Here is a 57,259-nt window from a genome sequence, read left to right as displayed (position 1 = left end):
TGCCCGGCCTCGGCGTGCTCCTCCAGGTGGGAGTACTCGCTCGCCTCGGCGACGTGCTCGACGCCCGCCTGCTCCACGGCCTCGTCCACGGCGGGCTGGAGGCCCTTGAGGTACACCACCAGGTCGGCCTCGCCGAGCTCGGCGGTCTGGCGGGGGCTGAGCTCCATGTCGTGCGGCTCGACCCCGGGCTTGGTCAGGTTCGTCACCCGCACATGGCTGCCGCCTATGCGCTCGGTGACGTACTCCAGGGGGTAGAAGGAGGCCACCGCGTCCACCTTGCCGTCGCTTCCGCCCCCGCCCCCGTCGCTCCCGCAGGCGGTGAGCGACGTCAGGCACAGCAGGGCGGCTCCCGCCAGGGCGGCGGATATGGCAGGGCGGCTACGTACGTTCATGACAATCATTCTCAACAAAAGTGGAAACGGTTGTCAATTGAGTGGTCTGTCGGGAACGCCACAGGGAACGCCGCGGAGAACACCGCCGCGAACGCCGTCCGGAAGGGCTCGGACCGATTTGAAACCGGGGGTGCCGCCGCCGGTACGCTGAGGTATTCGCCCGGCACCAGCGGCCCGCCCGCCGGCCGGCGGATCACCCCCACTGACCGCTTCGTCGTACTGAAGAGAGCACTGTGGCCGCCGACAAGATCGACACAATCGTCAGCCTGAGCAAGCGCCGTGGCTTCGTGTACCCGTGCAGTGAGATCTACGGCGGTCAGCGCGCCGCCTGGGACTACGGGCCGCTCGGTGTGGAGCTGAAGGAGAACATCAAGCGCCAGTGGTGGCGCGCGATGGTGACCTCGCGTGACGACGTCGTCGGTATCGACTCCTCGGTGATCCTGGCCCGCGAGGTCTGGGAGGCCTCCGGCCACGTGGCCACCTTCACCGATCCGCTCACCGAGTGCACCTCCTGCCACAAGCGCTTCCGCGCCGACCACCTGGAGGAGGCGTACGAGGCCAAGCACGGCCGCGCGCCCGAGAACGGCCTGGCCGACCTCAACTGCCCCAACTGCGGCAACAAGGGCACCTTCACCGAGCCCAAGCAGTTCTCCGGCCTGCTCTCCACCCACCTGGGCCCCACGCAGGACACCGCCTCCGTGGCCTACCTGCGCCCGGAGACCGCCCAGGGCATCTTCGTGAACTTCGCCGCGGTGCAGCAGACCTCCCGCAAGAAGCCGCCGTTCGGCATCGCCCAGACCGGCAAGTCCTTCCGCAACGAGATCACGCCGGGCAACTTCATCTTCCGCACCCGCGAGTTCGAGCAGATGGAGATGGAGTTCTTCGTCAAGCCGGGCGAGGACGAGAAGTGGCACGAGTACTGGCTCCAGGAGCGCTGGAACTGGTACGTGGGCCTCGGTGTCCGCGAGGAGAACATCCGCTTCTACGAGCACCCGAAGGAGAAGCTGTCCCACTACTCCAAGCGGACGGTGGACATCGAGTACCGCTTCAACTTCGGCGGCAGCGAGTTCGGCGAGCTGGAGGGCATCGCCAACCGCACCGACTTCGACCTGGCCTCGCACGCCAAGGCGTCCGGCCAGGACCTGTCGTACTTCGACCAGGAGGCCGGCGAGCGCTGGTTCCCCTATGTGATCGAGCCCGCGGCGGGCGTCAACCGGGCCATGCTCGCCTTCATGCTCGACGCCTACGTGGAGGACGAGGCGCCCAACGCCAAGGGCGTGATGGAGAAGCGCACCGTGCTGCGCCTCGACCCCAGGCTGGCGCCGGTCAAGGTCGCCGTGCTGCCCCTGTCGCGCAACCCCGCGCTGTCCCCGAAGGCCCGGGGCCTGGCCGCCGACCTGCGCAAGCACTGGAACGTGGAGTTCGACGACGCGGGCGCCATCGGCCGCCGCTACCGCCGCCAGGACGAGATCGGCACCCCGTTCTGCGTCACCGTGGACTTCGACAGCCTCGAGGACAACGCGGTGACCGTGCGTGAGCGCGACTCCATGGAGCAGCAGCGGATCTCGCTGGACCAGGTGGAGTCCTACCTGGCGGGCAAGCTCCTCGGCTGCTAGTCGCCACGCCGGCGTCGTCCGGCCGGACCGGGCCCGTGGCCTTCCCCGTGCGGGGGCGGCCACGGGCCCGGTGCCGTCGCGGCCCGGCGGCGCCGGGGCGGGGTGTCACTTCACCGTCCGCGGCAGCCTCGTCGTCAGGTACAGGGTCAGCAGGGCCCCGCCGACCTGCACGGCCAGCGCCGTCAGCAGGGCGTCGCGCATGCCCAGGGCCGAGGCGGGCGCCAGCTCGGCGAACAGCGAGCCCAGGGTGCCCACGCCCAGGGCCAGGCTCGCCTGCTGCATGGTGATCAGCGCCCCGCTGCCCACCCCGGCCTGCTCCGCGGGCACCCCGGCGAGCACGAACCGGAACAGCGGCGTCATCAGCAGGCCCTGGCCGAAGCCGAACACCACCGTGCTCGGCGCCAGGTGCCACAGCCCCAGGTCGGGCCACCCGGCGAGCACCGTGCCGCCCAGCCCGGCCAACCCCAGGACCAGCAGCAGCGCCCCGCAGGACAGCACCCCCCTGCCGTACCTCGCCATCAGCCGCGGAGCGCTCAGCGACGCCGCGGAGTACGCCGTGGCCATCGGCACCAGCGCCAGGCCGGCCCGCAGCGGCGACAGGTGCAGGCCCTGCTGGAGCGCCACGGCCATGACGAACATGAAGCCGCCGAACCCGGCGAACATCGGCACCCCGGCCCCGAGCCCGGAGCGCACGCTGGGCACGGCCAGCAGGCTCGGCGGCAGCAGCGGCACCCGCCTGGCCCGCTCGGCGCGCCGCTCCACCGCCACGAACGCGGCCGCCGCCACCGGGGACCCGGCCAGCAGCACCCACGACCACACCGGCCAGCCCATGGCCCTGCCCTGCGTGAGCGGCACCAGCAGGGCCAGCAGCGCCACCGCGAGCAGCACCGTGCCGGGCACGTCCACCCCGCTCGGCCGCTCCGCCCGGGTCTCCGGGACGCGGCGCAGCGCGAACAGCAGGGCCAGCAGCGCCACCGGCACGTTCACCAGGAAGATCGACCGCCACCCGGTGCCCGCGACGTCCGCCTCCACCAGAACCCCGCCGAGCACCTGCCCGGCGATGGTGGAAAGCCCGGCCATGGCGCCGTACAGGCTCAGCGCCCGGCCCCTGCGCTCGCCCGACGTGGCGGCGTGCAGGGTGGCGAGCACCTGCGGCACCATCAGCGCCGCCGACGCGCCCTGCGCGGCCCGCGCCGCCACCAGCGCGCCCGCGTTCGGCGCCAGGCCGCAGGCCAGCGAGGTCACCGCGAACGCGGCGACGCCGGTGAGGAACAGCCTGCGGCGTCCGAAGGCGTCCCCGAGCCGCCCGCCGAGCACCAGCAGCACCGCGTACGGGGTGCCGTACCCGGCGACGATCAGCTCCAGCGTCGCCGCGTCGGCGTTCAGGTCGTGCTCGATCGTGGACAGGGCGACGTTGACGATGAAGAAGTCCAGGATGGACAGGGCCGCGCCCATCAGGACGGTGAGCATCCCGAGCCGGCCGAGCTCGGGCGGCGCGGCGGGGGAGCGCGGGGCCGTCCGGGCGCTCGCCGTCGGGGGCATGTCTGTCTGAGTCACCCGGACACGGTCGCGGCTGCCGCTCGGGTGGTACCAGAGTTCGTTTATCCGGGTACCAGCGGTACCTGGCAACGGGATACGTGATCGTCCATGCTGGTGGCCATGACCACCGCCGCCACGGAAGGCCCCGCACCGCGGGCGACGGCCCCCGGCGCCGACCGCCCGGCCACCGACAGCATCCGGCGCCGCGAGCTCGCCGCGTTCCTGCGCAGCCGCCGCGAGCGGCTCACCCCCGAGCAGGTCGGCCTGCCCCGCGGGCCGCGCCGCCGCACCCCGGGGCTGCGCCGGGAGGAGGTGGCCCAGCTCGCCGCCGTGGGGGTCACCTGGTACACGTGGCTGGAGCAGGCCAGGGACATCAGGGTGTCCGCGCAGGTGCTGGACTCCGTCGCCCGGGCCCTGCGGCTGAACCCCAACGAGCGCGCCCACCTGTTCGTGCTCGCCGGGACCCCCGACCCCGTCCCCGGGCTGCGGTGCCCCAGTGTGACCCCGGCCCTGATGGAGATCCTGGAGCAACTGGAGCCGGTCCCGGCGTGCCTCCAGAACAGCCGCTACGACATCGTGGCGTACAACCGCACCTACGGCCTGATGCTGGGCGACCTGGACCGGGTGCCGCCGGAGGACCGCAACCTGCTGTGGCTGGCGTTCACCCGGCCTGAGTGGCGCGAGGCCATGGTGGACTGGGAGGAGTCCGTCGCGGTGATGACGGCGAAGTTCCGCGCCTCCATGGCCGAGCACCTGGCCGAGCCCGGCTGGAAGTGCCTGGTCAGCAGGCTGCGCGAGGCGTCGCCGACCTTCTGCGAGCTGTGGGAGCGGCACGAGGTGGTGCAGCCGGACAACCGCGGCAAGTGCTATCTGAACCCGTTCGTGGGCGTGCTGAACCTGGAGCTGACCAGCCTGTGGCTGGGCCCCCGCCCCGGCCCCCGCCTGACCGTGCACGTCCCCAAGGACGAGGAGACCGCCCGGCGCCTGGCCGCCCTGCACACCCGCGCCCTGGCCCCGGCGGCCTGAGCCCCGTCGGCTGAGCGCCGGCCGCCTGAGCCCCGGCCGCCCTCTCCCGCGGCCGTGGGACAATCGGGGGATGTGCCCGGGGGAGCCCCGTCCCCCGCGCGGCACAGGCGAGCGTCCGTCCCACCCCGAGGTAGCCATCTGATGAGTCAGCTCCAGATCGGACCGCACACCGTGCAGCCCCCGGTGGTGCTGGCCCCCATGGCGGGCATCACCAACGCCCCGTTCCGGACGCTGTGCCGGGAGTTCAGCGGCGGCAAGGGCCTGTTCGTCAGCGAGATGATCACCACCCGGGCGCTGGTGGAGCGGGACGCCAAGACGCTGCGGCTGATCCGCTTCGAGGCGGCGGAGAAGCCGCGCTCGATCCAGCTCTACGGGGTGGACCCGGTCACCGTCGGCAAGGCCGTGCGGATGATCGTGGACGAGGACCTGGCCGACCACGTCGACCTGAACTTCGGCTGCCCGGTGCCCAAGGTGACCCGCAGGGGCGGTGGCTCCGCGCTGCCCTACAAGCGGCCGCTGCTGCGCGCCATCCTGCGCCAGGCGGTGGCGAACGCGGGCTCCCTGCCGGTGACGATGAAGATGCGCAAGGGCATCGACGACGACCACCTGACGTACCTCGACGCCGGGCGCATCGCCGTGGATGAGGGCGTGACCGCGATCGCCCTGCACGGCAGGACCGCGCAGCAGCACTACGGCGGCACCGCCGACTGGAGCGCGGTCGCGCGGCTGAAGGAGGCCGTGCCGGAGATCCCCGTGCTCGGCAACGGTGACATCTGGAGCGCCGCGGACGCGGTGCGGATGATGCGCGAGACGGGCTGCGACGGCGTGGTGGTCGGCCGCGGCTGTCTGGGGCGGCCGTGGCTCTTCGGCGACCTGGTCGCCGCCTTCGAGGGCACCGGCGCCCCGGCCCGCCCCTCGCTGCGCGAGGTGGCCGAGGTGATGCGGCGGCACGCCCGGCTGCTCGGGGAGTGGCTCGGCGACGAGGCACGGGGTGTCATCGACTTCCGCAAGCACGTCGCCTGGTACACCAAGGGCTTCTCTGTGGGCTCGCAGATGCGGCAGAAGCTGGCCATGGCCTCCTCGCTCGCCGAGCTGGACGAGCAGCTCGCCCTGCTGGACCTGGACCAGCCGTGGCCCGAGGCGGCCGAGGGCCCGCGCGGCAGGACCGCAGGCACCAAGCGGGTGGTGCTGCCGGACAACTGGCTCGCCGACCCGTACGACTGCGCGGCGCCGTCGGAGGACGCGGAATCGGACATCTCCGGCGGGTGACGGGCGCGCCGCGCCGCCCCTGCCCCCGCTCCGCCCCTGCCCCCGCCGTGGCCCGGCCGCGCCGTCCGGCGGACGGAAAATCCGTCCACGACATGAGACGGGGCCGCCCGGGCGGCGCGTGATTCTCACCACCCCGCGCCGCCGGGGAACGCCCCGCCGCGCCCCGCGCAGCGCCTTCCCGCGCCCTCCGCGCCGAGGACAACTGTCCAAGACATGGCACACGGTGCCACCCCGCGTGCTTGCACAGCTCCAAGATCTCAATTACTCTGAGTCATCATCAATCCACCCTCGGTGTCCAGGCTCTCGGCTCCCTCGGATGGCCCCTTACTCCGTCTTCAACAAATGAACACAGGATGGCCGACTGGTAGCCGCTCGACGATCGCAGGCGCGAGGAGGGGTGCGGCATTCGATCTCCTGGCGGACCGGCGGCTGATCGTCAATTAGATGCGCTGAAGGCGCTCATCGGCCTTCGATCTGGGTACAGTCCCCGCCGTCAGGGCATCCGTGCGCGAGGAGCAGACCCGTGTCGGAACAGGCGCAGAAATTCGTCTACGACTTCACCGAGGGCAACAAGGACCTCAAGGACCTGCTCGGCGGGAAGGGAGCCAACCTCGCCGAGATGACCAACCTCGGGCTGCCCGTCCCTCCGGGCTTCACCATCACCACCGAGGCGTGCCAGGTCTACCTCGCCGACGGCGCCGAGCCCCCGGCGCTGCGCGACGAGGTCAGCGCCCACCTGGCGGCCCTGGAGGAGCGCATGGGCAAGCGGCTGGGCCAACCGGACGACCCGCTGCTGGTGTCCGTGCGCTCCGGCGCCAAGTTCTCCATGCCCGGCATGATGGACACCGTCCTCAACATCGGCCTGGGCGACGCCTCCGTGCACGGCCTGGCCGCCCAGTCCGGGGACGAGCGCTTCGCCTGGGACTCCTACCGCCGCCTCGTGCAGATGTTCGGCAAGACGGTGCTGGGCATCGACGGCGACCTGTTCGAGGAGGCGCTGGACGACGCCAAGCGCGCCAAGGGCGCCGACACCGACCTCGGCCTGGGCGCCGAGGACCTCAAGGCGCTGGTGGAGCACTTCAAGGCCATCGTGCTCGCCGAGGCGGGCCGGGAGTTCCCGCAGGACCCCCGCGAGCAGATGGACCTGGCGATCCGCGCGGTCTTCGACTCCTGGAACGGTGAGCGGGCCCGCCTCTACCGCCGCCAGGAGCGCATCCCCAACGACCTCGGCACCGCCGTCAACGTCTGCTCCATGGTCTTCGGCAACCTCGGCGAGGACTCCGGCACCGGCGTGGCGTTCACCCGCGACCCGGCCAGCGGCCACCAGGGCGTCTACGGCGACTACCTCCAGAACGCGCAGGGCGAGGACGTGGTCGCGGGCATCCGCAACACCGTCCCCCTGGCCGAGCTGGAGCGGATCGACAAGAAGTCCTACGACGAGCTGCTGCGCATCATGGAGACCCTCGAGACGCACTACCGCGACCTGTGCGACATCGAGTTCACCATCGAGCGCGGCAAGCTGTGGATGCTCCAGACCCGGGTCGGCAAGCGCACCGCCGCCGCCGCGTTCCGCATCGCCACCCAACTCGTCGACCAGGGCCTCATCGACGAGGCCGAGGCCCTCCAGCGGGTCAACGGCGCCCAACTGGCGCAGCTCATGTTCCCCCGCTTCGACACCGCCGCCACCGAGGGCAAGGGCGCCAGGACGCAGCGCATCGGCTGGGGCATCGCCGCGTCGCCGGGCGCCGCCGTCGGCAAGGCGGTGTTCGACTCGTACACGGCCGTGAAGTGGTCCCGGTCCGGCGAGAAGGTCATCCTGATCCGCCGCGAGACCAACCCCGACGACCTCAACGGCATGATCGCCGCCGAGGGCATCCTCACCAGCCGCGGCGGCAAGACCTCCCACGCGGCGGTGGTGGCCCGCGGCATGGGCAAGACCTGCGTCTGCGGCGCCGAGGAGCTGGAGGTGGACACCAAGCGGCGCAGGCTCACCGCTCCCGGCGGGCTTGTGGTCGAGGAGGGCGACGTCGTCTCGATCGACGGCTCCACCGGCAAGGTGTACCTCGGCGAGGTGCCCGTCGTGCCGTCGCCGGTCGTGGAGTACTTCGAGGGCCGGATGCACGCCGGTGCCGAGGACGCCGACGAGCTGGTGAAGGCCGTGCACCGGATCATGGCCTACGCGGACCGGATCCGCCGTCTGCGGGTGCGGGCCAACGCGGACAACGCCGAGGACGCCGCCCGCGCCCGCCGCTTCGGCGCGCAGGGCATCGGACTGTGCCGCACCGAGCACATGTTCCTCGGCGAGCGGCGCGAACTGGTGGAGAAGCTGATCCTCGCCGACACCGACGAGGAGCGCGAGCGGGCCCTGGCGGCGCTGCTGCCGCTCCAGGAGCGGGACTTCGAGGAGCTGTTCGAGGCGATGGACGGGCTGCCGGTGACCATCCGGCTGCTCGACCCGCCGCTGCACGAGTTCCTGCCCGACATCACCGAGCTGTCGGTGCGGGTGGCGCTCGCCGAGGCCCGCAAGGACCCCCACGAGAACGACCTGCGGCTGCTCCAGGCCGTGCACAAGCTGCACGAGCAGAACCCCATGCTGGGCCTGCGCGGCGTACGGCTCGGCCTGGTCATCCCCGGCCTGTTCACCATGCAGGTGCGGGCCATCGCGGAGGCGGCGGCGCGGCGCAGGCGGTCCGGCGGCGACCCGCGGGCCGAGATCATGATCCCGCTGGTGGGCACCGTGCAGGAGCTGGAGATCGTCCGGGAGGAGGCCGAGCGGGTCATCGCCGAGGTGCGGCAGGCCACCGGCGTGGACCTCGACCTGGCGCTCGGCACGATGATCGAGCTGCCCAGGGCCGCCATCACGGCCGGGCAGATCGCGGAGGCCGCCGAGTTCTTCTCGTTCGGCACCAACGACCTGACCCAGACCGTGTGGGGCTTCAGCCGGGACGACGTGGAGGCGTCGTTCTTCACCGCCTACCTGGAGAAGGGCATCTTCGGCGTCTCCCCGTTCGAGACGATCGACACCGACGGCGTCGGCGCCCTGGTCCGGCACGCCGTCACCGAGGGCCGCAGGACCCGCCCCGACCTCAAGCTCGGCGTCTGCGGCGAGCACGGCGGCGATCCGGAGTCGGTGCACTTCTTCCACGAGGTGGGCCTGGACTACGTCTCCTGCTCCCCGTTCCGCATCCCGGTGGCCCGCCTGGAGGCGGCCCGCGCCGCCGCGCGCCCCTCGGGGGACGGCGACAGCCGGTGAGGCGGGGCCACACGAAGGCCAGCCACATGAAGGCCAGCCACACGAAGGCCATCTGAATCGGGGCGGCGCCTTGTGCGGGGGCGCCGCCCCACCTTCGTCACCCGGCGGGTCACCTCAGCCCGTAGGCGCGGATCACCTCCTGGGTGACGGTGGCGCCCTGCCCGTCCCGCGCGGTGGTGCGCAGGCCGACCCAGCCGGTGCCGGTGCCGCCCGGCGCGGGCACCACGACGCGGTGGGTGCCGTCACCGCTCCTGGTCACCACCGTCTTCTGCCAGGTGCGCCCGTCGTCGAACGACGCCTCCACGGTCAGCCCGGCCAGCGGCACCGGCGCGAAGGTCCCGGTGCGCTCACCGCTGACGGTGAGCACCTGCGGCAGGTGCGCGGGCGCGGTGTTGTCCAGCCGGAACGCGCCGCCCACCCGGACGTTCAGCAGCGGCAGCCCGGCGTCGCACTCCGCGCCGTCGTCGGTGGCCGAGGTGAACGACCACGACGCCTCGGTCCGCGTCGCGAACGGGAACGACGGCGAGGCGTTGCGGTGCGACATCCGCACGGTGTACGTGGCGGCGCCGTCCGGCAGCCCCTCCGCGGCCACGCCCTGGTCGATCCGCTCGCTGGAGGCGATCTCCTCCCCGTCGCGCAGCAGGGTGAGGGTGCCGGTGGTGTCCTCCAGCGCCGTACCGCCGGTGTGCTCGCGGGCGGACGGGCTCGCGGTGGACGGGACGGCGTGCAGGAAGTCCCCGCACCTGCCGCCGTGCAGCAGCGGGCCGAACGCCGCGGTGTTCCACGACCGGGTGGTGGTCCGGCCCGCCCGGTAGGTCGCGCCGGGGGCCGAGGAGTGGACGCCGGGCAGGGAGAAGCTCTGGTGGTTCCAGGAGAAGTCGGGTCCCGGGGTGAAGAACTCCACCGCCTCGCCGGGCGCCCGCACGTCGTGGCCGCCGCCGTGCGCGTCGCCGCTGCCGCGGAAGGCCACCAGGTTGCTGCGGTCGCCGGTCACGGCCGTGCCCGAGCCGTGGTACTTGGTCTCCACCCGGGCCAGGTCGCGGTCGCGGGCGGTGAGGGCGAGGTTCGCCGGGATGGAGTCGTCCCGGGCGAACGCCAGGTTGTACAGGCGCCGCTTGGCGCTCTGCTCCAGCGGGTCGGACAGGATCGCGACGTGCAGCAGGCTGAACGGCCGGGAGGTGACGGGACGTGCGGTGGGCACCGCGTAGACGCGGGTGTCCGGGCCGTACACGAACGCCGTCAGGTCCACCGGGGTGCCGTCCTCCAGCTCCTGGGCGAGCCCGATGTGCCGGAACCAGGGCCGGGCGGCGGCGCTGTCCACCGTGGTGGTGACGGGCACGCCCGGGCGGGCGTCCGCGGTGAGCGCCAGCGGCTCGTGGCCGACCACCACCTCCTGCGACATCAGCGTGACCCGCTCCTCGGTGTCCCCGCCGCCCCCGAAGGCGAACACGGTCAGGGTGTACCGGCCGGGCGGCGCGTGCCCGGTGAACCGGCCGTCCTCGTCCCGGAACTCGATGCTCTCCGGCTGGTCCAGGCCGATCAGGGAGTAGCCGAACTCGGCCGGGCGGGATCCGTCGCGGTCGATGACGTCCAGCGTCACCGGGTGGGTCTCGCGCTCGGCGCGGACGCTGAGGGCGGTGCGCACGACCACCCCGTCGGGGCCGGTCGCGGTCAGGGTGCCGCTGTAGGTGCCGGGGGACACCGCGTCGGGGCGGGTGGTCACCGGGACGGCGGCGGTGCCGTGCGCGGGCACGGTCACCGAGTCGGCGGCCAGGGCGAGCGGCTCGGCGGGCTCGCCCGCGCCGTCGGTGACCTCCAGGCTCAGCCGGAGCGTCAGCGGCTCGTCGCCGTCGTTGTGGTAGGTGACCTGCTTGGTCACCGGCTCGGTCCGCCCCCACGGCAGCACCGTGGACAGCGCGCCCGGCACGGCGTGGACGCCCTGCCCCGTGGCCCTGGCGAGGTCCACCCGGCCCGTGCCCTGCTCGAACACGCCGAGCCCGGCGCCGGGCTCCGCCGTGCTGACCAGGGCGGCCTTGAGCCGCCGCGCGTCCCACTCGGGGTGCTCCTGGGCGAGGACGGCCGCCGCCCCGGCCACGTGCGGGGTCGCCATCGAGGTGCCGCTCAGCGCGGTGTGGTGCTCGTCCACCGCCTGGTCGTCCCTGGTGCCCGCGGCCCTGGCGGCGACGATGCCCACGCCGGGCGCGGTGATCTCCGGCTTGACCGCGTGGTCGCCCACGCGCGGGCCGCGGTTGGAGAAGTCGGCGAGCAGGTCGTCCCGGTCCACGGCGCCCACGGCCAGCGCGGCGTCGGCGGAGGCGGGGGTGGAGACCATCTCGGTGCCGTGGTCGTTGCCCGTGGCCGCGACGAACAGCGCGCCGGAGCTCGCGGAGAGGGTGTCCACGGCCTGCGCCATCGGGTCGGAGCCGTCGGTGGGTTCGCCGCCCAGGCTCATGTTGACCACGTCGGCGCCGCTGTCGGCCGCCCACTGCATGCCCGCGATGATCTGGGACTCCTGCCCGTACCCGTCGTCGTCGAGCACCTTGCCGACCAGCAGCCGGGCGTCGGGGGCCACGCCCCGGTACGCGCCGCCCGAGGCGCTGCCGCCGCCGGTGATGATCGACGCGACATGGGTGCCGTGGCCGTCGCCGTCCTTCGCCCCGGCCGGGTTGCCGGTGAAGTCCCTGGCCTCGGCGACGGCGTCGGCCAGGTCCGGGTGGGTGGCGTCGACGCCGGTGTCGAGCACCGCCACCCGCACCCCCTTGCCGGTCAGGCCGCGCTCCCACGCCCTGGGCGCCCCGACCTGGGCGGCGCTGCGGTCCAGGGCCGCCCTGACCGCGCCGTCCAGCCAGACGCGGGAGACCCCGGGGGCCAGGGTGGCGCGGGCCGCGGAGGAGCGGCCGGTGACGGAGGACCAGAACTCCTCCGCGTCCTCCTTGCCCTGCTCCACGGCCTGCCCGCCGACGCTGGGCAGCTCGGCGCCGGTGTCCTCGGCGGCGTCCGCCACCGCGGTCCTGGCCCTGCCGCCCGCCGCGCCCCCGGCGTAGCGGACGATCAGCGGCAGGGTCGCGCGCGAGGCGTCGTCGTAGCCCATGGCGATGAGCCCCTTGACGTCGAACAGCCGCTCGTCGACGCGCCCCTGCCGCACCAGTTCGAGGGCGTCGGACGGTATGACGGTCAGCCCGTCGCCGACGGAGCCGCGCACGAACCCGATCCCGTCCCGGCCCTCGCCCGGCTCGACCAGCACCCCCTCCTTGCTGCCGGCCGAGGTGACCGTCACCCGGTCCCCGGTCACCAGCGTCACCGTGCGGTCGGCCCGCCCGCCCGGCCTCTCCGCCTCCGCGGCGGCCCCCCGCTCCCCGGCCCGGGCCGCCGGGGCCATCCCCGCGGCCAGGGCGACCGCCCCGGCCAGGGCGCCCCAGCGCCGCCACGCATGTCGTTGCCTCATGGGCTCCGTCCCGTCGCTCCGTCGTGCCTGACTGGTCGCCCGCTTCTACTCCCGGACGGGGCGGCGGGGTTGCACGGCGGGTCCGCGCGGGGTCCACCCGGCGCCCCGGCCGCGACCGGCGGGCGCCCGACCGGGCCGTGCATCGCCTTGAACCGGCAGGTTCACCCTCGGGCGTACACTTCGGCCCGTGACCACCACGCGAGGACGCATCGACAAACGGCAGGCCATCCTGGACGGCGCGTTCGCCGTCTTCGCGCGCCGGGGCTACGCCGACGCCTGCGTGCAGGAGATCGCGGACGCGGCCGGCGTGGCCAAGCCCACGGTCTACAACCACCTCAGCGACAAGGCCACCCTGTTCCGGCACGCGATCCAGGCCGCGGCGCGGACCTCGCTGGAGGAGCGGCTGGCCGCGCTGCGCCCCCTCGCCGAGCCGGGCGCCGACCCGCGCGCCACCCTGGAGGAGGTGGGGCACCACCTGCTGCGCCTGCACTGCGACGAGCGCTCCTGCGCCCTGCGGCGGCTGCTGCACACCGGGATCCTCCACTTCCCCGACATCCTCGACCTCGTCGGGGAGAGCGGCCCGCACCGCCTCACCGAGGCCCTCGCCGACCGGCTGGCCCGGCTCACCCTCGCCGGCCGTCTGGCCGCCACCGACCCGGCGGTCGCGGCCGAGCAACTGCTCGCCCTGCTGACCGGCCCGCTGGAGGCGCGCACCCGGATGGGCACCCGCCCGATCGGCGACGACGAGCTGCGCGAGGTGTCCCGGGCCGCCGTCCGCACCTTCCTGCTGGCCTTCGGCGCACCCGGGGCGGCGGCAGCGGGCGCGGGCGGGCCGGGCGCGGGATGACGCCGCGGCCCCGGGCCGGGGCGGCGGGGCGCCGCCGGCCCGGGGCCCGGCCGGGGCTACCGCCGGAACGGCCCCTTGACCTCGTAGGTCACCCCCGCCGAGGAGCTGTTGCTGGTGCCGCGCTGGCTGGAGAAGTACAGCCTGGTGCCGTCGGGGGAGAAGGCCGGGCCGGTGATCTCCGAGCCCGAGTGGCCGTTCACCCGCAGGAACGGGGCGACGACGCCGTCGGGCGTGATGACGCAGATCTCCATGTTGCCGCCGTCCTCGGCCACGTACAGGTCGCCCGCGGTGCTGCCGGTGATGTTGTCCACGCCGGTCAGCGGGGCGGTGCCGGAGACCAGGGAGTCGTCGTAGGCCAGCTCGATCGTGGACTCGGCCGCGTTGTACTGCCAGACCCTGCCGTCGCCCTTGGTGGTGAACCAGCACCGCCCGTCGGCGTAGTGGCAGCCCTCACCGCCGTTGAACCGCTTGGCGCCGGAGACCTGGTTGCGGGTGGAGGTGGAGGAGGCGGCCGGGTCGGGCACCCTCGCCCACGTCACGGGGCCGGAGGTGCCCGAGCCCATGACGAGGACCTCCAGGGTGCCGCTGGACAGGTCGCCCCACGTCGTCGGGCGGAAGCGGTAGAAGCAGCCGTCGCTCTCGTCCTCGGTGAGGTACACCACCCGGCGGACCGGGTCGGCGGCCGCCGCCTCGTGCTTGAACCGGCCCATCGCGGGCCGCCGCACGGCCGCGGTGGCGCCCCAGGGGTCGGTCTCGTAGACGTAGCCCCGGGATATCTCCTCGCAGGACAGCCAGGTCTGCCACGGGGTGCTGCCGCCGGCGCAGTTCAGGCTGGTGCCGGACAGGGGCCGGTACGCGCCGGTGACGGTGCCGTCGGCGGCGAAGCGCACCGCGCTCACCCCGCCGGTGAGCAGCACCTCGGAGTTGGAGACGTAGATCCAGCCGGAGCCGTCGGCGTAGCAGGCGCCGCCGTCCGGGGCGCTGTGCCAGGTGTACGAGGTGCCGGGCACCTGCTGCCCCGAGCGGGCGATCACCCGGCTGGTGAACCCGTTCGGCAACTGGATGCCGTTGGCGTCCGCGGCGCCCAGCGGCCCGTAGGGGCCGGTGCCGGGCTGCGCCGGGTCGGCGAACGCGGCACCGCGCCACAGCGAGCCCCCGAAGGCCGCCGCCGAGGTGCCGATGACTGCTCCGCGCAGGAAGGTACGACGTTCCACGGTCACTCCACCGATGTCGTGACTGCCCGACGGCCGGTCAGGCCGCGGGTCGCGCGTCCCCGGAGCCTAGGGTCGCGGGGTTGCCCGGAAATGAACACCCGATGTGCATGACAATCCGGGGTGGGTGCAACCGGATGCGCGGCCGCGGTGTTCACCCCGTCATGAGGGCCGTCGCGAGGAGCAGCGTGGAGCAGCGGGAGGCAGGGGCGGACGGCGGGGACGATCCGGTCGCCGCCGCGCTCGCCGACGACCCGGACTCCGGGTTTGCCGCGCTGTACGACGCGCACCGGGGCACGGTGTTCTCCGCGGCGCTGCGCCTGTCCGGGCGGTGGGCGGACGCCGAGGACCTGACGGCCGAGGTGTTCCTGCGCGCCTACCGGGCGCTCACCGGCTGGGACCGGGACCGCCTGGCCGCGCTGCGCACCCGCCCCTGGCTGATGACGATCATGATGAACCTGTGGCGGAACAGCCTGCGCACCGACTCCCGCAGGCCGCCGCCCGTCCTGCTGGACGAGCCGGTGGACGGCGCCGACCCGCGGGAGACCGCGGAGGAGGCGGCCGTGCGCCGGGAGACGGGCGGGCACCTGGCCGGACTGCTCGGCCTGCTGCCCGCGGAGCAGCGGGCCGCGGTGGTGCTGCGGCACGTGGTGGACCTGCCCGTCGCGGAGATCGCGGCGGTGCTCGGCATTCCGCAGGGCACCGTCAAGTCGCACGTGTCGCGGGGGCTGCGGCGGCTGCGGGCGCTCGCCGAGGAGTCCGCGAGGGAAGTGGAGGCGCACCATGGCGGACACTGAGCCGGACCCGCTGCTCGCCGGTCTCGCGGCACTCGCCGTGGACGCGCCGGACGGGCTGCTCGACCGCGTCGCCGCCCGCTGGGTGCGGGTGCCCGGCCCCGCCGGGGAGCTCGCGGTGGCGTTCACCGACCACGGGATCGCCTACGCGCGCCCCGTGGACGACGGCTTCCCCGCGAGCTTCACCGCCGCCTTCCGGGAGCGGTTCGCCCGGCCGCTGCTGCCCGCCGCCAGGCCGCCCGCGGGGCTGCTGCCCGCGCTGCGCACCGGGCGCTCGTCCGGGCTGCGGTTCGACCTGCGCGGCCTGGACGCCTTCCAGCGCCAGGTCCTGGCTGCCGTCAGGTCCGTCCCCCGCGGCGAGGTGCGGCCGGCCGGGTGGATCGCGCGGCGGGCCGGGCGGCCGGGGGAGGTGCGCGCGGTCGGGGCGGCGCTGGCCCGCAACCCGGTGCCGGTGCTGATCCCCTGCCACCGGGTCACCCGCTCCGACGGGTCGCCGGGGGAGCGCGTCCTGGGCCCCGGGGAGCAGGAGGCGCTGCTGCGGGCCGAGGGCGTGGACCTGGACCGGCTGCGGGCGCTGGCGGGGGAGCGGGTGTTCTACCTGGCCAGCGACACCACGGGGGTCGTCTGCTTCCCCACCTGCCACAACGCCCGCCGGATCACGCCCGCGCACCGGCACGGCTTCCGCGACCTCGCGCAGGCGCGGGCCGCCGGGTACCGGCCGTGCCGGACCTGCCGTCCGGGGCCGGCGGAGGCGGAGGCGGGGTGAGGGGGGCGGGGTGAGCGGAGGCGGGGCGCGGGTGGGCCCGCGTCAGGGCCTGGGCGCGGCGGCGGCCGGGGAGTCGGCCTTCTCCCAGGCGGTCACGCCCAGCTTCCAGGTGTTGCCCAGGTCGATGGGCCCGTCCGGCCGCACGGTCTGCGCGGCGGCGGGACCGCCCGGGGTGACCTCCAGGTAGACGCCGTTGGCGGCGGGCGTGGTGCCCGAGGTCACCGTGTTGCGCCACAGCACGCCGGCGGTCGCCTGCTCGCCGGGCCGCAGCGTCACCGGGGCGGGGCCGGGGTCGCCGGCGCCGGAGGTGATGGCCTTGGCGCCGCGGTCCACCTCCACCTGGATGGCGTCCCGGTTGCCGTTGAGCACCCGGACCTCCGGGTAGCCGTTGACCGTGTACGGCTGCTTCCCGCAGTTGACCAGCGTGATGGTCATGGCCCGCAGCCCCAGCGCCGCGTCGGTGAGCCCCGGCTGGACCCGGACGCCGGAGGCGGGGCAGGCCGTCGGGGCCTGGGTGGGCGGCGCGGTGGGAGTGGCGCCGTACCGGGGCGCGGACGGGTCGGGGGAGGACGCCGACACCGGCGGGGAGGCGGGGGGCGCCGGGGAGCCGGAGGGGGACGACTCCCCGCACCCGGCGCCGAGCGCGGCGAGGGCCGCGAGGGTCAGCCCGAGCACGGGCAGCGGCGGGCGGGGTCCGGCGGCGCGGGTGGGTCGAGGCATGGCGGGGTCCCCGTTCGTCTCGCGGCGCGGCCCGGTGCGACACGCGCACCGGGTGTCGAACAGGTGACCGCTTCCGTGGTGGTTGGTCCACGGCAGCGTACTGGGCGGTGCCACGGCGCGGCGGCGGCGCGCCCCCCGGAGGGGCACGCCGCCGCCGCGGGGGCAGCCGTGCCTCAGACCGCCTTGAGGAAGCCGGAGTCCACCGTGAACTCCGCCCCCGTGGTGCTCGCCGAGCGCGGCGAGGCCAGCAGGACCACCGCGTCGGCGATCTCCTGCGGGTCGGCCAGGCGGCCCGTGGTCAGGCGCATCATCTCCGGGGCCACCTTGGCCAGCACGGCCTCCCGGTCGCTGCCCGCCATGCCCGCGATGACGTCGGCGGCACCGCCGTCCTTGGTCCACCAGTGGGTGAGCACCGGGCCGGGGGAGACCGTGTTGACCCGCACCCCCTGCGGGCCGAACTCCTCCGACAGGGCCTTGGTCAGGTTGTTCATGGCCGCCTTGGCCGCCCCGTAGTCCACGTTCACCGGGGACGGCTGCCGGGCGTTGCCCGAGGAGACGTTGACGATCGCGCCGCCGCCGCGCTCCAGCATCCGCGGGATCGCCGCCCGGGCCGCGCGGACCGCGGAGAAGAGGTTGAACTCGAACATCGCCCGCCAGTCCTCGTCGCCCGCGTCCAGGAACGAGCCGCGCGGCAGGGTGATGCCGGGCGGCGGGCCGCCCGCGTTGTTCACCAGGATGTCCAGGCCGCCGAACGCCTCCACCGCGCGGGCCACCGCCCGCTCCGGCGCGGCCGGGTCCATCAGGTCCGCCGCGGCGTGGACCAGGCCGGGCCCGGCGAGGGCGTCCAGTTCGGGGGAGGAGGACCGGGAGACGGCCACCACCCGGGCGCCCTCCTCGAGCAGGGTGCGGGTGACGGCCAGGCCGATGCCCCGGGAGGCGCCGGTGACGACGGCGACGCGGCCGGTGAGTGCCAGGTCCATGGGAGAGGTCTCGCTTTCCGCGCGGGCTCGCCGCGCGAGGGTTTACGTGCCCCGCGAGGCGCGGGGGTGAGCGGCCCAGCGCCGTTCACACCTCTCCGAACACCGGTTCGGCACCGGCGGTTGCGGTCGGGCCGGGAGAGGCGGCCCCCGGCGGCGGACCGGGCGTCACAGGCCCTCGTAGCGCACCCCGGTGAGCTGCTCCGACGCGCTCCACAGCAGCTCCGCCGCCTTGCCGTCCCGGGTCCAGCGGGCCCGCGGCGACTCGGTGGGCGCGCCCCGCATCAGCAGCCCGGGGCCGATGAACGCGTCCTGCGGCACACCGGGGGCGGTGGCGGCGTACAGCGTCGGCAGCGCGCCGTCCGCCGCGCTCTGGGCGAACACGCGGTTGCCCACCCCGTACACGCGCTCCTTCAGCCGCTGCCCCGTCATGCGCGCCCCGGCGATGCCGAGGTTCGTCGACGCGTAGCCGGGGTGCGCCGCCACCGCGGTCAGCTCGGCGCCCGCCGCCTCGGCGCGGCGGGCCAGCGCGTGGGTGAACAGCAGGTTGGCGCTCTTGCTGCGCCCGTAGGCCACCCAGCGGCGGTAGCGGCGCTCGCTGTTGAGGTCGCCCAGGTCCACGTTGGCCAGCAGGTGCAGCACGCTGGAGACGTTGACCACCCGGGCGCCGGGGCGGGCCAGCAGCCTGGGCAGCAGCAGCCCGGTGAGCGCGAAGTGCCCCAGGTGGTTGACCCCGAACTGCGTCTCGAAGCCGTCGGCGGTGGCGCCCCGCGGCAGCGCCATCACCCCGGCGTTGTTGACCAGCAGGTCCAGCCCGTCGTGCGGGAGGCCATCGGCGAACGCCCGCACCGAGGCCAGGTCCGCCAGGTCCAGTCGCGCCAGGGCGGCGTCCGCCCCGGGCACCTCCTCCTTCAGCCGGGTCAGCGCGTCCTCGCCGCGCGACCGGTCACGGCAGGCGAGCACCACCGCGGCGCCGCGCCGGGCCAGCTCGCGCGCCGTGCAGTACCCGATGCCGCTGTTGGCCCCGGTGACGACGGCCACCCGGCCGCCGAGGGCGGGGATGTCCGCCGCGCTCCAGCCCGCCACTGCGCCTCCCGGTGTCCGGGGCCCGCCACGGCCCGGCAGCCTCAGCGTAGACCCGGCGGGCCCGGGCGCCACCCGTCCGTGCCCACGCGTCTCAGCGCTCCCACCGCCGGTAGACGAACTCCGCCGTCCCGCCCGCGGCCGCGCCCTCCACCCGTTCGCGCACCAGGTGGTGGTCGGGCGAGAGGCGGCACGCCGGGTCGGTGCGCGCCGCGTCCCCGGTGAGCGCGAACGCCTGGCAGCGGCAGCCGCCGAAGTCCCGCTCCCGCAGCTCGCACGAGCGGCACGGCTCGCGCATCCAGCCGGTGCCCCGGTAGGCGTTGAACGCGGGGGAGTCGTGCCAGATCCAGGCCAGGCCGTGGTCGCGGACGTTCGGCGGGCGCAGCCCCGTCAGCGCGTGCGCCGCGGGGCACGGCAGCGCGGTGCCGTCCGGGGCCACCGTCAGCGACACCGCGCCCCACCCGCCCATGCACGGCTTGGCGGTGCCCTCGAACCAGTCGGGCACCACCCACACCAGCTCCACCCGCCCCGCCAGGCGCCGCCGCTCCCGCTCCACGGCCTCGCCCGCCCGCGCCAACTGCTCCCGGGTGGGCAGCAGCGCGTCGCGGTTGGCCAGCGCCCAGCCGTAGAACTGGGTGTTGGCCAGCTCGATCCGCTCGGCGCCCCACGCCTCGCCGAGCGCGATCAGCTCCTCCACCCGGTCCAGGTTGTGGCGGTGCAGCACCACGTTCAGCCCGAGCGGCAGCCCGGCGGCGCGCACCGCGGCGGCGGCCCGCTCCTTGGCGGCGAAGGAGCGGCGGCCCGCGATGCGGTCGGACGCCTCCGGGTCGGCGTCCTGCACGGACAACTGCACACAGGCCAAACCCGCGTTGACGAGCTCCGCCAGCCTCGGCGGGTCGAGACCGACGCCGCTGGTGACGAGCTGGGTGTACAGCCCGGCGCGGGTGGCGGCGGCGGTGATCGCGGCCAGGTCGCGGCGCAGCAGCGGCTCCCCGCCGGACAGGTGCGCCTGCACCACGCCCAGTTGCCCGGCCTCGGCGAGCACGCGCGCCCACTCCGGCGCGGACAGCTCCCCGGAGCGGCGGGCCAGCTCCAGCGGGTTGGCGCAGTACGGGCAGCGCAGCGGGCAGGCGTGGGTGAGCTCGGCCAGCAGCGCCCACGGCAGCGGCGCCCCGGTCACCGCAGCCACCCCTCGTCCCTGACCCGGCCGAGGAAGGCGGGCACGTCGGCGGCCACCGGGGCGCCGGGGAAGCGCGCCTCCAGCTCGGCGACGACCCGGGCCGTGGAGCGGGTGCCGTCGCACAGGCGCAGCACGGCGGCGGCCTGCCCTTCGAGCACCACCACCCGCTCCGGCATCAGCAGCAGGTCGGCGCCGCGGCGCGGGTCGTGGCGCAGCACCACGGACGGCGCCAGGCGCGGGCACCAGTCCCGCGGGGGCCGCTCCGGCGGGGACTGCTCCTGCGAGGGCTCCGGCGGCTCAGCCACGGCCGGACTCCACCGCGTCCAGCAGCGCCCACAGCACCTGGCACTTGAACGTCAGCGCCGCCACCGCCCGCTCCTGGTCCTCCCGGGTGCGCGCCCAGGACGTCACCAGGCCCAGGGCCTCGCGGCTGTCCCTGCGGCCCTCGCCGACCCGGGCCCGGAAGTACGCCAGCCCCTCGGCGTCCAGCCACCGGTAGTGGCGTTCGAAGGCGCCGACGCGGGTGACCATCAGGTCCGGGGCGAACAGCTCGGTCAGCGAGGACGCCACCGCCTCCAGCGGGGGCCGCAGCCGGCAGAAGTTCACATAGCCGTCCACCGCCAGGCGCACCCCGGGCAGCACGCCCTGCCCGGACAGCAGCACCCGCCGCTCGATCCCGGCCGCCTCGCCGAGCCGCAGCCACCGCTCGATGCCGCCCTCGCCCGGCGCCCTGCCGTCGTGGTCCTGGATCCGGCGCAGCCACATCCGGCGCAGCTCGGGCCGGTCCAGCTTGGCGACGATCAGCGCGTCCTTGACCGGGATGTGGCGCTGGTAGTGGAAGCGGTTGAGGATCCAGCGGCGCAGCTCCTCCCGGGTCAGCTCGCCGCGGTGCATGCGCAGGTTGAACGGGTGGCGCGCGTGGTAGTGCCGCTCCCCGACGGCGCGCAGTCGCGCCTCGAACTCCTCCGGCGGCCACGGCGGCGCGGGGTCGGGGACGGCCCTCGCGGCTCCCTCGGCCTCCGTCGCTCCCGCGCCCCCCGCGCTCCCCGCTCCCGTGTCCGGCGGGTCCGCCGGGGCCGGGGCGGGCGGCACGGGCCGTCCTGCCGGGACGGTCGTCACAGCTCGATCACCATGCCCTCCTCCGCCACCCCGACGCCGAACTCCGCCAGCGTCTTGTGCTGGGGCGCGTCCGGGTCGGCCAGCGGGTTGGTGTTGTTCAGATGGGTGTACAGGCGGTGGCGGGCGCGCAGTCCGGCCAGGCGGCGCGCCGTGCCGCCGGGGCCCTCGATCGGCAGGTGGCCCATCCCGGTGGCGGTGCGGGCCGAGATCCCGGTGCGCCTGGGCTCCTCGTCGTCCCAGAAGGTGCCGTCCACCACGACGCAGTCCGCCTCCGCGGCGACCGCGTCGAACTCCGCGGGCCAGGCGGCGAGCGCGGGCGCGTACACCAGGGAGCCGCCGGTGTCGCGGTCGGTGAGGCGCAGCGCCACCACCCAGGCGTCGTCGGGCCCCGCGGGGTTCGACGCGGTCGGCGCGGAGGCGGCGTAGCGGGGGCGCTTGCCGGACACCCGGACGGCGCTGACCTCCACCGGCCCCGCCCCGTCCAGCCGCACCCCGCGCCCCGGCGGCAGGTCGCGCCAGGTCAGTCCGGTGTACGGACCGAGCACGTCGCCGAGCCGCAGTTGCCGGAGCAGGGCGCCGCGGACGGTCGGGGTGGCCAGCACGTCCAGGCCGCGGGCCTCGCGCAGCCGGGCGATGCCCAGGGTGTGGTCCAGCTCGGCGTCGGTGAGGACGACCCCGGCCACGGGGGTGTCGCGCGGCCCGGGGCCGGGCCGCAGCTCCGGGTGGGCCTCGATCTGCTCACCGATGTCGGGGGTGGCGTTGACCAGGTACCAGCGGCCCTCGGCGGCCCGGACGGCCAGGGAGGCGTGGCGGCGCGCGCGCCCCGGGTGGGCGCGCGCCCCGGAGCAGCCGGGGCACGCGCAGTTCCACTGGGGGATGCCGCCTCCCGCCGCGGTGCCGAGCACCCGCACGAGCACGCGGCCGGGCCTAACGGGTGTTCAGGCCGTAGGCGGTGACCTCGAGCGAGGTCTCGACGATCCGGTAGTCCGGCCTGCTCCAGGCCGTGGCCGCCGCGGGGGCGGCCGTTTCGTGCCGGGGGGAGCCCTGGGCGGTGGTGGGTGTGGTCTCGCGCGTGGTTGTCATGGGGGGAGACCCGCCTTCCGTGACGGAATGTGAGGTGGGTTGACAACGTGCTGCGCTACTCAGCGTTTTCGTGTGCGGGTGGAGTTGTCAAGGGCGTCGGAGGTTGTCGGATGGTGTGCTTTGACTGGCCGAAAAGCGTCCGTGGATACGGCGCGGGGCCCGCGGGAGGAGCCCTCCGGCGGCATGAGCGCCGCCGAAGGCCCCGTCCCGCGGGCCCCTGCCGGGCCGGTCGCCCGGCTACACCGTCTCCCCGACGCGCTCCTCGCTCACCCGTGTGGTGTACACCGCGATCCGCACCGCCGGGTCGTCGAGGCACTCCCCGCTGCGCAGGTCGAAGCGGTGCTTGAGCATCGGCGAGGACACGAACACCCGGCCCGCGGCGCTGCCGAGCAGCCCGCGCGAGAGCACGTACGCCCCGCAGAACGGGTCCCGGTTGTCCACGGCGTGCACCTCGCCCGCGCGGTCGCGGAACAGCGCCACCTGGCGCCCGTCGGGCAGCAGCGCCGCGACTCCGCGGCCGGTGATCAGGTCGGCGGCGTCGCACACCGGGAACCAGCGCTGGTCCACCAGCAGCTCAATCCGGGCCACCGCGGGGGCGCGAGTCTCCAGAGTGGTCATACGCCGGTCACCTCCAGGAGGGGAAGGGGCTTGATCTGGCCACGCTCGGGGGTGAAGCGGACCGTGGGATCGGGGGCGTCGGGGGCGTTGACGAAGGACACGAACCGGCGCAGCCGCTCCGGGTCGTTCAGCGTCTCCGCCCACTCGTCGCGGTAGTTGTCGACGTGCGCGGCCATCAGCGACTCCAGTTCGTCGCACAGGCCGAGGGAGTCCTCCACCACCACCTCGCGGACGTGGTCGAGGCCGCCCTCGATGCGCTCCAGCCACGCCGAGGTCCGCTCCAGGCGGTCGGCGGTGCGGATGTAGAACATCAGGAACCGGTCGATGAGCCGGATCAGGCCGTCGTCGTCCAGGTCCTGCGCCAGCAGGTCGGCGTGGCGGGGCTCGGCGCCGCCGTTGCCGCCCACGTACAGGTTCCAGCCGGAGGAGGTGGCGATCACGCCGAAGTCCTTGCCGCGCGCCTCGGCGCACTCCCGGGCGCAGCCGGACACGGCCGACTTCAGCTTGTGCGGGGCGCGCAGCCCCCGGTAGCGCAGCTCCAGTTGGATGGCCATGCGCACCGAGTCCTGCACCCCGTACCGGCACCAGGTCTGGCCGACGCACGACTTGACGGTGCGCAGCGCCTTGCCGTAGGCGTGCCCGGACTCGAACCCGGCCTCCACCAGCCTGCTCCAGATCTGCGGGAGCTGGTCCACCCGGGCGCCGAACAGGTCGATCCGCTGCCCGCCGGTGATCTTGGTGTAGAGGCCGAAGTCCCTGGCCACCTCGCCGATCACGATCAGCTTCTCCGGGGTGATCTCACCGCCGGGGATCCGCGGGACGACCGAGTACGACCCGTTCTTCTGGAGGTTCGCCAGGAAGTGGTCGTTGGTGTCCTGCAACGACGCCTGCTCGCCGTCCAGCACATACCCGTCCGCGCCGATCGCCGGGGCCAGCGAGGCCACGATCGAGGCCACCGCGGGCTTGCAGACCTCGCAGCCCTCCCCGCCGCGCGCCTCCTCGCGCCCGTGCAGGTCGAGCAGCTCGTGGAACGAGTAGAGACGGCGCACCCGCACGATCTCGTACAGCTCGGCGCGGGTGTGCGCGAAGCACGGGCACAGGCCCTTGTCCACGCTGACGCCCGACGCCTCCAGCTCCTCGTTGACCAGCGTCGTCATCAGCTTCACGCAGGAGCCGCAGCCCGTGCCCGCCTTGGTGCACTTCTTCACCGACGGCACGTCCGTGCACCGGTGCTCGGTGACCGCGGCGCGGATGGCGCCCTTGGTGACGTTGTGGCAGTTGCACACCACCGCCTCGTCCGGCAGCGCGGACGGGCCCATCGCCACCGGCGCCCCCACCCCGGCGGGCAGCACCAACTGCTCCGGCGCGGCCGGGGGAACGGTTCCGGTCAGCGAGCGCAGCAGCCCGTACGCCTCGGCGTCGCCGACCAGCACCCCGCCGAGCAGGGTGCCGTCCCGGCCCACCACCAGCTTCTTGTACACCCCGGCGCGCGAGTCGGAGTACAGCACGTCCAGGCAGCCCTCGGCGGCGCCGTGCGCGTCACCGAAGCTGGCCACGTCCACACCGAGCAGCTTCAGCTTGGTGGAGGTGTCGGCGCCGGTGAACGACGCGGTGCCGCCCGCGATTCGCTCCGCGGCCGTCTCCGCCATCTCGTAGCCGGGCGCCACCAGGCCGTACACCCGCCCGTCCGCGGCCAGCGCGCACTCGCCGATCGCCCAGATCCGCTCGTCCTCGGTGCGGCAGCCGGAGTCCACCACGATGCCGCCGCGCTCGCCCACCGGCAGGCCGCACTCCCGGGCCAACTGGTCCCGCGGCCGCACCCCGGCGGAGAACACCACCAGGTCGGCGGGGAGCGACGAGCCGTCGGACAGGCTCATCGAGTGCACCTCGCCGTCGGGGCCCGCGTGCAGCTCCTTGGTGCCCACGCCGGTGTGCACGGACACGCCCAGGTCCTCGATCTTGCGGCGCAGCGCCTGCCCGCCGCCGTCGTCCACCTGGATCGGCATCAGCCGGGGCGCGAACTCCACCACGTGGGTCTGAAGGCCCAGGCCCGTCAGCGCCCCCGCCGCCTCCAGACCCAGCAGCCCGCCGCCGACCACCACGCCGACCCGCGCGTTCTTCGCGTACTCCTCGATGGCCAGCAGGTCCTCGATGGTGCGGTAGACGAAGCAGCCCGCCGCGTCCTTCCCCGGCACCGGAGGCACGAACGGGTACGAGCCGGTGGCCAGCACGAGCTGGTCGTACACCACCTCGAACCCGGACGCGGCGCGCACCACCCGCGCCCCGCGGTCGACCGCCACGGCCGGGTCGCCCATCCGCAGCTCGATGCCGTGCCGCTCCATGAAGCCCGGCTCGACCATGTTCAGGTCCTCCGGCGTGTTCCCGGAGAAGTACGAGGTCAGCCGCACCCGGTCGTAGGCGGGGCGGGGCTCCTCGCACAGCACCACCACACGGGCCCGCTCGGTCACGCCCCGGTCGGCCAGCGCCTCCAGGAACCGCTGCCCGACCATCCCGTGGCCGACCAGCACGATCGTTGGCCTGGTCATCGTTGTGCTCCTCCGTCGGTAGTCAAGCGGGTACCGGCCGCCGCGCCCGTGGTGAGCAGGTGCAGCGGCTGGGCGGGGAGCGGCTCGTCCCCCTCCCAGGTGCGGGCGAGCGTGCCCACGGTGGCCAGGTCGCCGAAGAGGATGCCGCCGACCAGCCGGTTGTCGCGCACGACGACCTTCCGGTAGGCGCCGCGGGTGGCGTCGGCGAGACGCAGCACCTCGTCCTCGGGGCCCTCGTCGGTCACGCCGAACGAGGCGATGTCGAGCGGTCCGGGGCCCGCGGCCCCTCCCGCGTTCAGGGTCAGCCGGGTCAGCGCCCGGGTGCCCCGGTAGGCGGCGGGGCGCCCGGCCAGCAGCGCGGCCAGCGCGTCCGCCTGCTCCCGCGCCGCGCCCGCCAGGCCGTACACCACGCCGCGGTGCTCGGCGCAGTCCCCCACGGCGCGGATCCGCGGGTCGTCCGTGCGCAGCTCGTCGTCCACGACGACGCCGCGCCGCACCGTCAGCCCCGCGTCCAGCGCCAGCTTCGTCCGCGGCGCCACCCCGCAGGCCAGCACGGCGACATCGGTCTCCAGCAGGTAGCCGTCGGCCAGCTCGACCGCGGACACCCGCTCCCCGCCGTCCGTGCGCAGCCCGCGCACCCGGCACTCGGTGTGCACCTCCACGCCGAACGCCGTCAGGTGGTCCTTCAGCAGCGCGCCGGCCCGGGCGTCGAGGAAACGGTCCATCAGGTGCTCGCCCTGGTGCGCCACCACCACGGACGCGCCCCGCGCCGCGAGCGCCCGCGCCGCCGACACCCCCAGCAGCCCGCCGCCGACCACGACCGCGCGGGTTCCCGGGCGCACCTCGGCGTCCAGTGCCAGGCAGTCGTCCAGCGAACGGAAGGGGTACACCCCGGCGGGCGGCAGCCCGCGCAGCGGCCCCAGCACCGGGTTGCTGCCGGTGGCCAGCACCAGCGTCCCGTAGCCGATCCGCTCCCCGTCCGCGCACTCCACCTCGGCGCGCTCCCGGTCGATCCGGGTCACCCGGACCCCGCGCCGCACCTCGCACGGCGCGGCGGGCAGCTCGATCACCTCGGCCGGGTAGCGCCCGGCGAGCACCTCGGCGAGCAGCACCCTGTTGTACGCCGGGTGCCGCTCCTCGCCCAGCCACACCACGTCGTCGCCGCGACCGTACGCGGCCAACTGGTGCACCAGCCGCGCCCCGGCCACGCCGCCGCCGACGACCACCGTGCGGTGGGCCGCGGGGCGGGGGCGGGCCGCGGAGCGGGAGGAGGTAGCGAAGGCCATGCCAGTGAGCTTGCGGCCCCGGTGTTTCCCGACCGCATCCCGGCTGTTTCCCCCAGGGAACGGTGACCTCAGCGGACGGGGGAGGACGATGTGAGCGCCCGCCCGCCCGTCGCCCCGCCCACCACCCCATCGGCCGGCCCGGCCCGGGGCGGCCGGGCCGGCCGGGTCGCCCCCAACCGCAGTTCGCGGCGACCGGGCCGCGCCGCCCCCTGCCTCACCCCGCCGGATCCGCGCCCTGCGCCCCCCGCCCCGCCTGGCTCCGCGCCGCGGCGGTGAGCTGCCGGACCAGCGGTGCGGTGGCCTGTCCGGGGCGGGTGACCAGGAAGGCCGTGACGCGGGGACCGGCCAGGAGGCGCTGCGCGGTGCGCGGGAGCACGGGCGGGTCGCCGAGCGGGTAGAACACCGTCCAGGACGGCGCCTCCGTCCCGATGGCGTGCAGGGTGCCCTGGAACGTGGTGAAGGACGGGCCCGGCACCGGCGTGAAGCCCTCCTCGCGGCAGGCCGAGGTGATCAGGTCGTGGAACGGCGGGTTCTTCCCCCGCGGGGCCAGGCGCAGCGGGAGGTCCGCGAGCTGCCCGAGGCGGAGGGTGCCGTGCTCGGCGAGGGGATGGCCGGCGGGCACCGCGGCGATCAGGCGCTCCGTCCACAGGGGGGTGCACACGAGCCCCGGCGCGCCGTCCAGGGCCCGCACCACCGCGGCGTCGAGCGCGCCGGAGCGCACCCCGGCCAGCCGCTCGTCCGGCGAACCGGGGTGGAGCCGCACCCGGACCTCGGGCGCCGCCCGGGTGAACGCGTCGAGCAGCAGATGCGTGCGGGTGTCGAAGGCCCTCGTGGTGCCCAGGCGCAGCGAGTGCCCGCGCTCCGCGGCCAGCCCCGCGGCGACCGCGCGGGTGTGCTCCACGGCGGCCAGCACCGCGCGCGCCTCGGTGAGCAGCCGCTCCCCGGCGGGGGTCAGCCGCACATGCCGTGTGGAGCGGTCGAACAGCCTGACCCCCAGCGAGCGCTCCAGCCGGTGGATCTGCTGGCTGACGGCTGCCTGCACGATGTGCAGGCTGCGCGCGGCGCTGCCGAAGCCCCCGGTCTCCGCGACGGCGACGAAGTACCGCAGTTGCCGGATCTCCATCCGCCCCACCCCCTCATCACGATCCCTGATCACTGTGAGAGTGAAGTGCTTCTTGGACGCGGCCTGTTCCCGCGGTGTGCTGGTCCCGCGACCCGGTACGGCGCGTACCGGCACACCGAGCACGGGAGTCACGATGCCCAACCACCGGCCCATCGTCGTCCAGGCCGCGGACGCCGAGGTCCTCGGCGGCGCCGGGGCGATGCGCCTGCTGGCGGACAGCGACGCCAGCGACGGCGCGATGAGCGTCTCCGGCGGAACGATCCCCGCCGGGGCCGCCGCCGCCAAGCCGCACCTGCACAGGCGTTCCTGGGAGACCTTCTACATCATCGACGGGGCCCTGGAGATGCTGCTGGACGACGAGATGGTGACGGTCGGCGCCGGCGGCCTGATCTCGGTGCCGCCCGGCGTCGTGCACGCCTTCGCGGCGACCGCGGAAGGGCCGGTGGAGGCGCTGGTGTTCATCACGCCGGGTGTCCGGCGCTTCGACTACTTCCGGGTGCTGCCCAAGGTGCTGAGCGGCGAGCTCTCCCCGCAGCAACTGGACGCGATGCACGAGACGTACGACGTGCACTTCCGCGAGAGCCCGCGCTGGGAGCGGGCCAGGGCGGGGCGGTAGCCGCGGCGGCGGGGCGGGGCCGGGACGGAGCCCGGCCCCGCGCCCGTCACGCCGAGGGCGCCTCCGTCTCCTCGCTCGCGTCCTCCGCGGGAGCCGCCGCCGCTGCCGCCGCTGCGGCTGCCGCCGGCGGCTCCTCCTCCGCCTCCCCGTCCTTCACGCTCACCGACAGCTCGTTGTCCACCGTGAAGTACGGCTTGATCCGCATCGGGGCGTCCCGGTCCTGCTCCACCAGCGCCGCCGGGAACACATCGGTCTTCTTGCGGTCCGCGCCGTCCCCGAAGATGCGCCCCAGCCGCACCGGGTCCGCGCCGGGCGCGGGCAGCAGCCACAGGTCCCACACGTCGTGCTCGGCCGCGCGGCGGGTGGCCAGCGAGGTGTGCGGGACCCGGAACGAGAACCGGTCCGCGGACGCCGCCGCGCGGGCGGCCACCTCGAACACCTCGTCGCCGCCGCGCCGCCGCACCTCCACCAGGCTCCCGGCGGCGGGCAGGGCGACGCCGTGCGCGGTCGCGGTGACGTCGAAGCCCTCGCCGTCCACCGTCACCGAGGCCACCTCCGCGTGCGCCGCCCGCCGCCAGGCCCGCACCGCGAGGAAGCCGTCCGTGGTGGTGTAGGGGATCCAGTGCCGCACCCCGCCGACGGCGTCCGGCACCACGTCGAGCAGCCGGCGCTGCTCCACCAGCTCCGCGCCGATCCTGCGGCGCCTGCCCTCGGCCGGGTGCTCGACATAGGTGTCCCAGCGGCCCTCGGCCAGGTCGTGGACGGAGTGGTCGAGGACCGCCTCCACCCGGGTGCCGCGCAGCTCGGTGCGCGGCGGCAGCGGGACGCGGACCTCCACCGGGGGCTCGGCGCCGCGCAGCCGCAGCAGCAGGTTCAGGTCACCGCCGGGCAGGTCGGCCGCCGCCACCCGGACGCTGACGTCGCCCTTGCCGTCGGCGGAGCAGTGCGCCATCGGGCGCGGCAGCGACTGCCCGTCCTTCTGCCGGGACGGGCGGGCCGGGGCGACCGGCGGGGCCGGGCGGCGCAGCGCGGTGACGGCGGAGCGCGCGGTGGCGCGGGCCCGCTGCTTGAGGGAGGGCGCGGGCTCGGGGCCGCCGCGCAGCCGGGTGAGGTAGCGGGCGGCGAGCAGGTCGCGGATCAGCGCCTCGTAGCGGCGGGCGATCGCCGACGGGCGGAAGGCGCGGGCCTTGAGCCGGGCGGCCTGGCCCATGCGGTGCCGCCGCGCCGGGTCCTCGATCAGCTCCAGCAGGGCGTTCGCGTAGGCGTCCACGACCTGCTCCTCGCGGACGCCGTCCAGCGGCACCAGCAGCCCGTCCACGCCGTCGTCGATTATCTCGGCCGGGCCGAACGGGCAGTCGGTGGCGACGACCGGCAGCCCGCAGTGCATGGCCTCCACGATCGTCATGCCGAACGACTCGGCGTTGGAGGTCACCGCGGCGATGGCGCCCTTGGCCCACTCGGTGTCGATGGGGGAGCGGGCGCCCATGAGGAAGACGTTGTTGTAGACGCCGAGCTCGTCGACGAGCTGCCGCAGCGCGGCCCGCTGCGCGCCGCGCCCGTAGATGCGCAGCGTCCAGTCCGGGTGGCGCTCGCTCACCTTGGCGAACGCGCGGACCAGCCGGTCGTACCGCTTGACCGCCACCAGGCGGCCGGCCGCGACCACCAGCTTGGTCTCCAGGTCGGACGGCTCCACCTCGGGCGCCGGCACCCCGTTGGGGATGCACAGCACCTTCCCGGCGACCGCGGGCAGGGCCCGGCGGTAGACCTCGGCGTCGCCCTCGGAGACGGTGACGAACGCGTCCAGTTGGGCCAGCGCCGCGTTCTGGCCGGTGCGGGTGCGCTCCTCGTGCGAGTCGTGGGTCAGGTGCTCCTGGCCGATGCGCAGATAGCGGTCGCTGCCGAACCGGGCCAGGTAGCCGTTGAGGATGGGGCGGGTGCCGATGACCACGTCCGCCTTGGTGGTCCTCAGGTACTTCGCGATCCGCTCGTCGTGCAGCCCGGTGTAGGCCAGCCGGCCGCCCGCCACCCCGCTGTCGTGGAACAGCTCGGTCGGCTTGCGGGTCAGCTCGTGGCCGCCCTCGTAGGTCTTCGCGTCCTCCCGCATGTCGATCAGGGATCTGACCTTCACCCGGGGGTCGATCGGCAGCGCGGGGGAGTTCGCCACCCGGTGCACGCTCACGATCTCCACGTCGTGCCGCGCGGCGAGCGCGCGGGAGAGGTTCACGGTGGAGCGGATGGTGCCGCCGATCCCGTACACGTTGTGGATCAGGAAGGCAATCTTCATGTAGGGCCCCTCCAGGGCAGGCGCGGGCAGCGCGCGAGGTGGGGCCCGGCAACGCGACTGCTCGGCGCACAACGCGGTGGCATGAGCGTGCGGGTCCCGTCCCCCGGCAGGAGACCGCACGGTGCGCGCTCGCGTCCGGCCCGTCGGGTACGGACTGGATCGCGGACCGACGGGAATCCTACCGCCGATTCCGCCGCCGCCGGCCACCTGCCGGTTCCGAGCGGTTCACATACCGCTCACCTCCGTCCGGCACCATCCCGTACCCCGTCACCCGGCCGCCGAACAGCGCAGCGGGCCGCGTTCCTCCGCCCGGCCGTCACCGACCACCACCTCGACCGGCTCCGTGAGCGGCAGCTCCAGCTCCCGGGCCCGGGCCAGGGTGCACACCAGTTGGCCGACCGCCGCCTCGCTCAGCTTCCCGGCCAGCGGGGTGAGCACCTGCACCCGGTTGCCCGTGGCGGACACGCGCGGGAACCACCCGTCCGCGAGCAGCTCCGGGGGGAGCTCGGTGGTCAGCCCCGTGTCGAACTCGTCCCCGCCCGGCCCCTCCAGCAGCATCCTGAGCACCGCCTCGGGGCCGGGCGGGCTCCCCGAGCCGCGGTGGGCCGGCACCAGCTCGCCGTTCAGGACGAAGTACACCCACACGGGCGCCTGGATCCCCGTGGCGGGCTCGCCCGCGTCCACCACCCCGGTGGGGGGGATCTCGCACCCGGCGAGCACGGCGGCGCCCAGCGCCGCGAGCACCGCGCCGACCCGCCTCACCCGTCCCCGTCCGCCGCCGCTCATCCGTCCCCGCCCCTCCCGTGCTCCTCCTCGTCCTCCCCCGTGGCGCCCTCCGGCCGGCGGGGCAGCACCACCGTGAACACCGCCCCGCCGCCGGGCCGGTTGGCCACGGTGACGGTGCCGCCGTGCAGCCGCACGTTCTCCTCGGTGATCGCCAGCCCCAGACCGCTGCCCTCGGTGCGCACCCGGGCGGTGTCCGCCTTGTAGAACCGCTCGAACACGTGCGGCAGCACCTCGGGCGGGACCCCGGGACCGCTGTCGCACACCTCCAGCGACCAGCGCTCCCCGTCCAGCGGCCGCAGTAGCACCCGCACCGGCGGCGCCCCGTGCCGCAGCGCGTTGCCGACCAGGTTGGCCACGACCACGTCGAGCCGCCGCGGGTCCAGGCGCGCGCGCAGCCCCGGCGGCAGGTCGGCCGCCACCCGGCCGGTCCAGCCCCTGGCCTGGAGGCTGCGGCCGACCGACTCGGCGACGTCCACCTCGTCCAGGTGCAGCGCGGCGGCGCCCGCGTCGAACCGGGAGATCTCCATCAGGTCGTCCACCAGGCGGGTCAGCTTCCCGGTCTCCTCGCTGATCAGCCGCACCGCCGTCGCCGTGTCCCGGTCCAGGCCCGCCGCCTCCTCGTCCAGCACGTCGGTGACCGCCGACATCGCCGCGAGCGGGGTGCGCAGCTCGTGGGAGACGTCGGCGGCGAAGCGGCGGGCCCGCGCCTCCATCCGGCGCAGCTCGGCCATGGAGCGCTCCAGGGCCGCGGCGGTGTCGTTGAACGAGCGGGACAGCTCGGCCAGCTCGTCCGAGCCGTTCACCTTCAGCCGGGTGTGCAGCTCGCCCTCCGCCATCCGGCGCACCGCCCGCCGCAGCTCGCGCACCGGCCGCAGCACGCCGCGGGCCGCGAGCAGCGCCAGCAGCACGGCGAGCAGCAGCGCCGGGATCGTGGCCCGCTGCACCGCCCGCACCAGCGCGTCCGCGTACGCCGCCTCGTTGGTCTGCGGCACCACCAGGTACACCTCCAGGCCCGACGCCCGGGGCGGGGCCTCGCCGTCCGGGTCGGCGTAGGTGACGGGCAGGCCCACCACCAGCGAGGACCGGCCGTCCCGCACCACCCGCTGGAAGAACGTGGCGTTCCGCTCGCCCACCGCCCGGCGCATCCCGGGCGTCAGGCTGGGGAAGTCCCGGCTGCCGGTGGACCCGGCGCGCAGTCGCCCGTAGACGGCCAGCACCCGCCAGTTCTGGGACCGCCCGGCGCGGGCCACGTCGGCGGCGAAGCGGTCCAGGTCGGGCTGGGTCGGCGGGAAGGACTGCTGGGGCGCGAGCGTGTTGACGTGGTCCCGGAACTGGCGCACCACCGTGTCCTGGCTCTGCTGGAGCACCCCCGTCCTGGCCTCCCGGAACGTCAGCGCCCCGGTGGTCAGGGCGCTGACCGCGGCGACCGCGGTGAATGCCACCACCAGGCGGGTGCGCAGGCCCCGCAGCCGCACGGGCGCCCTCATGCGGAGCTGAACCGGTACCCGAACCCGCGCACGGTCTGCACGTACCGCGGCTGCCCCGGCGGCTCGCCCATCTTCGTCCGCAGCCGCTTCACGCACGCGTCCACCAGCCGGGAGTCCCCGTGGTAGCTGTGCTCCCACACCGACTCCAGCAACTGCTGACGGCTGAACACCTGCCCCGGCGAGGCCGACAGCACCAGCAGCAGCCGCAGCTCCGAAGGCGCCAGCGCCACGGCCACCCCCCGGTGGCTGACGGTCAGCCCCGCCCGGTCGATGGTCAGGTCCCCGTGGACCTCCACCCCCGGCGCCCTGCCGTCCGCCGCGCTCACCCCCACCCGGCGCAGCACCGCCCGGATCCGCGCCTCCAGCACCCGCGCCCGCACCGGCTTGACCACGTAGTCGTCCGCCCCCGCCTCGAGCCCGACGATCACGTCCACGTCGTCCCCGCGCGCGGTCGCCATGACGATGGGCACCTGGTCGGCGGACCTGATCCGGCGGCACACCTCGAGCCCCGACATCCCCGGCAGCATCAGATCGAGCACCACGACATCCGGCCGGAACGACCGCATCCGCGCCAGCCCGTCCTCCCCACTCCCCACAGCGGCCACCTCATGCCCCCGCCGCCGCAGAGCGAGCCCCACCCCCTCCCGCACGGCCCGGTCGTCCTCGATCAGCAACACACGTGGCATGCCCCTCAGTATCGGGACGCGGTTTCCGAATGGGGGTTCGAAGGCCACGGGGCCGGTGATTGTGACAAAACGATCACATTGACCGGGGAGAGGTTTGACCGGCGCCGGACAGGTGCGGGCCCGGCGCCGCGGCCGGGTCGGGCGCCGGGTCGGACCCGGGTCAGGCGTCGGGGATGTCCGGCTTCGCGGAGCGGAGGGTACGCCCGGGGATGACCACCAGCCGCTCGTCGGCGGCGATGGCGACGCCTTCGGGGAGCCGCGCCCGGTAGGCGTCGGTCAGGTCGCGGCCGATCACGGCGACGTCCCCGTTGTCGAGCTCCCAGATGTCGGGGCACTCGTCACGCCCCGCGGAGGTGCCGAGCTCGCCGGGCGGGGCGCCCAGCCGGCGCACGAACGAGGCGGCGGGATCGGCGTCCCAGGAACGGCGCATCACGGACCTCCGGAACGGTGAGGGCGCACTGTTCGGGCGAGTGTCCGGGCGAGGATAGAGGAGTCCCGTCCCGCGGCGGCAGCCGCACGGGCGGTATCCGGCCGGTCCGGGCCGGCCGGAAAGCGGCGTGCGGCGAGGGACGGGAGAGGCCGGGGAAGCAGGGGCGCCCACGGCCCCTTCGGCCGTGGCGCCCCCTCCCGCGTGCGGTGCGGCCACGGGCGCCCCCCGTCACCGCACCCCGGTCACCCCTCCTCGCGTACCGCGCCCTCGTCGTTGCCGCGGCGGAGGGTGCGCAGGGGGTGGCCCGGGTGCCAGACGCGCAGGACGATCTCGTCGCCCTCGACGGAGGTGCGGACGACCTCCGTGACGTCCGTGCGGAACAGGTGGAACGGGTCGGTGTGGCCGATCTGCTCCGCGTAGCGGGCGAGGGTCTCCGGGTCCTCCACGGGTAGGGCGAGGCCGCTGACGCGGGCGTCGCCGCCGTCCATGTCGGTGCCGGGGCCGGGGTTGGCGTGCAGGCTGAAGCGGGGGTCGCGCAGCAGGTCCCGCGCCTTGCGGGAGTTCGGCATCATGCCGAGCCACAGTTCGCCCGACCGGAAGTCGGCCTCCAGGCCGGTCAGCCGGGGTGATCCGTCCTTGCGCAGCGTCCCGAGCACATGGTGCCGGAACCTGCCGAAGCGCTCCTCGACGGCCTTGGCGAACGCGGGCTCGGCCGCCTGGACATCGGCCCAACTCGTTGTCATGGGCGACATGCTTCCCTCGATACCCGACACCTGCTGTCGTGTTTCGGCGGGTGTCCCCCGTACGGCGCGCGTCAGCGGGCGCGGGTGCCGCCCGCCCGGGGTTTCCTCGCCCGCCGTTCCGCCCGGTGATCATCCGTGGACGGACGTGCCGGGCCGCGTCCTCCTCAGGGCTCCGCGCGCTCCACCCTGACCGCGCACACCTTGAACTCCGGCATCCGGGAGGTCGGGTCGAGGGCCGGGTTGGTCAGGGTGTTCGCGCGGCCCTCGCCCGGCCAGTGGAACGGCATGAACACCGTGTCGGGCCGGATCGCCGCCGTCACCTGCGCCGGGGCGGTGGCCGTGCCCCGGCGGCTGGTGACCCGCAGCGGGTCGCCGTCGCGCGCCCCGAGCCGGTCCGCGAGCTGCGGGTGGAGCTGCACGAAGGGCCGGGGCGCCGCGTCGTTGAGCTCCTTCACCCGGCGGGTCTGGGCGCCCGACTGGTACTGGGCCAGCACCCGGCCCGTCGTCAGGTACAGCGGGTACTCCTCGTCCGGCTCCTCCGCCGCCGGGCGGTGCTCCACGGGGATGAAGCGGGCCCGGCCGTCGGGGGTGGCGAAGCGGTCCAGGAACATGCGGGGGGTGCCGGGGTGCGGGTCGCCCTCGGGCACGTCGGGGCAGGGCCAGAAGACGCCGTCCTCGGCCGCGATCCGGTCGTAGGAGATGCCCGAGTAGTCGGCGGGGCCGCCCGCGGAGGCGCGGCGCAGCTCCGCGAAGACCTCCTCCGCGTCGGTGGAGAAGCCCTTCTCCCAGCCCAGGCGGGACGCCAGGTCGTGCAGCACCCGGAGGTCCGTGCGCACCCCGGGCGGAGGCGGCACCGCGGCGCGGCGCAGCAGGACCCGGCCCTCCAGGTTGGTGAGCGTGCCCGTCTCCTCCGCCCACTGCGCCGCGGGCAGCACCACGTCCGCCAGTTGCGCCGACTCGGACAGGACCACGTCGGAGACGGCGAGGAAGTCCAGCGCCGCCAGGCGCTCGGTGACGTGCGCCGCGCGGGGCGCGGAGACCACCGGGTTGGAGCCGATCAGGAACAGCGCCCGCACCTCGCGGCCCAGGGAGTCCAGCAGCTCGTACGCGCTGCGGCCGGGCCCGGGCAGCGACTCCGGCGCCACCCCCCACACCGCGGCCACGTGCTCCCGCGCCGCCGGGTCGTCGAGCTTGCGGTAGCCGGGCAACTGGTCCGCCTTCTGCCCGTGCTCGCGGCCGCCCTGCCCGTTGCCCTGCCCGGTCAGGCAGCCGTAGCCGGACAGCGGGCGGCCCGCGCGGCCGGTGGCCAGGCACAGGTTGATCCAGGCGCTGACCGTGTCGGTGCCCTTGGACTGCTGCTCGGGGCCGCGGGCGGTGAGCACCATGGCGTTCTCCGCCTCGCAGAACATGCGCACCACGGCACGCAGGTCCGGCACGGGCACACCGGTGATCCGCTCCACCAGCTCGGGCCAGTGCGCCATCGCCGCCGCCCGCGCCTCGGGCCAGCCCGTGGTGCGCGCCGCCACGAACTCCTCGTCGACGCGGCCCTCGGCGACCACCAGGTGCAGCAGGCCGAGCGCCAGCGCCAGGTCGGTGCCGGGCCTGGGCGCCAGGTGCAGGTCGGCCTGCTCGGCGGTGCGGGTGCGGCGCGGGTCCACGACGATCAGCTTCCCGCCGTTGTCCCGCAGCTCGGTGAAGTACCGCAGCGCCGGGGGCATGGTCTCGGCCAGGTTGCTGCCGACCAGGATGACACAGCCGGTCCGCGCCACGTCGGCCAGCGGGAACGGCAGGCCCCGGTCCACGCCGAACGCCTTGGTGTGCGCGGCGGCGGCCGAGGACATGCAGAACCGGCCGTTGTAGTCGATGGCGGACGTGCCGAGCACGACGCGGGCGAACTTGCCGAGCAGATACGCCTTCTCGTTGGTCAGCCCCCCGCCGCCGAAGATCCCCACCGCGTCCCTGCCGTGGTCCCGCGCCGTGGCGGCGAAGCCCTCGGCGACCCGGTCCAGGGCCTCCTCCCAGGTGGCCTCGCGCAGCGGCGCACCGGCGCGGTCCCGCACCAGCGGCGTGGTGAGCCGGGCCGCGGCGGACAGCACGGCCGGGGCGGTGCGGCCCTTGCCGCACAACGCGCCCCGGTTCACCGGGAACGCCGTCCGCTCGACGACCTCCACCGCGCCGTCCGCGCCGGGCCGCAGCCCCATCCCGCACTGGAGGGCGCAGTAGGGGCAGTGGGTCTCCGTCACGGGGGGTACGGTGGCGGCGGCTTCGGTCACGGTCATGCCCCCAGGGTGCTACGGCCATGTTTCGCCGGCCGCGTCCCGCCGTTACACGGCGCTTGCCTTCACCTCCCCGGCCCCCGCGCGGGGCTGTGAAGCGGCGGAAACTTCCCGTGACCCGCAGGCAACGGCGGCGCAACAGCCGATGCCAAGACTTGGTGCATGACGGCGCCCGCGTCCTCGCCCCTCCTCGATCCGCACCACCTGCCCCTCGACAGTTCGGCTCAGCTCATGTCCCAGATCAACGTCCAGCTCACCGGCCGGCTGGCCCGGCTCGCCCGCCCGGCCGCGCGCCGGCCCGCCCTGGTGGCCGTGGCCCACGGCAGCCGGGTGCCCGAGGCGGCGGCCACCGCGCGGGCCCTGCTGGACCGCGTCCGCGCGCTGCGGCCCTCGCTGCCCGTCCACCTCGGGCACATCGAGCTGTCCGCGCCGCTCGTCGACGACACCCTCGCCTCCCTCGACGGCGCGGTCGTGCTCGTCCCCCTCCTGCTCAGCCGCGGCTACCACGTCAGGACCGACCTCCCCGGGGCGCTGGCCCGCGCCCCGCACCTGACCGGCACCGTCGCCGCCCCCCTGGGCCCGCACCCGCTGCTCGCGCGGGCCCTGCACGACCGGCTCACCGAGGCGGGCTGGCGCCGCACCCGCCGCGGCGCGGTCGTCCTGGCCGCGGCGGGCTCCCTCGACCCGCACGCCGCCGTCGACGCCGGGCGCACCGCCGCCCTGCTGCGCGCCCGCCTCGGCGTGCCCGTGCTGCCCGCCTACGCCTCGGCCGCCCGCCCCACCGTGGACGAGGCTGTGGCGGACCTGGCCGCGCGCGGGCACCGTGACATTGCCGTCGCCTCCTACTTCACCGCCCCGGGGCGCTTCCCGGCCCAGTGCGCCGCGAAGTCCCCCACCGTGGCCGCCGCTCCCCTCGGCGCCCACGACGCCCTGGCCGAACTGGTGCTCCAACGCTACGACGAGGCACTGACAGCGGCCGGTACCGGCGCGGTACCGGCGGCGTCCGCGCTGGCGGCGGCGGGCTGAGGAAACCGGGCCTGGGCCGGTTACCGTTCCGGCATGGGAGCAACCGAGCGGACGGGCCGTGACCGGCAGGGCGAGGAGGAGGCCACCTCCGCCGGGTACGACGGCGCGGCGCGCGAGCGCTGGGCGTTCGAGCCGGACAAGCGCGCGGGCCGCACCGCGTTCCAGCGCGACCGGGCGCGGGTGCTGCACTCGGCGGCGCTGCGCCGCCTGGCCGGGAAGACGCAGGTGATGGCGCCGTGGGAGAGCGACTTCCCGCGCACCCGCCTCACCCATTCGCTGGAGTGCGCCCAGGTCGGCCGCGAGCTCGGGGCCGCGTTCGGCTGCGACCCGGACCTGGTGGAGGCCGCCTGCCTGGCGCACGACCTCGGCCATCCGCCGTTCGGCCACAACGGCGAGCGGGTCCTGGACGAGGTGGCGTCGGCCTGCGGCGGCTTCGAGGGCAACGCGCAGTCGCTGCGGCTGCTCACCCGCATCGAGCCGAAACGTTTCGTCCGGGACGGTGACGAGCTGCGCAGCGTCGGCCTCAACCTCACCCGCGCCACCCTGGACGCCGCCACCAAGTACCCCTGGCCCCGCGGCGGCCACCCGCGGGACCCCGCCTCGCCCAAGTTCGGCGTCTACGAGGACGACCGTCCGGTCTTCGACTGGCTGCGCCGGGGCGCCCCCGAGGGGCGGCGCTGCTTCGAGGCGCAGGTCATGGACTGGGCCGACGACGTCGCCTACTCGGTGCACGACCTGGAGGACTGCCTGCACGCGGGCCACCTGGACCCGGCGATGCTGCTCGCCGAGCCCGAGCGGCGCGAACTGCTGGCCCTCGCCGCCCGCCGCTACGCCCCGGACGCCGACCCCGAGGAGCTGTCGCAGGCCCTGGACCGGCTGCACGACCAGGAGTGGTGGCCGCACTCCTACGACGGCTCCGCGGTCGCCGAGGCCCGGCTGAAGGACGCCACCAGCCAGCTCATCGGCCGGTTCTGCCTCGCCGCGGAGCGGGCCACCCGCGCCGCCCACGGCCCGGGGCGGCTCACCCGCTACCGCGCGGGCCTGGTGGTCCCGCGCTCCGCCCGCGCCGAGTGCGCGGTCCTCAAGGCGGTGGCCGACCGCTATGTGATGCAGCGCGCCGACCAGGCCAGACGGCGCACACAGCAGCGGGTGGTGCTCACCGAGCTGAGCGAGGCCCTGGTCCGCCGCGCCCCGGACGGCCTGGCCCCGCCGTTCCGCGCCCTGTTCCGGCAGGCCGGGGACGACCGGGCCCGCCTGCGGGTCGTCGTGGACCAGATCGCCTCGCTCACCGACGCCTCGGCTTCGGCCCTGCACCGGCGGCTGACCGGCGGCCCCGCCGCGGTGTGAGCCGGCCCGCGCGCGGCGGGACGCGGCGGGGCGGCGATCGGCCGGTTCCCGCCGCGGCCCGCGCGCGGCTTTGATCACCGAGGACGCCGGAGGGGACAATGGGCCGGCCGGTGCCGGGCTCTTCACGGCGGCGGTCCGTTGCGGCACGCTCAAGGGCGACTCGAGAAAACCTCGCGCGCCCCCCCCGTCCCGCGGCAGCGGCCCGCCCCGGAGGTGAACGGCACGGGAACGGACCCCGGACCAGGGCGGAACCGGGCGGAACGAGAGCCGCCGAGGCCAGGGCCGCCGAAGCGGGGCCGCCGAAGCAGGGCAGCGAGGCAGGGCGGGCGGGGGAGTGGCGCGGGGCACGGCGGCGGACGCCGGCCGCGCGGCCGGCGCGCGGGGGGAGCCGGGGAACGGCAGGCTCGGGGAGGGCGAGGCGGAGCGCACCGGGTACGACACGAGATCGGAGAACACGGTGGTGGACGCAGACCAGACGTTCGTGATCGTCGGAGGCGGCCTGGCCGGGGCCAAGGCGGCCGAGACCCTGCGGTCGGAGGGGTTCACCGGCAGAGTCATCCTCATCGGCGACGAACGCGACCACCCCTACGAGCGCCCGCCGCTGTCCAAGGGCTTCCTCAAGGGGGAGGCCGACCGCGCCTCCCTGTCCGTGCACGACGCCGCCTGGTACGCCCACCACGACATCGAGCTGCACCTCGGCCAGACCGTCACCCACCTGGACCGGTCCGCGAAGGCCGTCCGCCTCGGCGACGGCACCTCGGTCAGGTACGACAAGCTGCTGCTGGCCACCGGCGCCGAGCCACGCCGCCTGGACATCCCCGGCACCGGCCTGGCCGGCGTGCACCACCTGCGCCGCGTCGCCCACGCCGAGCTGCTGCGCGGGGTCCTGGCCGGTCTCGGCCGGGAGAACGGCACCCTGGTGATCGCCGGGGCCGGCTGGATCGGCCTTGAGGTGGCGGCGGCGGCCCGCGGCTACGGCGTCGAGGTCACCGTGGTCGAGCCCGAGCCCACCCCGCTGCACTCCGTGCTCGGCCCCGAGCTGGGCTCCCTCCTGGCCGACGTGCACCGCGAGCACGGGGTGCGCTTCCACTTCGGCGGGCGGCTCGCCGAGATCACCGGGCAGGACGGCATGGTGTTCGCCGCGCACACCGACGACGGCGAGGAGTACCCGGCGCACGCGGTGCTGGCCGCCGTCGGCGCCGCCCCCCGCACCGCGCTCGCCGAGGCGGCGGGCCTGGCCCTGGCCGCCCCGGAGGAGGGCGGCGGCATCGCGGTGGACCGGGCGCTGCGCACCTCCGACCCCGACATCCACGCCGCGGGCGACGTCGCCTGCGCCGAGCACCCCCGCTACGGCCGCCGCATGCGCGTCGAGCACTGGGCCAACGCGCTCAACGGCGGACCCGCCGCCGCCCGCGCCATGCTCGGCCGCGACGTCGCGTACGACCGCGTCCCCTACTTCTTCAGCGACCAGTACGACCTGGGCATGGAGTACTCGGGCCACGCCCCGCCCGGCAGCTACGACCAGGTGGTGTGCCGCGGCGACCTCGGCAAGCGCGAGTTCGTCGCGTTCTGGCTGAGGGAGGGCCGGGTGCTGGCCGGGATGAACGTCAACGTCTGGGACGTCACCGAGCCGGTGCAGGCGCTGATCCGCGCGGGCGTGGAGGTCGATCCCGAGCGCCTGTCCGACCCGGCCACCCCGCTGGAGTCGCTGGTCTGACGGGCTCCGGGCCACCGGGGAGGACCGCCCCGGTGGGCCGCGTGTAACGGGCGCCACGGCCCTGCGGGGCTGACTCGTGTAACGTCCGGATCATGACAACCACGGACGCGCCCCGCAGGAGAACCGCCCCCGCCCCGCTGGAGGTGATCTTCGACCTCCGCCACGCGGTGCTGCGCGCCGGGCTGCCCCGCGAGACGGCCCACTACCCGCAGGACGGCCACCCGGACACCTTCCACCTCGCCGCCTGGGACGGCGAGGGCCGCGTGGTGGGCTGCGTCACCTTCTTCCCCGAGCCGTGGCCCGGCGAGCCGCAGGCCAAGGCCTACCGCTTCCGCGGCATGGGCACCGACCCGTCCGTGCGCGGCCTGGGCTACGGCGCCGCGCTGCTGCGCGCCGGAGTGGAGCGCGCCGCCGAGCAGGGCGCCGAGCTGGTGTGGTGCAACGGCCGCACCAGCGCCCGCGGCTTCTACGAGCGCGGCGGCTTCACGGCGGTGGGCGAGGAGTTCGACGTGCCGCCGATCGGGCCGCACTTCGTCTTCGTGCACCGCACCACCCGCTGACCCAGGTCGGACGGCACCGGGCCCGGCCGCCCCGGCAGCCGCGCCCCCGCGCCGCCCGCCCCGCCGCACCCCTCCCCCCACCCGCCAAGCCGCACCGTCTTCTCCCACCCACCCAGCCGCACTTTCTTCTCCCACCCACCCAGCCCCGTAGAATCGCCGCGTGGCAGGCAGGATCAGGGACGAGGACGTCAAGGCGGTCCGGGACGCGATCCCCATCGACGCGGTCGTCTCCGAGTACCTCCAACTGCGCAACGCGGGCGGGGGGAACCTGAAGGGCCTGTGCCCGTTCCACGAGGAGAAGACCCCGTCCTTCCAGGTCAGCCCGTCCAAGGGGCTGTACTACTGCTTCGGCTGCCAGCAGGGCGGCGACACCCTCGACTTCGTGATGAAGCTGGAGCACATCACGTTCGCCGAGGCCGTCGAGCGCCTCGCCGCCCAGGCCGGGATCGCCCTGCGCTACGAGGAGGGCGGCTACACCCCCGGCCGCCAGCAGGGCGAGCGCACCCGACTGGTGGAGGCGCACAAGGTTGCCGCCGCCTGGTACGCCGAGCAACTGGAGACCACGCCGGAGGCGGAGATCGCCCGCGCGTTCCTCGCCGACCGCGGCTTCGACGCGGCGGCGGCACGCCACTTCGGCCTCGGCTACGCCCCCGCCGGCTGGGAGAACCTGGTCCGATACCTGCGCGGCCGCGGCTTCAGCGACAAGGAGCTGCTGCTCTCCGGGCTGGCCAGCGAGGGCCGCCGCGGCCCGATGGACCGCTTCCGCGGGCGGCTGCTGTGGCCCATCAGGGACATCACCGGCGAGGTGATCGGCTTCGGCGCCCGCCGCCTGCGCGACGACGACAACGGTCCGAAGTACCTCAACACCCCCGAGACCCCGATCTACCGCAAGTCACACGTCCTGTACGGCATCGACCTCGCCAAGAAGGAGATCGCCAAGTCCGGGCGCGCGGTCGTCGTCGAGGGCTACACCGACGTCATGGCCTGCCACCTCGCGGGCGTCACCACGGCGATCGCCACCTGCGGCACCGCGTTCGGCGAGGACCACATCAAGATCCTGCGGCGCCTGCTGATGGACAGCTCCGAGTTCCGCGGCGAGGTCGTCTACACCTTCGACGGCGACGCCGCCGGGCAGAAGGCGGCGCTGCGCGCGTTCGAGGGCGACCAGAAGTTCGCCACGCAGACCTTCATCGCGGTCGGCCCCGACGGCATGGACCCCTGCGACCTCAGGCTGGCCAAGGGCGACGCGGCGGTGCGGGACCTGGTGGAGCACCGCAGGCCCCTGTTCGACTTCGCGATCCGCAGCATGGTCGACCGGTACGACGTGGAGACGCCCGAGGGCCAGGCCGCCGCGCTGGAGGCCGCGGTGCCGGTCGTCGCCCGGATCAAGGACCAGTGGGTCCGTGAGTCCTACGGCCGGCAGCTCACCTCGATGCTGGGCGTGCTGGACGAGAGCGCGGTCATCCGCCGGGTCGCCCAACTCGCCCGCTGGGAGCGCGAACGGCGCGAGCGCGGCGCCCAGCCGCCCGGCCGCGCCGGGCGGGAGCAGCCCGCGCCCGCCCCGCGCCCCGCCGCCCGCCCCTCCCCGGACCCCGCCGACCGCGAGCTCCAGGCCGAGCGCGAGCTGCTCAAGCTCGCCCTCCAGCGCCCCGAGCTGGTCTCCCCGGCGTTCGACGCCTACGAGGTGGAGGAGTTCACCGCCCCGCCGTACGCCCAGGTGCGCCGCGCCGTCGCCGAGGCGGGCGGCACCACCGGCGCGGACGGCGGCTTCCTGGCCCGGGTGCGGGACGCGGCGCCGGACGACACGGTGCGCTCCCTGGTCACCGAGCTGGCCGTGGAGCCGCTTCAGACGCCCCGGGAGCCGGACGCGCTGTACGCGGGCCAGTGGCTGGTCGCCGTGCGGCTGCGGGCGGTGCGGCAGCGGGAGGCCGAGGCCCACGCCTATCTGCGGCGCCTGGGCGCGCGGGTGAACCCGGAGGAGGCCGGGCCGGTGCAGCAGGAGCTGTGGGCGCTCCAGCAGTACCGCCGGGCCCTGGAGGACAAGGGCGCCGCCGCCCTGTGACCCCCGTCCGGCTGCGGGAACCCCGCGGTCCGCTCGTTCTCCGTCCCCCGGCGGTACTCCAGTAATCATTTGATCGCACAGTGCGACCATTGCCGGAAAAAGTTTCGCCGCCCTCTCGTGGCGGCGGTGTGTCGTACCCCACACTGGGTTGCGGTGCCCCAGTCATCGGAGCGCGGGACTCCTGGTTCCCCGGGCCTTCCGCCGACGAAGTACCGGACGGGCGGCTCGGCCGCCTCCGCTCCGGTGTCGCACGACCCCGTCCAGCCAGTCGCCCCACCGCTGTCCGCGCTTACCGTGGAGGCCGTCTCCGTGCCGACGCAAGTGCTTTCCGTCACCGCAGAAACCACCACCGTCCCGGTCACCGCCGCCGAGTCCGCCGAGCCCGACCCCGGCGACCCACGGTCACCCGAACGGCTCGCGGCGCCCCTCACCGACCGCCCGCGCCCGCCCCGGGACCCGGCGGCCGCCGCCCCCGTGGACGACCCGGCCCCCGGCGCCGACCCCGAAACCGTCGCGGACACCGACGCGGAGGCCGACGCCGACGTCGAGCCGGACGTCGAGGCCCTGGAGGAGCCCCCCGAGGCCGCCGCCCTCGACGCCGTGCCGGACCGCCCCGCCCGCGAGGACATGGCCGGCCCCTCCGCCGACCTCTTCCGCCAGTACCTGCGCGAGATCGGCCGCATCCCGCTGCTCACCGCGGCCGAGGAGGTCGAGCTCGCCCGCCGGGTCGAGGCCGGGCTGTTCGCCGAGGCCAAGCTCGCCGGCCACCCCTGCCTGGACTCCGCCCTCGCCGACGAGCTCGACCAGCTCGTCGTCCTGGGCCGCATCGCCAAGCGCCGCCTGATCGAGGCCAACCTCCGCCTGGTCGTCTCCGTCGCCAAGCGCTACGTCGGGCGCGGCCTGACCATGCTCGACCTGGTCCAGGAGGGCAACCTCGGGCTGATCCGCGCCGTCGAGAAGTTCGACTACGCGCGCGGCTACAAGTTCTCCACCTACGCCACCTGGTGGATCCGCCAGGCCATGAGCCGGGCGCTGGCCGACCAGGCCCGCACCATCCGGGTCCCCGTGCACGTCGTGGAGCTGATCAACCGCGTGGTGCGCGTCCAGCGCCGCCTGCTCCAGGAGCGCGGCTACGAGCCCACGAGCGCCGAGGTGGCCGCCCAGTTGGAGCTGCCCGAGGAGCGCGTCAACGAGGTGCTGCGGCTCGCCCAGGAGCCGGTGTCGCTGCACGCCCCGGTCGGTGAGGAGGAGGACGTCGCCCTCGGCGACCTGATCGAGGACGGCGACGCCGCCTCCCCGGTGGAGTCCGCCGCCTTCCTGCTGCTGCGCGAGCACCTGGAGGCGGTCCTGTCCACGCTGGGAGAGCGCGAGCGCAAGGTCGTCCAGCTCCGCTACGGCCTCGCCGACGGCCGCCCGCGCACCCTGGAGGAGATCGGCCGCATCTTCGGCGTCACCCGCGAGCGCATCCGCCAGATCGAGTCCAAGACGCTGAGCAAGCTCCGCGACCACGCCTTCGCCGACCAGCTCCGCGGCTACCTGGACTGACCCGCGCGCCCGCGGACGTCACCCGCCGCCGAACGCCTCGGGGTGGATCTGGTCGCGCACCGCCTGAAACTGGAGGCGCACCGCCCGGCCGACGGACACCTCCTCCTCGGTCAGCTCGGGCCCGGTCTCCACCGGGACGGCGGCCCACGGCGGGGGCTCGGGCGCCGGCGCTCCGGTCAGGTTGCGCAGCGTCCACGCGGCCTGCCTGGCCGCGCCGATGGCCGCGTACTCGGCCGGGGGCGGCACGACCACGGGCGCGCCGAACACCAGGGGCGCGAGCTGCCGCACCGCGGGCAGGTTCGCCGCCGCGCCCAGCAGGAACACCCGGCGCACCGCCACGCCGCGGCTGCGCAGCACATCCAGGGCGTCGGCGAGGCCGCACAGCATGCCCTCCACCGCGGCGCGCGCCAGGTGCTCGGCCTTCATGCTCTCCCGGCGCAGCCCGGCCAGGGTCCCCGCGGTGTGCGGCAGGAAGGGGGTGCGCTCGCCCTCCAGATAGGGCAGCAGCACCAGGCCGTGCGCGCCCGGCGTGGAGCGCAGCGCCAGCTCCGACAGGCCGTCGAGCTCCAGGCCGAGCAGCTCCGCGGTGCCGCGCAGCACCCGGGCGGCGTTCAGGGTGTGCACCATCGGCAGATGGTGGCCCGTGGCGTCGGCGAACGAGGTGATCGTGCCGCCGGTGTCCGTCAGCGCCGCGTCGTGCACCGCGAAGATGCTGGACGACGCGCCGAGCGAGACCACCGCGTCGCCGAGCCCCACGCCGAGCCCGAGCGCCGCTGCCATGTTGTCCCCGGTCCCGGCGGAGATCAGCAGCCCCTCGGGGGTGTGCCCGGCGGGCTCGGCGGGCCCCAGCACGTGCGGCAGCGCAACTTGGTGGCCGAGCGCGAGCTCCACCAGGTCGGGCCGGTACTCGCCGGTCGCGGCCGACCAGTAGCCGGTGCCCGACACGTCCCCGCGGTCGGTGGTGCGCCGCGCCGGGCGGCCCAGCAACTGCCAGGTGAGCCAGTCGTGGGGGAGCAGCACCTCGGCGGTGCGGCGGGCGGAGACCGGCTCGGACCGCGCCAGCCAGCGCAGCTTGGCGACGACGGACGCGGCCTGCGGCACGGTGCCCACGGCCTGCGCCCAGGCGCCCGGCCCGCCGAGCTCCTCGACCAAGTCGGCGGCGGCGCCGGTGGCCCGCTTGTCGTTCCACAGCACCGCGGGCCGCACCATCACCCCGCCCGCGTCCAGCGCCAGCATGCCGTGCTGCTGGGCCGATATCCCGATGGCCTGCACGCCCTCCAGCAGCCCGCCCGCGGCCGCCTCGCCGAGGGAGAGCAGCCACGCCTGCGGGTCGATCTCGGTCTTCTCGACCTGCCCCGGCAGCTCGGGGTGCGGGGCGTGCCCGTGCCGCAGCACCGCGCCGGTGTCGCCGTCGCAGACGACGATGGTGGTGAACTGCGACGAGCAATCGATCCCGGCGACATACCCCATGCCCTAGATCATATGGACCCGGGCACGGGGTCGCCCGCTCAGGCCCCGCTGCCGCCCCAGTCGTCGTCCGAATCGCGTTGCCGCAGGTCGCGAACGCGCTCGGCCACGCTCTCCGGCAGCTTGTCGCCGACCTTCCCGACCACCGCGTCCGCCGCCTTCGCGGCCACGGAGCGCCCGGTGTCCTTGGCGTTCTTCACCGCGTCGTGCACCGCGGGGTTCTGGGTGAACCGGTTCGCGCTCTTGCGAAGCTGCTCGTAGCGTTCGCGGCCCGCCCTGGTGCCGAGCACGTACCCGACGGCCACTCCGCTGATGAACACCAGCCGATAGCGCATGGCTCCGTCCTCCTGTGGCTGCTCGTCCTTGCCTGTCCGGCCCGCTGTCCGGCCCGCTGTCCTGCCGACCAGCGCCTACCCGGGCGAACCGCCGGCGAATCCGATTGGCGGAGCACCCCCCAGGTTGCGCTACTGTATGTCTCGCAGCGAGCGCCCGCCGCCGGAAGTGAAGGCGACGATCCTCGGTGTGTAGGGAATGAGTGGCACAGTCCCCTGTAGCTCAATTGGCAGAGCAGCCGGCTGTTAACCGGCAGGTTACTGGTTCGAGTCCAGTCGGGGGAGCGCGCGAAACGGCCTCTGCGGTGCATCCGCAGGGGCCGTTGTGCGTGTGCGCGGAGGGTGACCGCGCCCGCCGGGGCCGAAGATCGACGTTGGGCCCCCGCTGGGGCGACAGATCCTATGAACGGCTATGCTGCGGCAGACGGTACGGACGTTGTCCAGCGACGTGCCGTCTCGGGGCGATAGCTCAGCCGGTTAGAGCAGCGGACTCATAATCCGTGGGTCGTGGGTTCGAGTCCCACTCGCCCCACCGGGACGTTTCAGCGGGGACACGCGCCATCGGCGGCATCCGCCATCGGGCGCATCCATGCGACATGCACCATCTTCCGGGCGCACCATTTTCGGAGCGCGTCGGTTCTTCCGGGTGCGTCCGTCATCGGGCTGGCGATCGACGGCGGTGTCCGCTCGACCTGCATGAGGGTCAACGAGCGAAGCCACGGAAGGTTACGCGGGAATTCGCCCGCCGTCGTGCGGAGCGCGGACGGGGCGGGGGTGCGCCGGACGACCCGCTGCCGAATCGTCTGCTGGGGGGTGGGCACGTCGTTCACTCTCGTGGGGGCTCATGGCGCGCTCGCGGCGGGCTTGTCGTACCTCCAACGCCCGTACGGGTGCGCCGTCACGCCGCATGTGTTCACTCCTTCGAGGTAAGGGACCCGGCGCGGCCGGCCCCGCCGCCCGTCCGGCGCAGCACCGCCCCGACGGCCGCCACGCCCTCGGCGATGGCCGAAGGCGCCGTCGCGGCGTAGCCGAGGACCAGGCCGGGCTCGCCGGGGCGCTGCCGGTGCCAGGACAGCGGCTGCACCTTCACCCCGCGCTCCAGGCAGGCCGCGGCCACGGCGGTGTCGTCGGGCCCCTCGCCGTAGGTGACCGTCAGGTACAGGCCCGCCGCCGCGCCGTGCACGCGCGCGCCCGGCAGATGCGCCCGGATCGCCTCGATCATCGCGTCCCTGCGGCGGCGGTGGCGCCGGCGCAGCAGCCGCAGATGGCGCTCCAGCTCGCCCGACTCCATCAGCGCCGCGAGCACCAGTTGCGGCAGCGCCGGGTTGCCGAGGTCCGCGCAGCGCTTGGCGGCCACCAGCGCGTCCTGGTGGCGCGGCGGCACCAGCACCCAGCCCACCCGCAGCGCGGGCGCGAGCAGCTTGGAGACGCTCCCGGCGTAGCAGACCCGCTCCGGCAGCATCGACGCCAGGGCCGGGACCGGCGGCCGGTCGTAGCGGTGCTCGGCGTCGTAGTCGTCCTCCAGCACCAGGCCGCCCTCCTGCGCCCACCGCAGCAGGGCGCGGCGCCGCCGGCCGCCGAGCACCACCCCGGTCGGGAACTGGTGCGCCGGGGTGAGCAGCACCGCGGGAGCGCCGCCGGCGCGCAGCGCGTCCACGCGCACGCCCTCGGCGTCGACCGGCACCGGCGGCGTGGCCAGCCCCGCGGCGGTCAGGTGCTGGCGCACACCCAGCGAGCCGGGGTCCTCCACGGCCACCTCGTGCAGCCCGTCGCCGTGCAGCACCCGGGCGAGCAGGCCGAGCGCCTGGGCGGTGCCCGCCACCACGACGACCCGCTCCGGGTCGGCGCGCACGCCCCGGTTGCGGGCCAGCCAGCCGGCGACGGCGCGGCGCAGCGCGGGGGTGCCGTGCGGGTCGCCGTAGCCGAGCGCGGACGCGGAGAGCTCCGCCAGCACCGAGCGCTCGGCCCGCAGCCAGGCCGCCCTGGGGAACGCGGCGAGGTCGGGCAGGCCGGGGGAGAAGTCGATCCGGGCCGGGGCGGCGCGCAGCGCGTCGAAGGCGTCGGCGCCCGGCGGGGCGGCGAACACGTCCGCGTCCGGTGGCGGCGCCGCGGGGGGCGGTGGCGCGGACGCGCGGGCGGGGGCGGCGACGACGACCGTGCCGTTGCGGCCGCGCCCGGCCACGTGCCCGTCCTCGACCAGCCGCTGGTACGCCTCGGTGACCACGCCGCGGGACACGCCGAGCTCCGCCGCGAGCACCCGGGTGGCGGGCAGCCTGCTGCCGACCGGCAGTCGCCCGTCGGAGATGGCCAGCCGCAGCCGCAGGGCCAGCCTGCTGGTGAGGCCGCCGGGCGGCGCGTCGCCCAGGTCCAGTTGGAGGAAGTCGGAGCCGAAAGCCCGGGATCCGGCGATTTTGGACCTGCCGGGAGCGTGTCCATTGGACCTGTTCACCGGGCCATTGTGGCAGCAGGGTGAGGGGCATGAACACACCGACCGACGCTTCCCCCCTCCGCGCCCGCCCGCCGCGGGAGGCGGCCCGCGGCGCGGAGGGCCCCGACGGCGGATCCCCCGCCGCCGCCGCGCTCCCGGGCGCCGCCGCGGGCCCGTCCGCCCGCTATGTGCACGGCTACTCGCCCGACGAGGCCCGCAGGCTCGGCGGGCAGGCGGACACCCTGGCCGCGCTGCTGCACTCCGGCACGGCCTACCCCGCGGGCAGCAGGGTGCTGGAGGCCGGCTGCGGCGTCGGCGCGCAGACGGTGCACCTGGTGGCGGGCAGCCCGGGCGCGCGCTTCACCGCCGTGGACCTCTCCGCCTCCTCCCTCTCCCGCGCCCGGGCCCGGGTGGCCGCGCAGGCGCCGGGGGCCGCGGTGGAGTGGGTGCGCGCCGACCTGTTCGACCTGCCGTTCCCGGACGCCTCGTTCGACCACGTGTTCGTCTGCTTCGTCCTGGAGCACCTGCGGGACCCCGAGGGCGCGCTGGCCGCGCTGCGCCGGGTGCTGCGGCCGGGCGGCACCGTCACCGTGATCGAGGGGGACCACGGCTCGGCGCTGTTCCACCCCGACAGCGCCCCCGCCCGCGCGGCGGTCGACTGCCTGGTCCGGCTCCAGGCCGCCGGGGGCGGGGACGCGCTGATCGGCCGCAGGCTCCAGCCGCTGCTCACCGCGGCCGGGTACGCGGACGTGACCGTGCGCCCGCGCACCGTCTACGCCGACCGGACCCGGCCCGCGCTGGTGGAGGGCTTCACCCTGGGCACCTTCACCGCCATGGTCGCCTCCGTCCGGGAGGACGCGCTGGCCGCGGGCCTGACCACGCCCGGCGAATGGGAGCGGGGCATCGCCGACCTGCGCCGCACCGCGCGGGACGGCGGGACGTTCCACTACACCTTCTTCAAGGCCCTGGCCGTGAACCCGGCGAGCCCCGCGCCCGGCGGCACCCGGTGCTGACCGCCCTGTTCGGCCTTGGCCTGACCGTGCTCGTCGTCGCGGCGCTGGAGCGGGGCCACCGCCGCCGCCCGCACCCCCGGCCGCCGCTGTACGGCGACACCGGGGTGCGGGACCGCGACACCGAGCGGGTGCTCGCCGATCTGCGGTGGGCGCCCCGTGCAACCCTTCCGGCGCGGACGGAGTATGCGGGGGTGGTGGGGCGCCACTCCGCGCGCCCCCCGGAACCGCACAAGGAGCACTGTGTCCAGGACACGGATGAGGAACCTCGCGGCCGCGGCCGCCGTCGCCGCCGCGGTGGCGGCCGTCCCGGCCACCGCCACGGCCTTCGCGGGGCCGTCCGTCGCGCCCTCCGCATCACAGGACGCCGCGCAGGACGCCGCGCAGGACGCCTCCGCGCGGCCCGCCGCGGCCGAGCCGCGCACGGCGCCGGAGCAGAGGGCGGGCACCGCGGCGGCGCCCGCCGTCCAGCGGACCGTCAACTCGGGGAACACGGACGGCAAGGCGTGGTCGGTGACGCTGGAGTACCACCGGGCCCTGCCGGACGGCTTCCCGAAGGAGCCGGGCATGCGGGGTGACGCGCTGCTGTGCGAGCGCACCGTCATCGGCGGCGTCCTGGTGGACGCGCGGGGCGGCCCGTGGGCCGGGTGCGAGGTGGTGGCCGGGCCCCGCGACACCAGGCAGGGCGCCGCCCTGCGCGGCCTGTCCGACAAGGGGCTCAGCGGCACGCGGGTGTTCGTGGCCACCACGGACGCCGCCACCGTGCGCGGCGAGCTGACCTTCGCCGACGGCGAGCGCCGCGCCGCCCGGGTGGTCCGGCTGCCCGGCACCGCCCACCGGGCGTTCGCCGTGCCGATCGGCGAGGGCGAGACGATCGCGTCCGTCGACACCTTCGACGCGAGGGGCGAGCGCCTCACCCACGACACCTTCTGGCGCTGACCGACCGAGGAGCGGCGCGGTCCCCGGGACGCCGGGCCCGTGCCGCCCCACCGACCCCGACCGGACCCGAGGACCGCAGGGACAGCCCTCTTGCTCACCGGCAGAATCGACGGCGGCGACGCCGACTTCGCGGAGTTCACCACCGCCCGCTGGGCGCACCTGGTGCGCACCGCCTACATGCTCACCGGCGACTTCCACGAGGCGGAGGACCTCGTGCAGACCACGCTGATCAAGGTCTACGCGCAGTGGCCGCGGGTGCGCAGGGACGAGGCCGACGGCTATGTGCGCCGTGCCCTGGTCAACAACAACCGCAGCCGCCACCGCCGCAGGCGCGTCGTCCACCTGCTGACGCCGTTCCTGCCGGACACCCCCGACCGGTCCTGCGGCGGCCGGGGCGTGGAGCAGCGGGACGCCCTGATGGAGGCCCTCGCCACGCTGCCCGAGCGGCAGCGCGCGGTGGTGGTGCTCCGCTACTGGGACGACCTCGGGGCCGAGGAGGTGGCCCGGATCCTGGGCTGCTCCGTGGGCACGGTCAAGAGCCAGGCGTCGCGGGCGCTGGCCAAGCTCCGCGCCCACCCCGCGCTCGCCGCCCACTGCCTCACCGGCACCAGCCTGGGAGAGTCCGCATGACCTCGCACCACCGCAGCACCCCCGCGCGCCGCGGTCCCGACCCCGCGGAGGACGACCTGCGCCACGCCCTGGAGCGCGCCGCCCGCCGCCACGAGCCGGCGCCCGCGCCGGTGGCGGACATCGTGCGCGCCGGGCGCGCCCGCCGCGCCCGCAACCGCGCCCTGGTCGCGGCCGCCGTCTGCGCGGTCGTGGCCGTTGGCGTGGGCACGACCGTCCTCGGCGCGGCGGGCCCGCAGGGCACCCAGCCGTCGGGCAGCACCAGGACGGCGGCGCCCGCGTCACCGCCGCGCACCCCGCCGTCCGCCGTCACTTCCACCGGGGTCGCCTCCGGGACGATGGACGGCCTGTCCTGGTCGGTGCGGCTGGAGTACCACCCCCGACTGCCCGCGGACTACCACGAGGAGCGCGGCCCCCAGGCGCGGGGGCTGCTGTGCGAGCGCATCCTGATCGGCGGGACGCGGGTGGACGCCGAGGGCGGGCCCTGGTCGGGCTGCACCCCGGTGGCGGGCCCGCGGGACGTCGTCCCCCAGGCGGGGGTGCACGTCGTCGACGAGCCGGGCGCCGCGCGCAGCCGGGTCCTCGCCGCCCAGCCCGGGCCGGACGTCGCGCGGGCCGTGATCACCTACGCCGGCGGCGAGCGGCGCACCGCCGAGGTGGCCGCCGTGCCGGGCACCGCGTTCCGCGGCTACGCCTTCCCCGTCCGCAAGGGCCAGTACATCGAGGCGGTGGAGGAGTACGACGCGCACGGGGCGCTGCTGAGCCGCGAGACCCAGTTGAGCTGAGCCCGATTCGGTCAGGTCACCGGCCGTCCACCTGCACGGGTGAACTCGGCGGACCGCCCTTCATCCCCGCTCCGCCCGGCTGCGAGGATGCGCAGGCGAACGGCCGCCTGCCGGGTGTGCGCGCCCGCGTCTCGAACGAGGGGTGAGCGGAATGCGTGTCCACGAACGTCCCCCACTGGTCCGCCCCGGCCGCCTCCGCCCGCTGACCGCGGGTCAGCCCGGCGACGCCGGGGGACCCCTGCGGCCCCGGCCGGAACGAGGCCGCGCGTGAGCGCCGCGACGACGGTGGCGGTGACGGTGACGGTGACGGTGGCGGCGGCCGGGTCCGGCGGGGTACGCCCGTGATCCCCGGCGAGGGGCCCTGGTTCGTGGCCTTCCCCGACGTGGACGACAGCCTCCGCGTGGTGCGGGCGCTGCGCGAGCTGTGCCCGGGGGCGGCCGAGCTGCCGCACCCGTCGGGGCGGCCCTGGATCGTCGGGCGGTTCGCCCCGTGGCGGATCGCGGTCGGGCACGCCCGCGGGTGCGCGGTCGCCCTCATCGGCGAGCACGCGGTGACGGACGCCGAGCTGGCCGCCCTGGCCGCCCGGGTGCGCCGCGGCGGCGACCTCGCCGACCTGTACGCGCGCGTCCCCGGCAGCGTCCACCTGGTCGGCTCCTGCCGGGGTGCCACCCGGGTCCAGGGCACCGCGTCCGGGCTGCGCCGGGTCCACCACGGCAGCGCGGACGGCGTGCCCGTCGCCGGGGACCAGGCGCACGTGGTGGCCCGGCTGGTGCGGGCGCGGGTGGACCCGGCGCGGCTCGCGGCGCGGCTGCTGTTCCCCGGCGCTCCCTGGCCGCTGGCGTGGCAGCCCGCCTGGGACCGCGCGGTGCGGGCGGTGCCGCCCGGGTGGGCCGTGGTGCTGCGGCCGTGGGGCGGCGCCCAGGAGGTGCGGTGGTGGACGCCCCCGGTGCCCGGCGTCCCGGCCGAGGCGGGCGCGCAGGCGCTGCGGGAGGCGCTGGCCGAGGCGGTGCGCGCCCGGGTGGCCGCGGCCGCGGGGCGCCCGGTGGTGGCGCACCTCGGCGGCCCGGGCTCCGCGGCGGTGTGCTCGCTGGCCGTGCGCGAGGGCGCGGAGGTGGTGGCGCTGACGGCGGACCGGCCGGGCCCCGTGGACGACGACGCGGCCTGGGCGCGCCGCGCCGCTGCCGGGCTGCGCCGCGCCGGGTACGCCCTGCGGCACGACGCCGTCTCCGCCGCGGAGTGCCCGCCGGCGCACGCGGGTCCGCTCGACGGGGCGGAGCCGCTCGACGAGCCGTTCGGCCGCCGGAGCGAGCGGGCCCGCTTCGGGCACCTGCTGGCCCGCGGCGTACGCCACCGGCCGCTGCTGCACCTGACCGGGGCGGGCGCGGACGCGGTGACCCGCGCCGGGCACGCCTGGCTGCGCGAGCTGCTCCGCGCCGGGCCGCGCGCGGGGCTGCGCTCCGTCCGCGCGGCGGCGGCCCACCAGGGGTGGCCGCTGCCCGCGACCCTGGCCGCCCTGGCCCGCGTCGGCCCGTACCCGCGCTGGCTGGAGGCCGTCGCCGCGGACCTGGCCCGTGACGCGGGGCCCGGCCCCGACGTCGGCTGGGGGCCCCGCCCGGTGCTCGCCCCGTGGGTGACGCGGGACGCCGCCCAGGCGGTGGCCGGCCTGCTCCGGGAGGCCGCGAGGGAGGCCCGGGAGCCGGGCGGGCCCGCGCTCGCCGCGGAACCGGGCGCGCACCGCGACCTGGCGGCCGTCCACGCGGTGGCCCGCGCCACCCGGGGCTTCCAGTATCTGGCGGCACGTCAGGGTGAACTGCTGTCGGCGCCGTTCCTCGACGACCGGGTGCTGGCCGCCGCGCTGTCGGTGGAGGTGACGGCGCGGCACGCGCCGCGGGGCGGCCGGCCGCTGCTGGCCGCGGCGATGCGGGGCGTGCTGCCCGGCCCCCTGCCGGGCGGGCGCCCCGCGCCGGACACCGCGGCCGCCACCCCGGGCGGCCGGGCGGCCCGCGACCGGCTCGCCGCCCTGGCCGAGGACTCCCGGCTGGCCCGCATGGGTCTGGTGGACGCCGGCGCGCTGCGGGCGGCGCTGCTCGGCCCGGCCGACGCGGCGGCGCCGCCCGCGCGGATCGAGCCTGCCGTCACCTGCGAGCTGTGGCTGCGCGCCGCGGGTGGAGCCCACCGCGCACACGTCGGCGGCTGACGTCCCGGCCGTGGCCGCCCGGCGCGGCGCGCCCGGGTGGCGGCGGTGCCCGCGCCGCGCCGCGTCACAGCAACGCCGGGTCCTGCCGCAGGATCTCGTGGAACTTCGCGCGCAGCCCCTGCCCGGGCTCCAGGCCCAGGTCCTGGGCCAGCCGCTGCCGGGTGCGGTGGTAGGCGTCCAGGGCGTCGGCCTGGCGGCCGGAGCGGTACAGCGCCGTCATCAACTGCTCGCAGAAGCGCTCCCGCAGCGGGTACTGGACGTGCAGTTGCTCCAGCTCGGTGATGATGGAGCGGTGCATGTCCAGCTTGAGCTTGGCGTCGAACAACTGCTCGCGGGCGGTGAGCCGGGTCTCGGCCAGGCGCGCGCACGCCGCCCGGCAGATGGCGCCGTGGCCCGCGTCCAGCAGGGCGGGCCCGCGCCACAGCCGCAGCGCCTCGGTGAGCACCGTGACGGTGCGGCGCGGGTGCTGCCCGTGGGCGGTCTCGGCGTGCACCACCAGGTCGTGGAAGCGCAGCGCGTCCACTTCGTGCCCGGGGACGGCCAGCACATAGCCGGAGTAGGAGGTCTGGATGACGCCGCGCAGGCTCTGCTTGCCGGTGCGCTCGGCCAGGATCCGGCGCAGCCTGGCGATGTGGCCCTGGAGGGAGTTCTCGGCGTTGCGGGGCGGACGGCCGCTCCACAGCTCGTCGATCAGGTCGTCCCTCGACACCGGTGTTCCCGGGGTGAGCGCAAGCGCCGCGAGGATGGCCCTCAGCTTCTCGCCCGGGATGGTCAGCGGAACGCCGTCCTCCACGACCTCGAGTGATCCGAGAAGGTTGACCTGCATGTCGTCCTCCGCCCCTTTCGGCAGCCTGCGCCCGACACGGTGGCAGCGGGACTTACAGGGCGGATGGACAGGGCGTCAGGTCCCGGTGGAACGGCGGCGGCATCGCCGTCCACTGCCGCCCCACCCGCGCTCGACCGCCGCTCGGCGCTCGCTGGCGGCCCGCGGGTGCGGCGCTCGAGCGGGCGGCGCCGGCGGGTGCGCTCGTTGACGCTTCTGGTATGGAATCGGTAAAATCCGAACGTCGGTATGTCGGCTGCCCACTGCTTGTGCATGGCAGTGGTTGTGTACGGCACTGCTTGTGTACGGCACCGCTCGCGCACGGCGCCGTCCGGGGGCGTGCCGCCCGCTGCCGCGGGTGCCGCCGGCGCCCGGCCGCGGGCCCGGCCCCGACGCCGCACCAGCTCCAGCTCAGGCCCACCGCCGCCCGTCCCGGGCGGGCCCGTCGCAGGCGAGGAGACCGATCCGGATGACCGCCTCCCGCCCCCGCCCCGTGCGCCGGACCCAGCAGGAGCGCAGCGAGGCCACGGCCGGTGACCTGCTCAGGGCGGCCAGGGAGCTGTTCGCCCGGGAGGGCTACGCCGGCACCTCGCTGGAGGCGGTGTGCGAGCGGGCCCGGGTCAGCAAGGGCGCCCTGTACCACCACTTCCGCAACAAGGAGGAGCTGTTCCGGGTGGTCTGCGCGCGCGAGCAGGAGCGGATCGCCGAGGCGGTCTCCGCCGCCTACCGCGCCTGCGGCGGGGACGACTCCTGGGAGGCCCTGTTCGCGGGCTGCCGCGCCTTCCTCGAGGTCAGCATGGACCCCGCGGTGCAGCGGATCACCCTGCTCGACGCGCCGAGCGCGCTGGGCTGGGAGGTGCTGCGGCAGGTCCGCGAGGGCTGCTACGGCCAGTTGCGCGGCGCGGTGGAGCGCGCGGTGGAGCGGGGCCGGGTCCCCGCCCGCCCGGTGGACCCGCTGGCCACCATGCTCTACGGCGCGATCTGCGAGTCGGCCACGGCGATGGCCCGCGCCGGGCAGGGCGAGCGGGACGTGATGCTCCGGGAGACCCTCGCGGAGCTGCGGACGCTGTTCGCGGCGATGGCCGGCGACGCGGTGCCCGCCGCGGGCTGACGCCGCGCCCCCGCCCCGGCGCCGGGGCCGCCCGGGGCCGGGGCCGCCCGGGGCCGTGGGTGCCCGAGCCGCGCGCCGGCC

General features: G+C 75.6%; 47 protein-coding genes and 2 tRNA genes (1 of these 49 cut by a window edge). 22 read left to right on the top strand and 27 right to left on the bottom strand.

The genetic code is table 11. The features are described 5' to 3' along the window. A protein-coding gene (locus ACYVO2_RS25275; protein WP_461010274.1) for a metal ABC transporter substrate-binding protein crosses the window boundary here: on the bottom strand, window positions 1–392 show its 5' portion. 583 nt of this gene lie to the left of the window's left edge; only the first 392 of its 975 coding nucleotides appear in the window; it begins with the start codon at window positions 390–392; its stop codon lies beyond the left edge, outside the window. A gap of 233 nt (window positions 393–625) precedes the next feature. On the opposite strand from ACYVO2_RS25275, the gene ACYVO2_RS25270 reads away from it, so the two are divergent. Next, entirely contained in the window at window positions 626–2,008 is a 1,383-nt protein-coding gene (locus ACYVO2_RS25270; protein WP_461010273.1) for a glycine--tRNA ligase, read from the top strand. A gap of 105 nt (window positions 2,009–2,113) precedes the next feature. Here ACYVO2_RS25270 and ACYVO2_RS25265 read toward each other — a convergent pair whose 3' ends face one another. Next, entirely contained in the window at window positions 2,114–3,550 is a 1,437-nt protein-coding gene (locus tag ACYVO2_RS25265; RefSeq protein WP_461010309.1) for an MFS transporter, read from the bottom strand. A gap of 117 nt (window positions 3,551–3,667) precedes the next feature. Between ACYVO2_RS25265 and ACYVO2_RS25260 the strand changes: the two genes are divergently transcribed. The 3 genes from ACYVO2_RS25260 to ppdK all read left to right on the top strand — a co-directional run bounded on the left by ACYVO2_RS25260 (window position 3,668) and on the right by ppdK (window position 9,095). After that, window positions 3,668–4,573: a helix-turn-helix transcriptional regulator gene (locus ACYVO2_RS25260; protein WP_461010272.1), complete on the top strand. Its 906-nt coding sequence runs from the start codon at window positions 3,668–3,670 to the stop codon at window positions 4,571–4,573. Between the two features lie 141 nt (window positions 4,574–4,714). Further along, window positions 4,715–5,842 (top strand): tRNA dihydrouridine synthase DusB, encoded by a 1,128-nt coding sequence (gene dusB, locus ACYVO2_RS25255; protein ID WP_461010271.1) that lies wholly within the window; start codon window positions 4,715–4,717, stop codon window positions 5,840–5,842. Between the two features lie 523 nt (window positions 5,843–6,365). Continuing rightward, a complete protein-coding gene (gene ppdK, locus ACYVO2_RS25250; RefSeq protein ID WP_461010270.1) occupies window positions 6,366–9,095 on the top strand; it encodes a pyruvate, phosphate dikinase in 2,730 nt (909 codons plus the stop codon). Window positions 9,096–9,204: 109 nt separating this feature from the next. Here the strand turns inward: ppdK and ACYVO2_RS25245 are convergent, their stop codons facing one another. Further along, window positions 9,205–12,540, bottom strand: coding sequence for a S8 family peptidase (locus tag ACYVO2_RS25245; protein ID WP_461010269.1), 3,336 nt, complete (start codon window positions 12,538–12,540; stop codon window positions 9,205–9,207). A 187-nt stretch (window positions 12,541–12,727) separates the two neighbouring features. Here ACYVO2_RS25245 and ACYVO2_RS25240 point away from each other — a divergent pair, with 187 nt between their 5' ends. Then, window positions 12,728–13,387, top strand: coding sequence for a TetR/AcrR family transcriptional regulator (locus ACYVO2_RS25240; protein WP_461010268.1), 660 nt, complete (start codon window positions 12,728–12,730; stop codon window positions 13,385–13,387). A 56-nt stretch (window positions 13,388–13,443) separates the two neighbouring features. Here ACYVO2_RS25240 and ACYVO2_RS25235 read toward each other — a convergent pair whose 3' ends face one another. After that, window positions 13,444–14,601: an alkaline phosphatase PhoX gene (locus ACYVO2_RS25235; protein ID WP_461010267.1), complete on the bottom strand. Its 1,158-nt coding sequence runs from the start codon at window positions 14,599–14,601 to the stop codon at window positions 13,444–13,446. Between the two features lie 161 nt (window positions 14,602–14,762). Here ACYVO2_RS25235 and ACYVO2_RS25230 point away from each other — a divergent pair, with 161 nt between their 5' ends. Further along, window positions 14,763–15,395, top strand: a complete 633-nt coding sequence (locus ACYVO2_RS25230; RefSeq protein WP_461010266.1) for an RNA polymerase sigma factor — start codon at window positions 14,763–14,765, stop codon at window positions 15,393–15,395. Continuing rightward, window positions 15,382–16,158, top strand: coding sequence for a methylated-DNA--[protein]-cysteine S-methyltransferase (locus tag ACYVO2_RS25225; protein ID WP_461010265.1), 777 nt, complete (start codon window positions 15,382–15,384; stop codon window positions 16,156–16,158). The genes ACYVO2_RS25230 and ACYVO2_RS25225 overlap by 14 nt, the downstream gene beginning before the upstream one ends. Window positions 16,159–16,200: 42 nt before the next feature. Here ACYVO2_RS25225 and ACYVO2_RS25220 read toward each other — a convergent pair whose 3' ends face one another. The 12 genes from ACYVO2_RS25220 to ACYVO2_RS25165 form a co-directional block, all read right to left on the bottom strand. Then, on the bottom strand, window positions 16,201–16,878 hold the full coding sequence (locus ACYVO2_RS25220; RefSeq protein WP_461010264.1) for a DUF4232 domain-containing protein: 678 nt from the start codon (window positions 16,876–16,878) through the stop codon (window positions 16,201–16,203). A gap of 173 nt (window positions 16,879–17,051) precedes the next feature. After that, entirely contained in the window at window positions 17,052–17,858 is an 807-nt protein-coding gene (locus ACYVO2_RS25215; protein ID WP_461010263.1) for an SDR family NAD(P)-dependent oxidoreductase, read from the bottom strand. Between the two features lie 165 nt (window positions 17,859–18,023). Then, window positions 18,024–18,941 carry an oxidoreductase gene (locus ACYVO2_RS25210; protein ID WP_461010262.1) on the bottom strand — a complete coding sequence of 306 codons (918 nt, stop codon included), beginning with the start codon at window positions 18,939–18,941 and terminating at the stop codon, window positions 18,024–18,026. Window positions 18,942–19,032: 91 nt separating this feature from the next. After that, the gene (pqqE, locus tag ACYVO2_RS25205) at window positions 19,033–20,118 is read right to left on the bottom strand and encodes a pyrroloquinoline quinone biosynthesis protein PqqE (protein ID WP_461010308.1); all 1,086 of its coding nucleotides are present in this window, start codon (window positions 20,116–20,118) and stop codon (window positions 19,033–19,035) included. Continuing rightward, window positions 20,115–20,423: a pyrroloquinoline quinone biosynthesis peptide chaperone PqqD gene (gene pqqD, locus ACYVO2_RS25200; RefSeq protein ID WP_461010261.1), complete on the bottom strand. Its 309-nt coding sequence runs from the start codon at window positions 20,421–20,423 to the stop codon at window positions 20,115–20,117. Before pqqD ends, pqqE begins: the two co-directional genes overlap by 4 nt. Next, window positions 20,416–21,066, bottom strand: a complete 651-nt coding sequence (gene pqqC / locus ACYVO2_RS25195; RefSeq protein WP_461010307.1) for a pyrroloquinoline-quinone synthase PqqC — start codon at window positions 21,064–21,066, stop codon at window positions 20,416–20,418. The genes pqqD and pqqC overlap by 8 nt, the downstream gene beginning before the upstream one ends. Before the next feature lie 167 nt (window positions 21,067–21,233). Next, on the bottom strand, window positions 21,234–22,154 hold the full coding sequence (gene pqqB, locus ACYVO2_RS25190) for a pyrroloquinoline quinone biosynthesis protein PqqB (protein WP_461010260.1): 921 nt from the start codon (window positions 22,152–22,154) through the stop codon (window positions 21,234–21,236). Window positions 22,155–22,164: 10 nt separating this feature from the next. Beyond that, window positions 22,165–22,320, bottom strand: a complete 156-nt coding sequence (gene pqqA, locus ACYVO2_RS25185) for a pyrroloquinoline quinone precursor peptide PqqA (protein ID WP_461010259.1) — start codon at window positions 22,318–22,320, stop codon at window positions 22,165–22,167. A 237-nt stretch (window positions 22,321–22,557) separates the two neighbouring features. Beyond that, window positions 22,558–22,938 carry a nitrite reductase small subunit NirD gene (gene nirD / locus ACYVO2_RS25180; RefSeq protein ID WP_461010258.1) on the bottom strand — a complete coding sequence of 127 codons (381 nt, stop codon included), beginning with the start codon at window positions 22,936–22,938 and terminating at the stop codon, window positions 22,558–22,560. After that, the gene (gene nirB / locus ACYVO2_RS25175) at window positions 22,935–25,484 is read right to left on the bottom strand and encodes a nitrite reductase large subunit NirB (RefSeq protein ID WP_461010257.1); all 2,550 of its coding nucleotides are present in this window, start codon (window positions 25,482–25,484) and stop codon (window positions 22,935–22,937) included. Before nirB ends, nirD begins: the two co-directional genes overlap by 4 nt. Further along, a complete protein-coding gene (locus ACYVO2_RS25170; RefSeq protein ID WP_461010256.1) occupies window positions 25,481–26,770 on the bottom strand; it encodes an NAD(P)/FAD-dependent oxidoreductase in 1,290 nt (429 codons plus the stop codon). The genes nirB and ACYVO2_RS25170 overlap by 4 nt, the downstream gene beginning before the upstream one ends. A 214-nt stretch (window positions 26,771–26,984) precedes the next feature. Next, window positions 26,985–27,926, bottom strand: a complete 942-nt coding sequence (locus ACYVO2_RS25165; protein ID WP_461010255.1) for a LysR family transcriptional regulator — start codon at window positions 27,924–27,926, stop codon at window positions 26,985–26,987. Window positions 27,927–28,026: 100 nt separating this feature from the next. Here ACYVO2_RS25165 and ACYVO2_RS25160 point away from each other — a divergent pair, with 100 nt between their 5' ends. Then, window positions 28,027–28,509, top strand: a complete 483-nt coding sequence (locus tag ACYVO2_RS25160) for a cupin domain-containing protein (protein ID WP_461010254.1) — start codon at window positions 28,027–28,029, stop codon at window positions 28,507–28,509. 46 nt (window positions 28,510–28,555) lie between these two features. On the opposite strand, the gene ACYVO2_RS25155 is transcribed toward ACYVO2_RS25160, so the two are convergent. The 7 genes from ACYVO2_RS25155 to ACYVO2_RS25125 form a co-directional block, all read right to left on the bottom strand. Next, complete coding sequence (locus ACYVO2_RS25155; protein ID WP_461010253.1) at window positions 28,556–30,793, bottom strand: glycosyltransferase family 4 protein; 2,238 nt, start codon at window positions 30,791–30,793, stop codon at window positions 28,556–28,558. Between the two features lie 267 nt (window positions 30,794–31,060). Continuing rightward, window positions 31,061–31,579: a GerMN domain-containing protein gene (locus ACYVO2_RS25150; RefSeq protein ID WP_461010252.1), complete on the bottom strand. Its 519-nt coding sequence runs from the start codon at window positions 31,577–31,579 to the stop codon at window positions 31,061–31,063. Further along, the gene (locus ACYVO2_RS25145) at window positions 31,576–33,066 is read right to left on the bottom strand and encodes a sensor histidine kinase (protein ID WP_461010251.1); all 1,491 of its coding nucleotides are present in this window, start codon (window positions 33,064–33,066) and stop codon (window positions 31,576–31,578) included. The genes ACYVO2_RS25150 and ACYVO2_RS25145 overlap by 4 nt, the downstream gene beginning before the upstream one ends. Further along, complete coding sequence (locus ACYVO2_RS25140; RefSeq protein WP_461010250.1) at window positions 33,063–33,752, bottom strand: response regulator; 690 nt, start codon at window positions 33,750–33,752, stop codon at window positions 33,063–33,065. The genes ACYVO2_RS25145 and ACYVO2_RS25140 overlap by 4 nt, the downstream gene beginning before the upstream one ends. 160 nt (window positions 33,753–33,912) lie before the next feature. After that, complete coding sequence (locus ACYVO2_RS25135; RefSeq protein ID WP_461010249.1) at window positions 33,913–34,182, bottom strand: hypothetical protein; 270 nt, start codon at window positions 34,180–34,182, stop codon at window positions 33,913–33,915. Between the two features lie 242 nt (window positions 34,183–34,424). Continuing rightward, the gene (locus tag ACYVO2_RS25130) at window positions 34,425–34,925 is read right to left on the bottom strand and encodes a pyridoxamine 5'-phosphate oxidase family protein (protein ID WP_461010248.1); all 501 of its coding nucleotides are present in this window, start codon (window positions 34,923–34,925) and stop codon (window positions 34,425–34,427) included. 164 nt (window positions 34,926–35,089) lie between these two features. Continuing rightward, window positions 35,090–37,204 carry a molybdopterin oxidoreductase family protein gene (locus ACYVO2_RS25125; RefSeq protein WP_461010247.1) on the bottom strand — a complete coding sequence of 705 codons (2,115 nt, stop codon included), beginning with the start codon at window positions 37,202–37,204 and terminating at the stop codon, window positions 35,090–35,092. Window positions 37,205–37,363: 159 nt separating this feature from the next. Between ACYVO2_RS25125 and ACYVO2_RS25120 the strand changes: the two genes are divergently transcribed. From ACYVO2_RS25120 to ACYVO2_RS25095, 6 genes are all read left to right on the top strand, one after another. Continuing rightward, window positions 37,364–38,227 (top strand): sirohydrochlorin chelatase, encoded by an 864-nt coding sequence (locus tag ACYVO2_RS25120; protein ID WP_461010246.1) that lies wholly within the window; start codon window positions 37,364–37,366, stop codon window positions 38,225–38,227. Window positions 38,228–38,260: 33 nt separating this feature from the next. Further along, window positions 38,261–39,574, top strand: coding sequence for a deoxyguanosinetriphosphate triphosphohydrolase (locus tag ACYVO2_RS25115; protein WP_461010245.1), 1,314 nt, complete (start codon window positions 38,261–38,263; stop codon window positions 39,572–39,574). Window positions 39,575–40,031: 457 nt separating this feature from the next. Continuing rightward, window positions 40,032–41,291 (top strand): NAD(P)/FAD-dependent oxidoreductase, encoded by a 1,260-nt coding sequence (locus ACYVO2_RS25110; protein ID WP_461010244.1) that lies wholly within the window; start codon window positions 40,032–40,034, stop codon window positions 41,289–41,291. 92 nt (window positions 41,292–41,383) lie between these two features. Continuing rightward, window positions 41,384–41,851 (top strand): GNAT family N-acetyltransferase, encoded by a 468-nt coding sequence (locus ACYVO2_RS25105; protein ID WP_461010243.1) that lies wholly within the window; start codon window positions 41,384–41,386, stop codon window positions 41,849–41,851. 160 nt (window positions 41,852–42,011) lie between these two features. After that, window positions 42,012–43,913: a DNA primase gene (gene dnaG, locus ACYVO2_RS25100; protein ID WP_461010242.1), complete on the top strand. Its 1,902-nt coding sequence runs from the start codon at window positions 42,012–42,014 to the stop codon at window positions 43,911–43,913. Window positions 43,914–44,066: 153 nt separating this feature from the next. Next, window positions 44,067–45,458 (top strand): RNA polymerase sigma factor, encoded by a 1,392-nt coding sequence (locus tag ACYVO2_RS25095; protein WP_461010241.1) that lies wholly within the window; start codon window positions 44,067–44,069, stop codon window positions 45,456–45,458. Between the two features lie 18 nt (window positions 45,459–45,476). Here the strand turns inward: ACYVO2_RS25095 and ACYVO2_RS25090 are convergent, their stop codons facing one another. Both ACYVO2_RS25090 and ACYVO2_RS25085 read right to left on the bottom strand, forming a co-directional pair. Further along, window positions 45,477–46,928, bottom strand: a complete 1,452-nt coding sequence (locus tag ACYVO2_RS25090) for an FGGY family carbohydrate kinase (RefSeq protein ID WP_461010240.1) — start codon at window positions 46,926–46,928, stop codon at window positions 45,477–45,479. Between the two features lie 38 nt (window positions 46,929–46,966). After that, window positions 46,967–47,260, bottom strand: coding sequence for a hypothetical protein (locus tag ACYVO2_RS25085; protein ID WP_461010239.1), 294 nt, complete (start codon window positions 47,258–47,260; stop codon window positions 46,967–46,969). A 209-nt stretch (window positions 47,261–47,469) separates the two neighbouring features. Between ACYVO2_RS25085 and ACYVO2_RS25080 the strand changes: the two genes are divergently transcribed. Then, a tRNA-Asn gene (locus tag ACYVO2_RS25080) sits at window positions 47,470–47,542 on the top strand. Between the two features lie 173 nt (window positions 47,543–47,715). Continuing rightward, window positions 47,716–47,789 (top strand) — tRNA-Ile (locus tag ACYVO2_RS25075). 381 nt (window positions 47,790–48,170) lie between these two features. Here the strand turns inward: ACYVO2_RS25075 and pdxR are convergent. After that, a complete protein-coding gene (gene pdxR, locus ACYVO2_RS25070) occupies window positions 48,171–49,706 on the bottom strand; it encodes a MocR-like pyridoxine biosynthesis transcription factor PdxR (protein ID WP_461010238.1) in 1,536 nt (511 codons plus the stop codon). A gap of 29 nt (window positions 49,707–49,735) precedes the next feature. Here pdxR and ACYVO2_RS25065 point away from each other — a divergent pair, with 29 nt between their 5' ends. From ACYVO2_RS25065 to ACYVO2_RS25045, 5 genes are all read left to right on the top strand, one after another. Beyond that, window positions 49,736–50,698 (top strand): methyltransferase domain-containing protein, encoded by a 963-nt coding sequence (locus ACYVO2_RS25065; protein ID WP_461010237.1) that lies wholly within the window; start codon window positions 49,736–49,738, stop codon window positions 50,696–50,698. A gap of 240 nt (window positions 50,699–50,938) precedes the next feature. Continuing rightward, window positions 50,939–51,634 carry a hypothetical protein gene (locus ACYVO2_RS25060; RefSeq protein WP_461010236.1) on the top strand — a complete coding sequence of 232 codons (696 nt, stop codon included), beginning with the start codon at window positions 50,939–50,941 and terminating at the stop codon, window positions 51,632–51,634. A 90-nt stretch (window positions 51,635–51,724) separates the two neighbouring features. Beyond that, window positions 51,725–52,264, top strand: coding sequence for a SigE family RNA polymerase sigma factor (locus tag ACYVO2_RS25055; RefSeq protein ID WP_461010235.1), 540 nt, complete (start codon window positions 51,725–51,727; stop codon window positions 52,262–52,264). Continuing rightward, on the top strand, window positions 52,261–53,046 hold the full coding sequence (locus tag ACYVO2_RS25050; protein ID WP_461010234.1) for a hypothetical protein: 786 nt from the start codon (window positions 52,261–52,263) through the stop codon (window positions 53,044–53,046). The genes ACYVO2_RS25055 and ACYVO2_RS25050 overlap by 4 nt, the downstream gene beginning before the upstream one ends. Window positions 53,047–53,387: 341 nt before the next feature. After that, entirely contained in the window at window positions 53,388–55,244 is a 1,857-nt protein-coding gene (locus tag ACYVO2_RS25045) for an asparagine synthase-related protein (protein ID WP_461010233.1), read from the top strand. Between the two features lie 64 nt (window positions 55,245–55,308). Here ACYVO2_RS25045 and ACYVO2_RS25040 read toward each other — a convergent pair whose 3' ends face one another. Continuing rightward, window positions 55,309–56,070 (bottom strand): AfsR/SARP family transcriptional regulator, encoded by a 762-nt coding sequence (locus ACYVO2_RS25040; RefSeq protein ID WP_461010232.1) that lies wholly within the window; start codon window positions 56,068–56,070, stop codon window positions 55,309–55,311. Between the two features lie 466 nt (window positions 56,071–56,536). On the opposite strand from ACYVO2_RS25040, the gene ACYVO2_RS25035 reads away from it, so the two are divergent. After that, window positions 56,537–57,178 carry a TetR/AcrR family transcriptional regulator gene (locus tag ACYVO2_RS25035; RefSeq protein ID WP_461010231.1) on the top strand — a complete coding sequence of 214 codons (642 nt, stop codon included), beginning with the start codon at window positions 56,537–56,539 and terminating at the stop codon, window positions 57,176–57,178. The last annotated feature ends 81 nt before the right edge of the window (window positions 57,179–57,259 follow it).

It is taken from the genome of Streptomyces capparidis (assembly GCF_054782095.1).
This window is presented reverse-complemented; position numbering and strand designations above follow the sequence as displayed.

Coding starts and splice junctions, on each gene's coding strand:
- ACYVO2_RS25115 (WP_461010245.1), top strand. CDS start 38,261: ATGGGAGCAACCGAGCGGACGGGCCGTGACCGGCAGGGCGAGGAGGAG.
- ACYVO2_RS25145 (WP_461010251.1), bottom strand. CDS start 33,066: ATGAGGGCGCCCGTGCGGCTGCGGGGCCTGCGCACCCGCCTGGTGGTG.
- ACYVO2_RS25105 (WP_461010243.1), top strand. CDS start 41,384: ATGACAACCACGGACGCGCCCCGCAGGAGAACCGCCCCCGCCCCGCTG.
- ACYVO2_RS25050 (WP_461010234.1), top strand. CDS start 52,261: ATGACCTCGCACCACCGCAGCACCCCCGCGCGCCGCGGTCCCGACCCC.
- ACYVO2_RS25160 (WP_461010254.1), top strand. CDS start 28,027: ATGCCCAACCACCGGCCCATCGTCGTCCAGGCCGCGGACGCCGAGGTC.
- ACYVO2_RS25265 (WP_461010309.1), bottom strand. CDS start 3,550: ATGCCCCCGACGGCGAGCGCCCGGACGGCCCCGCGCTCCCCCGCCGCG.
- ACYVO2_RS25085 (WP_461010239.1), bottom strand. CDS start 47,260: ATGCGCTATCGGCTGGTGTTCATCAGCGGAGTGGCCGTCGGGTACGTG.
- ACYVO2_RS25130 (WP_461010248.1), bottom strand. CDS start 34,925: ATGACAACGAGTTGGGCCGATGTCCAGGCGGCCGAGCCCGCGTTCGCC.
- ACYVO2_RS25260 (WP_461010272.1), top strand. CDS start 3,668: ATGACCACCGCCGCCACGGAAGGCCCCGCACCGCGGGCGACGGCCCCC.
- ACYVO2_RS25220 (WP_461010264.1), bottom strand. CDS start 16,878: ATGCCTCGACCCACCCGCGCCGCCGGACCCCGCCCGCCGCTGCCCGTG.
- ACYVO2_RS25120 (WP_461010246.1), top strand. CDS start 37,364: ATGACGGCGCCCGCGTCCTCGCCCCTCCTCGATCCGCACCACCTGCCC.
- ACYVO2_RS25225 (WP_461010265.1), top strand. CDS start 15,382: ATGGCGGACACTGAGCCGGACCCGCTGCTCGCCGGTCTCGCGGCACTC.
- nirB (WP_461010257.1), bottom strand. CDS start 25,484: ATGACCAGGCCAACGATCGTGCTGGTCGGCCACGGGATGGTCGGGCAG.
- ACYVO2_RS25245 (WP_461010269.1), bottom strand. CDS start 12,540: ATGAGGCAACGACATGCGTGGCGGCGCTGGGGCGCCCTGGCCGGGGCG.
- ACYVO2_RS25215 (WP_461010263.1), bottom strand. CDS start 17,858: ATGGACCTGGCACTCACCGGCCGCGTCGCCGTCGTCACCGGCGCCTCC.
- ACYVO2_RS25040 (WP_461010232.1), bottom strand. CDS start 56,070: ATGCAGGTCAACCTTCTCGGATCACTCGAGGTCGTGGAGGACGGCGTT.
- ACYVO2_RS25230 (WP_461010266.1), top strand. CDS start 14,763: ATGAGGGCCGTCGCGAGGAGCAGCGTGGAGCAGCGGGAGGCAGGGGCG.
- ACYVO2_RS25140 (WP_461010250.1), bottom strand. CDS start 33,752: ATGCCACGTGTGTTGCTGATCGAGGACGACCGGGCCGTGCGGGAGGGG.
- ACYVO2_RS25090 (WP_461010240.1), bottom strand. CDS start 46,928: ATGGGGTATGTCGCCGGGATCGATTGCTCGTCGCAGTTCACCACCATC.
- pqqA (WP_461010259.1), bottom strand. CDS start 22,320: ATGACAACCACGCGCGAGACCACACCCACCACCGCCCAGGGCTCCCCC.
- ACYVO2_RS25065 (WP_461010237.1), top strand. CDS start 49,736: ATGAACACACCGACCGACGCTTCCCCCCTCCGCGCCCGCCCGCCGCGG.
- nirD (WP_461010258.1), bottom strand. CDS start 22,938: ATGACCACTCTGGAGACTCGCGCCCCCGCGGTGGCCCGGATTGAGCTG.
- ACYVO2_RS25125 (WP_461010247.1), bottom strand. CDS start 37,204: ATGACCGTGACCGAAGCCGCCGCCACCGTACCCCCCGTGACGGAGACC.
- ACYVO2_RS25170 (WP_461010256.1), bottom strand. CDS start 26,770: ATGGCCTTCGCTACCTCCTCCCGCTCCGCGGCCCGCCCCCGCCCCGCG.
- ACYVO2_RS25035 (WP_461010231.1), top strand. CDS start 56,537: ATGACCGCCTCCCGCCCCCGCCCCGTGCGCCGGACCCAGCAGGAGCGC.
- ACYVO2_RS25150 (WP_461010252.1), bottom strand. CDS start 31,579: ATGAGCGGCGGCGGACGGGGACGGGTGAGGCGGGTCGGCGCGGTGCTC.
- ACYVO2_RS25155 (WP_461010253.1), bottom strand. CDS start 30,793: ATGAAGATTGCCTTCCTGATCCACAACGTGTACGGGATCGGCGGCACC.
- dusB (WP_461010271.1), top strand. CDS start 4,715: ATGAGTCAGCTCCAGATCGGACCGCACACCGTGCAGCCCCCGGTGGTG.
- ACYVO2_RS25135 (WP_461010249.1), bottom strand. CDS start 34,182: ATGCGCCGTTCCTGGGACGCCGATCCCGCCGCCTCGTTCGTGCGCCGG.